The following is a 57671-nucleotide window of genomic DNA, read 5'->3' on the forward strand; positions in this document are numbered from 1 at the left end:
GCCAATTAACCAACTCTTTTTGTGCTTTTGCCATGACAGGTGTTGGCAACATGGCCGGACCTGCGCAAAAGTTATATACACCAGACATTTACTTTCCTTTCTACATTTACTTTATTGTTCTGTTTATCGTTATTAGACTTTTCAATACTGCCTTCGCTTATGCGACAAAGAGGCCTATTATTTGACCTAAAAACATAATTTACACTATTTTATAATCGACTTATTTAGTAAAAGTTTTCACTAACAAGTTCACTTTATCGTGGCAAAAAAAATGGGCGGTTAAACCGCCCATTCTTGCATTTCGCTCAGACGATATTAATCATCACCTTCGGTGAGTTCTTCTGAAGAATCTGCTATATCTTGTGAATCAGATGTTTGCTCAGAATTTTCCGAGCCTTCTACTACTTCACCTTCAATTAATTCTTCTTCTTCAATCTCATCAATACGCTGAAGTGCAACTACATGCTCGTCTTCAGCAGTACGAATTAATCGAACACCTTGTGTGTTACGACCGATAATACTTACTTCATTAACACGAGTTCTAACTAGCGTGCCATTGTCCGTAATCATCATGATTTCGTCGTTTTCTTCAACTTGTACCGCGCCAATAACTTTACCGTTACGCTCACTTACCTTGATAGAAACAACACCTTTGGTTGCTCGGCTCTTCGCAGGATACTCATCAATGGCAGTACGTTTACCGTAGCCATTTTCAGTGACCGTTAGAATTGGGCCATCGTTCTTAGGTACGATAAGTGAAACAACCTTTTGGTCACCTTCAAGCTTCATACCACGAACACCTGTTGCTGTACGACCGATAGGCTTAAGTGCCCACATTTGTTCGCCAGTTTCAGGATCAATCTTAATTTCACCGGTTTCGCTATCACGTTTTTTCTCGTTAAAGCGAACAACTTTACCTTCATCTGAGAACAACATAATGTCGTTTTCACCGTTAGTAATATCTACACCGATTAATGTGTCGTCATCCCGCAGGTTTAAGGCAATTATACCGTTTGCACGTTGGTTCTTATAAGCAGTTAATGCTGTTTTCTTAACTGTACCAGACGCTGTTGCCATGATGATGTATTTGTCTTCTTCATACTCACGTACTGGCAATATGGCGGTAATTCGCTCATCAGCTTCTAATGGTAATAAGTTAACAATCGGTCGACCACGAGCTGTTCTTGACGCTAGTGGTAACTGATAGACTTTTAACCAGTAAAGTTTACCGCGATTTGAGAAACACAAAATGGTATCGTGGGTATTTGCAACTAATAAACGTTCGATGAAATCTTCATCTTTCATTTTCGTTGCTGCTTTACCCTTACCACCACGACGCTGTGCTTCGTAATCAGTTAATGCTTGATACTTAACGTAACCTTCATGTGAAAGTGTTACGACAACGTCTTCTTCGTTAATTAAGTCTTCTAAAGAAATATCATGTGAAGAGTTAGTAATTTCTGTACGACGCTCGTCACCAAAGTCATTGCGAATAACTTCTAATTCTTCTTTAATCACTTCCATTAAGCGTGCAGGACTAGCCAAAATATGCAATAGCTCTGCAATTAAGTCTAATAACTCTTTGTACTCGCTTAGAATCTTTTCATGTTCCATACCTGACAACTTATAAAGCTGTAAATCAACTATGGCTTTTGCTTGTTCTGGTGTTAAGTAATATAAGCCGTCACGGATACCGTATTGTGGCTCTAACCACTCTGGGCGTGCTGCGTCATTGCCAGCAGCTTCTAACATGCCGCTTACATTACCTAATGCCCAACCTTGAGAGACCAACTTCACTTCAGCTTCTTTACGGTTAGCTGAGTTCTTAACTAATTCAATCACTGGATCAATGTTAGCTAAAGCGATTGATAAGCCTTCTAAGATATGCGCGCGATCACGTGCTTTACGTAATTCAAAAATTGTACGACGTGTAACAACTTCGCGACGGTGAAGTAAAAATGCTTCAAGCATTTCTTTTAGGTTAAAACACTTAGGTTGGCCGTCGGCTAGGGCAACCATATTTAAACCAAAAGACACTTGCATTTGTGTAAGTTTATACAAGTTATTTAAAACAACTTCGCCTACGTCACCTCGTTTAACTTCAATAACCATGCGCATGCCGTCTTTATCAGACTCATCACGTAAGGCAGAAATACCTTCAAGACGTTTTTCTTTAACAAGCTCTGCCATTTTTTCAATCAGACGAGCTTTGTTTACTTGGTAAGGAAGTTCATGAACGACGATTGTTTCTTTACCCGTGCTTTCATTGACTTCAATTTCAGCACGTGCGCGGATTTTAATTTTACCGCGACCTGTTTTATAAGCTTCTTGAATTCCTGCTCGGCCACTAATGATCCCTTTGGTTGGGAAATCAGGACCTGGAATATATTCCATGAGCTCATCAATCGTTAATTCGTCATTTTCAATCAATGCTAAAGACGCATTAATTACTTCAGTTAAATTATGTGGTGGTATGTTTGTTGCCATACCTACCGCAATACCTGACGAACCATTCACTAACAATGCAGGTATACGCGTTGGCATTACTGCTGGAATATGTTCAGTACCGTCATAGTTAGGAACGAAGTCTACGGTTTCTTTTTCTAAATCCGCCAAAATAGAATGAGAGATTTTATTCATTCTAATTTCGGTATAACGCATTGCTGCTGCAGAATCACCATCTACAGAACCAAAGTTACCTTGGCCATCTACAAGCATGTAGCGCATTGAGAAATCTTGAGCCATACGAACGATAGTGTCGTATACCGCTGTATCACCGTGAGGGTGATACTTACCGATTACGTCACCAACCACACGGGCAGATTTTTTATAAGGTTTGTTGTAGTCATTGCCTAATACATTCATCGCGAATAGAACGCGTCTATGTACTGGTTTTAAGCCGTCACGTACATCTGGTAACGCACGACCTACGATTACACTCATTGCATAGTCTAGATATGAGCTTTTCAGCTCATCTTCTATGTTGACTGGAACAATCTCTTTTGCCAGATCGGTCATAAATAGATGGTATCCCTAAATACTGAAAAATTTCGAAATTTTTATTATCTTATGTGATATGCATACTAACACAAAAAAGTGTTAGACCATACTCAAAATAGACTACCATTTTGTACTGGATGAGCTTGTATTTCAACCCCCTAATGAAACCACCACTATCAAGCTCTAAACGGCTGTTTTAATTCACTTAATTAACAAGCGACAATTTCATTAAATATATTTATTTAGCAATTACAAATTTAATGGTTTAAAAATCAACCAAAAGCATCAAATTCAGCACTTATTCATCAACTAATATCACTTGATACAAGTTGCAACATTTATCTAACAAACTTCAACAGACCTTAGACTCTTGATTACCTACACTAGCGTCATAAACAAATTTTTAACAACCATTAAAATAAACCCTGTCAAATACTAAGGATAAGATATGAGCGTCCATAATCAGAGCCAATTAGTTACAGTTATTTATTATGAAGAAGCCTCATTGGTCATCAAGCATGATGTAAAGTCATTTGATCTAGGCTTAGGTGGTCGTGTGGTTTTACCTGAGTCATACAAAAAAGGTAAATCAATTATTGCAGTGTGCGAGGGAAAGGTGAACTTCTTAAATAAGGTTGGCGATAGAGTTTTACCGGCAGAACAAACTGATAACACAGAATTTGCAGAGCTTTCTTTTCATTAAGCTCTGCACCACTTCTAATATTAAGCTGATTTAGCTTTTTCAAAAGCACGACGTTTATCACGCGCTATTTCAGTGACTTCCTTTTCCATTTCTTCATTGATACCAAGTGCAAAAACTACTTCAGAAACCAAAAACAATGGCCCAATAAGCAATTGGTTGAGATCGTCAACGAATGCAGGTTTCGCTTTCTCATAGGCATGACCTACAAATTGAATGATCCAACCGATAACAAAGATGCCAACAGCCATCCACGCGGCATTTGGCAATACACTAATATTTACTGCTGCCCAATAAACTGGAGCAAACAACAAGGTAGCAATCAAGCCTATTTTCAAATCAAGAATGACGTAATAAATAACCACCAATAACGCGACGATTGGCATGACAGGTAACACCACTTCGTTAGTTTGTGAGCTCCATTCGATATTTAGCATATTTACTAATACCATCACAGACATCACGATCAGCGGTACACCAAAAAAGTGTGTTCTCACATTTTTCTTATTTAAATGTACACTTTTATACGTTGATAATTGGTCAACAATTGATTTCATAACTCACCCATAACTTACTTTATTATTTTAATGATCTTTTTGTTCTAGTAACACGTCCGACCATTACTTTACTCTTTTGTTCCACTGAAATAAAGCATAACCAAATACCATAAATAACAGTGTCATCAGCCAACTATTAATACTTGCCTGTGTTGCCAACCATAGACAGATCAACATAGATAGTAACGGAATTGCACTACCAAATGGCAGGAACCACAAACCTTGCTCTTGATATTCTTTCTTGAGTTTAATTAACGCGCCAATTGAAATCATAAAGCCGATTAATCGAGCTAGGCTACTAATAATGGCCAACCAAACAAAGCTACCGGTGATCGCTAACAAGCCAGCGACAATTACCAAAAAGTATGTAGAGTTTATCGGGCTTTGATGTTGTTCATGAGTTTTAGTAAACCATTTAGGCAATTGCCCAAGGCTTGCTAAAGATTGTGTCATTCGAGAAGCAGTAAAGATAACTACGGTGAGGTTTCCTGAAATAGAAAAAACCGCAGATAAGGTCATTAGCAAGACACCAACCTCTCCCATGGTTACTTGAGCAACATCTGACATTGGCGTATTCGTTGCACTTAATTCAGGCAATACACTTATACTTGTCCATTGAATAAAAAAGTATATGACACTAGTAGCGAGCAATGTTCCGATAAGCGCAATTGCAATCTTTTGTTTCGGGTTTTTAGTTTCTCCAGCAGGAACAACAGCACCTTCAAAACCAATATATGCGTAGATCAGCAATAACAAAGCACCATCAAAATCTTTTACATCATTAACGTTCTCGATGAAAAAAATATCATTCGTTAAATAGGAAAAGCCAAAAACAATAAAAATTAATAGTGGTATTAGTTTGAGCAAGGTAATCGCCTGAATAAACCGCATTGCTCGTAAAGCACTGACAATGTTAACTCGGCCAAGCAAACACAAAATAATGATCATCACTAATTGCTTATAAATTGGCTCTGAAATAACGGGTATAAACTGTGAAAGATAAAACAACAAAGCATTAGTATTTGCCGCTAGTGCGGTAAGGCGACCAACATATAATAGCCAAGTCGTTTGAAAAGCCACCTGGTGACCAAAGGCTTTTTCGGTATAAGCGACAGGACCACCGTTGTCATCAAAGCCAGTTGACAATTGTGCAAAACAGATAATTATTGTCGCCATCAGCAAACTACATAGCACAAACATCCATGGGCTAAATAAACCTGCGATATCCGCTGCTGCGGCTGGCAAGGCAAAAATACCCGCGCCGATTAGCCCATTAATTGCTAAAGCGGCAACACCAAAACGACCAATAACACGGTTAAAATGATTTTTTGACATGCGTACTTCTTTTCTTTTTTATTATTATTTTTATTTGCCCTTATCTAGGCGAGCAAACATCTTTGGTTTAGAATCTACCTAATAATAATGAAATAAGCCAAAAATAATGTCCAAAGAAGTAAATGTTGATTTAGCTGAAATTGCTAAATTTGAAGAAGTTGCTCATGAATGGTGGGATCTTGAAGGTAACTTTAAACCACTCCACCAAATTAACCCGCTACGCCGTCAATTTATTATTCAGCACGTTGGAGAGCTGTTCGAGAAAGTAACTATCGATGTTGGTTGTGGTGGTGGAATCTTAGCAGAGAGCCTTGCTAAATTAGGTGCTAATGTTACGGGTATCGACATGGGTGAAGAACCATTGAATGTAGCAAAACTTCATGCATTAGAGTCAAAGACTCAAGTTGAATACCAAAAGATTACCGCTGAAGCAAAAGCGCAACAAGCACCTGCGACCTTCGATATTGTGACCTGTATGGAAATGCTCGAACATGTGCCTGATCCAGAATCAATCATTAAAGCGTGTGCAGATATGGTTAAGCCTGGCGGCTATGTGTTTTTCTCGACACTAAATAAAACAATTAAGAGTTATTTGTTGGCTATTGTCGCAGCAGAGAAACTGCTTAAGCTTGTTCCCGATGGCACACATCACCATGAAAATTTCATCCGTCCATCAACCCTAATCGCTTGGGCTGAAAAGCATGGTTTAAAATGTATCGATGCCACCGGCATTCATTACAACCCTATTACAGAAAACCATAAGTTAGCACCTGGTCTAGATGTAAATTACATTTTATGTTGCCAAAAACGATGAGTCACAACACAACCTATGATGCCGTACTATTTGACTTAGACGGCACGATATTAGATACCGCAGATGACTTAGGCGCAGCGTTAAACTATATGCTAGGAAAATATGAGCTACCGCTTATATCTCCAGAGATATATCGTCCTATCGCCTCTGATGGTGCTCTTGGCCTGCTAACGTTAGGCTTTGGTGACGTATTAGCATCTTATGACTATGAAGTGCTGAGGCAAGAGTTCCTTGCCTATTATGAAGATAATATTGCGAAGTACACCACTATATATGATGGTTTAACCGATACGCTACAAGCGTTGCAAGACGCTAATATCCCATGGGGTATCATTACGAATAAACCCATTGGTTTAACAAACATTTTAACGCCTCATTATAAAGCTCTCGATTATAGTGCAATAACAATTGGTGGTGATTCCTTAACTAAACGTAAACCCGATCCAATGCCGATGTTTTATTGCTGCAATGAACTAAACGTTCGCCCAGAGCGTTGTTTATACGTTGGTGATGCACCGCGCGATATTGAAGCTGGTAACAGAGCAAACATGACAACAGTGATTGCCGGATGGGGTTACATTCAAGACTTAAAAGATTGCGATAGTTGGTCGGCTGATTATTTGGCAAAATCGACAACAGATTTACATCAGTTTATTTTTAACGCAGATCGAACAAACTCTAAACAATAAGTTTAATCGTTTGTTTTTTTAAGGATTTTATTTTTCTTATTACAAAATCACATAACGGTTAGGCTAAAGTAATTTAAATAATTATAACTTGGTAAAATAAAAAAAATAAACATTGCGTTTTTACAATTACTCGTAAGAAAGCTTTTGCTAAGTTAGTCACTACTAACATGAAAGACCAGTTGCATTTACAGGTGAAAAATTGTCATCTTTTTACCCTTGCAAAGCTAACCAAACCCCATTATCTTGTGATAATAATTTGAATAAGCCCTATATATTGTGTTTAAGAAATATCCAACCACACTATGTAGATTTCTAGTTAGCAATCTTTAATAGAACAACAATAAAAAAGATTTACAGGACTTTCATGAATAGCAACCTCTTCGTAACGAAACGCAATGGCGAAAAAGAAGCCATAGATCTTGAAAAAATTCACAAAGTAATCGCTTGGGCTGCAGAAAACCTAGAAGATGTATCTGTATCACAAGTAGAATTAAAATCTCACATCCAGTTTTACGATGGTATAAAGACTGAAGATATTCATGAAACGATTATTAAATCAGCTGCTGATTTAATTTCTGAAGAATCTCCAGACTATCAGTATTTAGCTGCCCGTTTAGCGATTTTCCATTTACGTAAGAAAGCCTATGGTAAATTTGAGCCGCCTAAATTATACGAACACGTATTAAACATGGTAGAGCTTGGTAAATACGATAAACACCTAACAGAAGATTATTCAAAAGAAGAATTTGAAGCAATGGAAGGCTTTATAGACCATTCACGCGATTTAAACTTTAGTTACGCTGCGGTAAAGCAATTAGAAGGTAAGTACCTGGTTCAAAACCGTGTAACGGGTGAAATTTATGAGAGTGCTCAGTTCCTTTACTTACTCGTTGCGGCTTGTTTATTTGCCAAGTATGAAAAAGACGTTCGCCTTGACTATGTAAAAGGCTTTTACGATGCTATTTCTACGTTCAAAATTTCGTTACCTACGCCAATTATGGCTGGCGTAAGAACGCCTACGCGTCAGTTCTCATCATGTGTGTTAATTGAATGTGGCGATAGCTTAGACTCAATTAATGCTACTTCTAGTTCAATCGTGAAATATGTTTCTCAACGAGCTGGTATTGGTATCAACGCAGGTCGTATTCGTGCTTTAGGTAGTGCAATTAGAGATGGTGAAGCTTTTCACACTGGTTGTATTCCATTTTACAAACATTTCCAGACAGCAGTAAAAAGCTGTTCACAAGGTGGTGTTCGTGGTGGCGCTGCTACCCTATTCTATCCACTTTGGCATCTTGAAGTTGAAAGTCTACTTGTACTTAAGAATAACCGTGGTGTTGAAGAAAACCGCGTACGTCACTTAGATTACGGTGTGCAATTTAACAAATTAATGTATCAGCGCTTAATCAAAGGCGAGTCTATTACATTATTCAGCCCAAGCGATGTGCCTGGCTTATATGATGCATTTTTCGAAGACCAAGATAAGTTTGAAGCGCTTTATGTTAAATATGAACAAGACGAGTCAATTCGTAAAAAGCGTATAAAAGCTATCGAAATCTTTAGTTTGTTCGCTCAAGAGCGCGCAAGTACAGGTCGTATCTATCTACAAAACGTTGACCACTGTAATACGCATAGCCCTTTCATTGCAGAAAAGGCACCTATTCGTCAATCTAACTTATGTTTAGAGATAGCATTACCTACTAAGCCATTAAACGAAGTCAGTGATCCAGAAGGTGAAATTGCGCTTTGTACGTTATCTGCGTTTAACTTGGGTGCAATTGAATCTCTTGACGAGTTAGAAGGTTTAGCTGATTTAGCAATTAGAGCATTAGACAGTCTACTTGATTACCAAGATTATCCTGTTCCTGCTGCGCATAACGCAACAATGGGTCGAAGAACATTAGGTATAGGTGTGATCAACTACGCTTACTACTTGGCTAAAAATGGCGTTTTCTATTCAAATGGTAGCGCGAACAACTTAACACATAGAACGTTTGAAGCAATTCAATATTACTTGCTTAAAGCGTCAAATAACTTAGCTAAAGAGCTTGGTGCTTGCCCTAAATTTGATGAAACAAAGTTAAGCCAAGGTATTTTACCAATTGACACATACAAGAAAGAAGTTGATAAAATTACTGAAGAACCTCTTCACTTAGATTGGGAAGGTTTACGTGCTAGCATTCAAGAGCATGGTGTTCGTAACTCAACAGTATCAGCATTAATGCCTTCTGAAACGTCTTCGCAAATCTCAAACGCAACAAATGGTATTGAGCCACCACGTGGTTTAATTTCTATCAAAGCGAGTAAAGACGGCGTATTAAAGCAAGTTGTTCCAGAATACAAAAAGCTCAAGCATAATTATGAGCTGTTATGGAATATCCCATCGAATGATGGTTATTTAGAACTTGTTGGTATCATGCAAAAATTTGTTGACCAAACTATTTCAGCAAATACAAACTACGACCCAGCTAAATATGAAGGTGGTAAAGTACCTGTTAAGCAAATCATTCAAGACTTGCTAAAAGCTTATAAATTAGGTGTAAAAACCTTGTATTACCACAACACCCGCGACGGTGCAGCTGACGGCCAAATGGAAGAAGATGAAGGCTGTGAAGGCGGCGCTTGTAAGATCTAATAACCTGTTAAAACCGTAGTAATGTTAATTGCTACGGTTTTAAGTCGAAGCACCCTATTTCGCTTAAAAAATAATAATAATCGCCAAGTAAATTTTTCCGGAGTAAATGATGGCATACACTACGTTTAACCAAGAGCCAAATAACGCCCTACTTGAACCTATGTTTTTAGGTAACAGCGTTAACGTATCTCGATACGACCAACAACGCTTTATGGCTTTTGAGAAACTGATTGAAAAGCAGTTATCATTTTTTTGGCGTCCTGAAGAAGTTGACGTTTCAAAAGACAGAGCTGACTGGCAATCTTTAACACCATCAGAAAGACATATTTTTATTTCTAATCTAAAGTATCAAACGCTTTTAGATTCTATGGCGGCACGTTCAGTAAATGCCGTGTTATTGCCAATTGTTTCATTACCAGAAGTTGAAACTTGGATTGAGACATGGGCATTTAGTGAAACCATTCACTCTCGCTCATATACACACATTCTGCGCAACCTCTTCACGGATCCAAGTGAAGTATTTGATGATATTGTTGTTAACCCGGCAATTTTGAAACGTGCCTCAAGCATTGCTAAATACTTTGACGATGTGATTTTAACGACGCAATTATTACAATCTCAAGGCGAAGGTACTTATGAGATTAATGGTAAATCAATTGAAGTTAATTTACGCAAACTAAAAGAACGTTTATACCTGGCCATTTGTTCAGTAAATGCATTAGAAGCAATACGTTTTTATGTCAGCTTTGCGTGTTCATTCGCTTTTGCCGAGCGAGAATTGCTAGAAGGTAACGCTAAAATCATCAAATTAATTGCTCGTGATGAAGCATTGCATTTAACAGGCACACAGCACATTTTGAATAACTGGGCTACTGGTAAAGATGATCCAGAAATGCAGGAAATTTCAGAGCAATTTGCGGAACAAGGCAAGCAAATTTTCTTAGACGTTGTTGAACAAGAAAAAGAATGGGCACAGTACCTATTTAAAGATGGTTCAATGATTGGTTTGAACGCTGAAATTCTAAATCAATACATTGAGTACATTAGTAACCAACGTATGGTTGCTATTGGCTTTGATGCACCGTTTGAGGTTAAAAGTAACCCATTACCTTGGATGAACGCTTACCTAGTTAGTGATAACGTGCAGGTTGCGCCTCAAGAAAGTGAAATTTCTAGCTACCTTGTTGGTCAAGTAGATTCAGAAGTAAGTTCAGATGACTTTGATGGTTTTGACTTATAGTCAAATAAATCGAATCGTTTCTCGCCATGTCTAACTCTGTAGGCAAAGCACACGGTTGCACTATTTCGGTAGGTGACATTTCTGTCACCTACTTAGAATCACATGGTTCAATCCTAAATTGCTTAGAATCTGCGGATGTAGAAGTTCACTTCCATTGCCGAGATGGATTCTGCGGTGCTTGTCGTGTAACGCTTGATGAGGGCCAAGTAAACTACCCTCAAGGTGAACCACTTGCATTTGTTGGTGATGGTGAAGTGTTAGCCTGCTGTTGCCAACCCACTAGCAACATTCGCTTAACCATAGACTAAGCCTGTTCACAGCTAATATTTAATTAGAGATACCTTTACTTAATATGTTTTACAATAAACCGTTTTAGCTCCGAAAAGCTAAATGGCTTTCTAAGTACAGGGTATCCCCAATTGATTTTCTCTTTTTCCACATATCCGCTTATTGATAACACCATGGTATTTGGAAACTTTTCTTGAAGAAGTGTAACAACGTCTTCGCATGGACAACCTGGCATATGTACATCAACAATTAACACATCTAACCGTTGAAAGGATGACTTTGCGAGTGCTAACGTTTAAAACATTTTTGTCTACGATTTGCTCGTAACTACTAGAAAAATTCGATGTTCTATCTAAGGAGCTTAGTTGTTTAATGCACTTGAAGAGTAAACTCAATTGGGTAGCATCAACACTTAACCCGATAATGACTTTATTTGGCCCAGGGCATTTTGTGCAATTCGCACGATATCATTTGAAAACTCTTCGTATGTTGCAGAGTCTTTGCTTAGTAAAGCACCTTCTTTGATTTGAACTTGTGAGTTCACAGCCAAACCGTGAAAAGGTAGCGCCGGCAGTATGACATAATAGCCGGAGTTGGCCAGTAACTCTGCCCAATCAAAATATTGCTGATTGCACGCAGTAAGCCGGTGGAGCATAATTACCGAACCCCTAACCTCTGTGCCTTCCGTTGGTGGTATAACCCTAGGTTTACAACTTTCTTGTAAGCTGATTTGATACACCGTGCTTAGAATCAATTGCTTGCCAGCTTTCGTAAAAAGAGGCACTAAACCCTTCGCCCGCAGGCTGCGCTTCTATTTTAAAATCAATATCACTTCGACAAGACGCAAAAGACACAACAATCATCACAACCCAAGCAATAGCAATTAAAAAACGTCTCAAGTTAAAAATACGTTAATATTTCCAGCTAAGTATAGTATTTTTTTTCTTCAAAACAATACCACTTTCTAACAGAGAATAGTTGAGGTTTTAAACCAGAATACAGCCATATATAGGGTTTGACTTTACCATCATTGACCACATTCATTGGGTAGAAGCCATGTATTGTCTAACATAAGATCCCTTTAAATCAATTTGTCGCTCCTTAAATAGTTTTCAGAATATAAAACCTGCCGAAAAATCACAGGGTTATTTCATTACTTATGAGCTGACCTAAACGTAACAAATTTTGAAGAGATAAAATAAAACTGTAAAATCAACACCTTAAAAATTAATGAAGTTTAGTGTTTAGCCCCAAAATTTTGATATAAAAACAAAGGTGTTATTTAAACAAGCGATTAGCTAAAATGTTGTTTCAACTATCTTTAGGTACTAGCTATGCACGTTTTACTGGAATATATTCCTTTAATTGTTTTTCTTATTGTTTACAAACTTGAAGGAATCTACTGGGCAACTGGAGCACTAATTGTCGCTTCAGCACTTCAAATTCTCTTTTATATCATCAAGAAAAAGCCTATTCCTAAACAAACCATCGTCTTTTTTATTTTAATTTTAAGTTTCGGTGGCCTGACAATTTTCCTTCAAGACGACAGTTTTATAAAGTGGAAAGTAACGATTATTAACCTATTTTTTGCTGCTGCATTGCTTGCTGGCCATTATTTTTTTAACAAAATCATTCTTAAAACCTTTCTCGGCGAAGCCGTTGATTTACCTGACGCAATTTGGATTAAGCTAACTTGGGCTTGGGCTTCATTTTTCACCTTATGTGCGGTATTGAACTGGTATATCGCCTTTAATTTTTCACAAGAAACTTGGGTTAATTTTAAGGTGTTTGGTTTAACTGGATTAACGTTTGTCTTCGCAATAGGTACGGTGTTCTCATTATATAAACACCTACCAGAAGAAAACGACGCGAATGCACCAAAAGAATCAGAACAAGTGGAGAAGTGACCCATGAAATACTACGTAATTTTTAGCCACGACGTTGAGAACAGCCTACCTTTGCGCTTGCAAGTGCGTGACAAGCATTTAGCTCGATTAGCTGATCTTGATGCAGAGGATCGATTACTTGTCGCAGGCCCTTGCCCGATAAGTGATGGAGAAGAAGGACCGGCAGGCTTTAGCGGTTCGACGATAATCGCTAAATTTGAGTCACTGGCTAATGCACAGTCATGGGCTGATGCCGATCCATACATAGATGCTGGTGTCTATGCTAAAGTTATTGTAAAACCATTTAAAAAAGTACTGCCTGTATAACCTATGATGTTAAAGAAAATTATATATATCAACTTATTGGGTGTCACATTAGTCGCTTTACCAAGTGAAGCGAAAACTGCGCGAACCATTGAACAATGCGAGAAGAAATTTACCAATAATGTTGAATTTTCTCAGTGCCTTGATACGGTGAAAAACCTAGCAGAGCGTGAGTTAACGGCTTGGGTTAATAACAAAACATTTGAGTTAGAAGATTTAACAAGTGTGACCGGGCGCAGTGGCACATTGAACATGTTTAAGCGTTCACAAAAGAATTTTATTACTTATCGTGAGAATAATTGTAAGTTCTATTACTTAGCGCTTTCTCCAGGTTCTGGCGCTGGGGCTGCTTATAAGAAATGTTTCATCACCATGACCAAAGCAAGAATTAAAGAGCTTGACGAAATATCACGTTAATTAATGTGATTACCTGATTTAATGATGAGAAGTAAAGTTTGCAGTGACCAATAATCAATATATTGGGCACTGCTTTTTGGTAAGTTAGCTGTTGTTAAGATTTATCATCAGAAGATAACATTACCGCAAACCAACGGCCTTCTTCTGAGTTTTCTAAACCAATCTTAATAATCATGGTGAGCGGCACCGATAAAAGCATACCCACGGTACCAAACAACCATCCCCAAAAGATTAACGAAAGAAAAACAACCAGCGTCGATAAACCCAGTCCTTTGCCTAAATACCTTGGCTCGATAATATTCCCCATAACGGTGTTAATCAGTACATAACCTAAACCAATTAACCCTGCACTTATCGGATTAAGCTGAATTAACGCAAGTAATACCGTAGGAATTGCGGCTAACATTGAACCGATGTTAGGAATAAAGTTAAGTAAGAACGCCAGAACACCCCACAACAAATAAAAATCTAAGCCGAATGCCCACAGCATAATACTCACCAATACACCTGTTAGCACACTTACAGCCGCTTTGATTGCAATATAACTATTCACTGATGAGATAAACTTTTCGATTTGATTAAGCCGCATTTCTGGATCGTCTAACGCCAAGTGAATTTTACGAGGTAAGCCTGATGCCTCAAACAGCATAAAGACAACGGTTAGTATAATCAGAAATAAATTGGCCATTGCCCCACTGAGGCTTGAGAACATATTCGTTGCCAGATCCATTGCTGCGCTTGGATCAAAGTATTCCAACACTAAATCTGACGACAATTGAATATTCAAATCGTTGAGTCTACTAACAAGCCAAGTAAACTTTTCATTCAATTGCTCTTTGTACTCTGGGAGTAATGCGGTTAGTTCATTAAGAGAACTACCAACTAAACCAGCAAGTACCATAACAAGGGTGACAAACATCATTATCACCGTACTTACAGATATCCATTTAGGAATATTGTAACTGTCGGCTTTTTTAACCAACGGGTTACACATAATAGTGATAAACGTCGACATTAAAAACGGCAAAATCAGATTTGTTGACGCTTTCAAGCCGGCGATAATAATAAACAAAGCAGCAATGAACACGAAGGTTCGAATGATGCTTTGCTTACTTTGTGTAATTGGAGACTCTTCCAAGATCTTTTTTATCATTTAATTCATCATCTTAATTCGCAATACTTCAAAGCATATCATAGATGATTTACAAAAAATCTACATGGTTCTCCTAATTAAGGTAACACTCGAAAGTTTAAGCAGTCGTGAGCAGGATAAAAAGCCTACGATACCTACAAACAGTGCACCTGATACAATCCCTATTAGCCAATAAGATAAATGCAAACTAGGCGTCATATCGAATACTCTTGTCTGCAAGATATAAACCGCGATCTCCATTGCAATACTTGCCATTAAACCAGCTACAGCGCCAAGCGCAACAAACTCATAAAGCACACTTAAATTCAACATCTTACTTTTTGCGCCAAGTGTTTTTAAAATAGCAAGTTCTCGTTCTCGCTCTTCCATACTGGCTTGAACTTGGGCAACTAAAACCAGTGAACCCGCAAGTACAACTAATATCAGAACAAACTCTATCGCCAACGAAACTTGCGAGATAACGGTACGCAGCTGATTAATGATCGCTTCAACATCGATCATCGATACGGTTGGATAATCCGTTAAAAACTCCTGCAATTTAGGTTTGTTTTCTTCGGTGATATACATAGAGTTGATGTAACTCGCTGGAAAGTCAGACAACACCTTAGGATTGAAAATCATATAAAAGTTTGGCTGCAATGAATTCCAGTTAACCTCTCTAATACTGGTAATTGGCACCTCAACCACGTCACTACCAATTTGAAAGCTCAAACTATCGCCAATGCTCACCTCAAGGCGCTCTGCTAGCTTTTGCTCGATAGAAACCTGTGCTGATTGTGAGTCTTGCTGCCACCAACTGCCATCAAGGATTTTGTTTTCACTTGGTAAGTCATTACGCCATGTTAAATTTAACTCACGCCCAACACCACGACGCGCTGTATCATCTTTTGTTTCGTCTTCTTTAGTTGCTCGACGAATCGTTTTAACGTCATTGATAGCGGTTAAACGGCCCCTTACCACTGGGTATAAGCCACTCGATACAATATTATGTTGCTCAATAAAAGCTTCAACTTCATCCACTTTATCATGCGCAATATTGACTAAAAATCGGTTAGCGGTATCTGCTGGTAGTTGACGTTGCCACTCATCAATGATCGCCCCCTTCATAACAAAAATCAGCAGTAACAATTCTATCGCTATTGTAAAACTAATAAGCTGAACAGCATTTTCATTAGCTCGACGTTTCAAATTAGCGAGTGCTAAATGCCACGACTTGCCAGCTTTTGCACCTGCACGACGACTTAACATTAAAATCAGCTTTGCGGTCAGCATAATCACGCCAGATACGAGCAAGCCACCGACAACCAATGCAAGTGAAAGCGGTAAGTTTTTACTAAATAACCAAATCAATAAAAACAATGCAGAAATTGCTGGTATGTGAGCATACCAAGGTAGTGCTTTGTTGTTAAAGCCACGAAGAATACTTAAAGGAGATGTATTAATAAGCTCCTTAAGCGGCACAATAGCAAAGGCACAGGCGCATATCACACCAGTAAAGCTTGCGACAAGCAATGGATACAGCTCGATTAATTGACCTTGTATTTGTAGCTGATCTTTTACGCTGTTTAAGCCAATAGCCAACAATAGAACACCGACAAGCAAGCCGGCAATGATACTCACCGCACTTAATAAACTCCAGTGAAGTAAATAGACCTTACGAACGTATTGTTTGCTGGTACCCATCGCTTTGAAAATAGCGACAACACTTTGTTGGCGTTGTGCATATCTACGCCCTGCTACAGCTACTGCAACAGCAGCCAACACAATGCCCAACATACTAGCTAATGATAAATATTTTTCAGCACGGTTTAAGGCATTTGCTAATGAAGACTGGCTATCTTTAATATCGTACCAACGCTGGCTTTCATTAACTTGCGGTTTTACCCATTCTTCAAAGTCTTTAATATCACTAGGCTCACCCGCATATAAATACTCATACCAGATCCGTGACCCTGGCTGGATCAACCCCGTTTCTTGCAAATCATCGAAATGAAGGATAATAGTTGGACCTGAGGTAAACACACTAAAGGAAGCGTCTGGTATTTGATTTATAACCCCTTGAATAACAAAGCTTTTATTACCTATTTCAATAGAGTCGCCTTCGTTAACATCAAGTTTCGATAGAATACCCTGTTGTACCCATACTCGATTAATATCAGGTGCATTTACGGCACTTTCAACGCCTTCTTGCTCAACAAGTAGATCACCCCTTAACGGATATAAATCAGTGACCGCTGTTAAGGACGCTAACACCATACGTTCTTCAGAGAACACCATCGATGTCATAAAGACCTGTGTAGCACTATTAACATTGAGCTCATCGGCTTTAGCTTTGACGTTTTCAGATAAGGGCCTTGAAGTGGCCCATACTCTGTCAGCAGCAATAAACGCGGTACTTTCATTAACCAATGCATTTTTAATATGATTAGAAAAGCCAGTTAACGAAAAAACTGCTGACACCGCTAAAATAATAGCTAGCGCAACAATCGTTAATTCACCGCGCTTTAATTCATGTTTTAATAACGATAAAGAATGTTTAAACCAATTTTTCATGCTTAAACAACCTCTACGAGCGGCGCTGGTTGTTCTTCTAAATGACCATTATTCATCACTACCTGTCGCTGGCAACGTTCTGCTAATTTTGGGTCATGAGTCACCACGACAAGGGTTGTACCTGCCTGTTGATGGAGTTCAAACAATAGGTTTTCAATTTGTGCACCCGTTGTATTATCAAGGTTTCCCGTAGGTTCATCAGCAAATAATATATCAGGTTGGGTAATAAAGGCGCGCGCAATAGCAACACGTTGTTGCTCACCACCGGATAACTGTGAAGGGAAATGATCACCACGCTCTGATAGCCCAACCTTCGTCAATAGTTCCTGTGCTAATACTTCTGCATTATCCATATTGGCTAACTCTGCAGGCAACATGATGTTTTCTTTTGCAGTAAGGCTGGGGATCAACAAAAACTGTTGGAATATAAAGCCAACATATTGCCCTCTGATCGCAGCCCTTGCTTCTTCATCTGCTACATGTAAAGCTTGACCTTTGAGGTAGACTTCGCCACTGGTAGGAATATCGAGACCAGCAATAATTGACAGTAACGTAGTTTTTCCTGAGCCAGAAGAGCCAACAATCGCAATAGTTTCACCTGCATTTACTTCTAGTGAAACATTTTGCAGAATATCAATGGTTTTACTGCTTAAATTCACCGATTTATTAAGCTGGCGAACATCTAAAATTTTATTAGGATCTATCTTCATGATTAAAAAAGCTTTTCTTGTAATTAATTTCTTACTTCTGTGTTTACTATCTTCACATACACAGGCATCAACGTCTATTTTATTGCTAGGTGATAGCTTAAGTGCAAGCTACGGAATGCAACAAAATGAAGGTTGGGTGCATTTGTTAAATCAAACATTTGAAGCTGAAAACAAAGGTTATAATATTGTTAATGCTAGCATAAGTGGTGAGACGACAGGTGGCGGCCTGTCTCGATTTCCTGGGATTTTGTCGAAAGAGAAGTTCGATTATTTAATTATTGAATTAGGCGGAAACGACGGTTTAAGAGGTTTCCCACCTGCAACAATTAAACATAATCTCTTACAAATAATCGACATGGCAAAACAAGAAAACATTACCGTTTACTTGATGGAAATACAGATACCACCAAATTACGGACCACGTTATAGCAAAATGTTTACAGATGTTTTTGCTACGGTGGCAAAGGAATCAAAGATCACTTTATTACCTTTTTTCATGACAGAAGTCGCTATTAATCCTGAATTAATGCAAAACGACGGGATTCATCCAAATAAAAAGGCACAAGCAATTATTGCAGACAATATGAAGCAAGTCATCGAGACCAACATCCCAAATACGGCAAGTTAAATGCCGTCGTAATTCTCAGACCACTTTATAGCATCTTGGTAAGCGGGGTTGAGCAAGTTAGCATTGAGGCGCATATTTTGTGCCTCTAGTTCCGTGAAGTGCCAACTGCCCTGCTCTAAAAACTTAATTGAACGCAACGCTAAGGCATTAGGTGACTGATTTTTATCATCTTCATCTAAGACAACATCTTCAATATCAGATGACATAGGTAAGCGCTCCAGTACTTTAGTCATCGGAGTTTCCATAATTGCATCGAGCAATCAATACATGCCGACTAAAAAGCCAGATTCTGCTTGATGAGGCGACATTTTTTGCAAAAAAGCTCACAATATTTAGCTCGAATTACACACATTTTAGTTAATTATGGTGTCTTGGTTTGAACGAGAAACGTGGTAACAAACAAGTTTAGCAAGTGACGAAGTTGTGAATCACCAAGATAGGTCATTGCCTCTTTAATGCAGGAGATGCGTGTCTTTAACGGAAATCTACCTGAGTTTACAAAGCACAACAATCGATAAGCAAGCGCACTGTCTTGCTCAAGTAAATTTTGTATTTTACGATGATTAAGCTCTGTTGCGATAGACTCTTGAAACAACAACAGCAAGTGTTCATTTGTGTCATTTTTATGAACCGATTTCATTTCTGGCTTAGTAAAATAGTAGCCTTGAAAGAAGTGAAACCCCATATCCATTGCTTGCTGATACTCTTCTTGAGTTTCAACTTTTTCAGCAAGTAATTTTATGTTGGTTTTTTCTTTAAGTTGAATGATTAAAGGTTCAATTTTATCTAAAGGCGTATGCATTAAATCGAACTTAATCACTTCGACTAACTGAAGGAATCTTCGCCATTCACGCCTATAGACAAAGTCATCAAGCGCAAAGGTATAACCTTGGCGATACATTTCAACGCAAGCTTGATAAACCTCATCTGAGGGGGTGACATCTTCAAGGATCTCGATGACAATTTCATGTTTTGGTAGCAATAGAGGTAAACGCTTTAGTAAACTCTCTTCAGAAAAATTAATTAATGCCAGTTTTCCACCGCTAACCTCACTAATACCTTTATTAAAATGCGTTCGACTAATAAGTTTTGATGTTGCTTCATGAGCATCAATATTGGGAAAAAAGTTTTCTGGGCCGTCACGAAAGAACAACTCGTAAGCGACTAAATTTTTCCTTCGACCTAGTATCGCCTGTCGAGCTAAATACAGTTCCATATTGTCCTCTTATTAGATCATCAGATCGTGTTCATAAAATCCTAAGGAACATTATATGGACTCCTAATTTTAATACTGTTAGGAATGTGTAAAGCTGTTGGCTAATTTGTTAACAAGACATGATGGTAAATTTCAGGCATAAAAAAACCGACTGACGTCGGTTTTTCTAAAAGTGGCATCCCTAAGGGGATTCGAACCCCTGTTACCGCCGTGAAAGGGCGGTGTCCTAGGCCTCTAGACGATAGGGACATCAAGCTTCGCAGCCTACATCGCTTAACAATGCACTTTCGGCCTATTGAAAGTTACATTACGATGTATATTTGTTATTGGAAATTGGCATCCCTAAGGGGATTCGAACCCCTGTTACCGCCGTGAAAGGGCGGTGTCCTAGGCCTCTAGACGATAGGGACACTAAGTGTGCTAATGCACAAATCCAATAACTGCAAAAGTGGCATCCCTAAGGGGATTCGAACCCCTGTTACCGCCGTGAAAGGGCGGTGTCCTAGGCCTCTAGACGATAGGGACGCTAAGATGCTACTTGCATAAACTTTTTGAAATAAGAAATTGGCATCCCTAAGGGGATTCGAACCCCTGTTACCGCCGTGAAAGGGCGGTGTCCTAGGCCTCTAGACGATAGGGACACAACAAATAAATTTGTTCTATCTGGCTATTGATTATAAATGTACTTACTTACAATGCCTTTCTTATTTCAAGAAATATTGGCATCCCTAAGGGGATTCGAACCCCTGTTACCGCCGTGAAAGGGCGGTGTCCTAGGCCTCTAGACGATAGGGACGCAACATAAATAACAACAGGACCTAGACGTTGTTATCCATTTGCTTTCACGCGACTTCTATAGACTAAAACTAAAGTGGTGGAGCTATGCGGGATCGAACCGCAGACCTCTTCGCTGCCAGCGAAGCGCTCTCCCAGCTGAGCTATAGCCCCACTGAAGCTGCTAACAAGTGACCTAGTACTTGTTGAAAGCGAGGCGAATTCTAAGCACCACCTAGTAAACTGTCAACCATTAATTCAAATAAATTAGCATTTTTTACAAATAACTTGCCTAAGTGATTACCAAACAATCAATTCGCTCATTTTTTGTTGGTTTGTATCATTTTTCAATAGTTTAAATCGTTACAAACGCCCTACGCTTTTGTCATTTTTTGTTTATAAATGACAACCGTTATACCAAGTAAAGTGTGCTTTAACTAACCAAAGTAGCAATTTGACAGCCCCTATCACCCACAACACTTTATTTTTATTGCCTTTAACGGTATTGTTAAGGAATAAATTTATGACATTTTTATTTCATGCAATTAAAAAACGCAAACGTAGTCGCTATTGGTGGTGGTCATGGTTTAGGCAGAACGTTGTCTACGCTATCCTTTTTAGGTGATCAACTAACAGGTATCGTTACCACAACAGATAATGGTGGTTCGACGGGTCGGCTAAGAAAGCGAAGCAGTTCAATTGCGTGGGGTGACCTTAGGAACTGTCTAACCCAATTAGTTAATGATCAATCTGTTGGTAGTCAGTTATTTAATTTTCGGTTTGACGGTGAGGATGAACTTGGCGGCCATAACCTTGGCAACCTTATCTTATATGGTCTAGGTCAAATTCACTCGAGGCCGATAGAGTCTATTGAGCTCGTTCGCAATATTCTTCAGGTAAAAACACAGGTTTTACCTATGTCTGAGGCCCCTACTGATTTGATGGCATTCTATCCGGAAGGTCGATGTCGGGTTGGTGAGTTGTCTGTTGATGACATGCCTATTATGCCAAAAAGCTTATTACTGGCTCCTCTAGTCAAAACACCAGCGCAATGTATTGATGCCCTATTAAAGGCTGACATCATCATTCTCGGCCCTGGTAGCTTCTTAACGAGTGTAGTACCTCCCTTATTAGTAAGAGATATCAGCAAAGCCATTGAGCAAAGTAAAGCCCATTGCATCTTTTTAGATAATGTCGTAAAAGAAAGAAGCCCTGCAGCGGCTTTAACCTTAGATGAAAAACTTGTGTGGATTAAAGAGAATACCAATCATCATTTAATTGATACGGTAATCACTCAAGATGAAAACGCAACGTCTGAGTTAGCGAATGTTATTGTACATGATCTTACTTGCGATGATGTACCACATCACCATGACAAAGCTAAACTTATCGCTGCGGTTGATATGTGCCTAGAGCAAACCAGTCAGAAGCAAAGTAGTTTGCCACTTAAACTGGTTAAGCCCTAATAATCACTATTTGCTGGTATCGTCTTCACTAATACGACTAGCAACCGCACCCATTTGACCTTTATATTTCGCGTCGTCACGCTTGTTATAAGGCTTATCAGCACTTCCAGACATGGTTTCAAAGTTCAATGCAGCAATTTTCATCTTAGGACGCAGTGCTAATGGAAGCTTACCACTGTTATAAAACTCTAAAACGATTTGACCTGACCAGCCGGGATCAATTCGATGTGCAGTGACATGTACCATTAAGCCTAATCGCGCTAAAGAAGAGCGACCATCTAACCAACCAACGATGTCGTCTGGCAAAGTGACCGATTCATATGTAACTGCTAAAGCAAGTTCACCAGGATGTAAGAAAAATGCATCGCCATCGGCAATCACAATTTCCTCGCTCATGACTGACGCCATCGCCTTCTGCACATCTGCCTTAGGACCGCTTAAATCTATGTAAGGTACAGTATGATCTTTAAAAACTCTAAATTCATTGCCCAAACGAATATCGACACTCACACCTGAAATCATCGTTGAGTCAGGTCTAGGCGTAATAATAATTTTTTCTTGTTCGATATGTTGTTCTATATCTTTATCGCACAATCTCATGAGTTACACTTCTTTTATTAAAATATCTGGTGTATCAGGGCTACGCTTATCTTTGGTTAAAAATAACTGCCCCGCTAAATTACGAGCTATCTTAAGGTATTGTTGTGCTATCTGACCAGTAGAATTTTCAATAACTTGGCTAAGACCTTGATCTGCATTTTCTCGTACTGCTAATGACAGTGGCAACTGACCGAGCAACGGAACATTATGAGCTTTTGCCGCGTCAACACCGCCCTGCTCACCAAAAAGAAAGCTTTGATGACCACAATTGTCACAAATGTGGTAGCTCATATTCTCTATCAGCCCCAAAATAGGTACATTAACTTTGTCAAACATCGCGATCCCCTTATTAGCATCGGCTAATGCGATATCTTGGGGTGTTGTTACGATGACTGCTCCACAAACAGGCACTTTTTGAGAGAGAGTTAATTGAATGTCACCTGTTCCAGGAGGCATATCAACAATTAAATAATCTAATTCAGACCATCGTGTTTCGTTTAACAATTGATCGAATGCGCGGCTAGCCATTGGACCGCGCCAAACAGCTGCATCACTATCAGGCACTAAAAACCCTATCGACATTGCCTCAACACCCAGACCATTAACCGGTATCATCGACTTGCCATCTTCACTCATCGGCTTTTCGTTTTTAACACCCAACATTAATGGTATCGAAGGTCCATAAATATCCGCATCTAGAATGCCTACACGGGCACCTTCTGCCTGCAATGCTACCGCAAGATTAACAGCCGTTGTTGACTTACCGACTCCCCCTTTACCTGACGCAACCGCGATGATATTTTTAACATCGGCAATATCGTGCTTTTTAATGGGCATTACCAGCAATGTTAAGTCGATAACAACTTGCTTGTTTATTGCTTTGGTCAATTGATGAGAGAGTTCATCTAACTCAGTTTGGCAAGGGAAGCCAATTTCCCCTTTTACAACAATATCCTTTTTGCTTTCTTTAATCGTTAAATGTTGGCAACAATTAATCACGCCTTTAGGGAACGCTTCACTGTGATATTGCGCCAACGTTGATTCAACAATGACTTCGTTTTCAGTAGGTTCGCTATTACGAGGATCCGATGAAGAAAAGAATTTACTAAACAAAATTACGACCTTTATTTGTCTGTATGCAAAAAACAACAGAAATAATAATGAAAGATGATGGTAAATTTTGTACCATTGCGCCATTGATTACCATATAAAATAATTTATTTAATTCATGGCAGATTCTATGTCCTCAGAAAATCGTAAAATTCTTGTTACTTGTGCGCTTCCATACGCCAATGGTTCTATTCATTTAGGCCACTTACTGGAGCATATCCAAACTGATATTTGGGTGCGTTTTCAGCGAATGCGCGGCAACGAAACTTATTTTGTTTGCGCCGATGATGCTCACGGTACGCCTATTATGTTAAAAGCTCAGGAATTAGGTATTAGTCCAGAGCAAATGATTGACGGTGTTCGTGAAGAGCACATGGCAGATTTTAACGACTTTTTGATTAGCTTTGATAACTACCACTCTACACATAGTGAAGAAAACAAAGCGTTTGCTAGTGAAATTTATAACAAGTTAAACGACAGCGGTTACATTAAGACGCGCACCATCTCTCAACTATATGATGAAGAAAAAGGTATGTTTTTACCTGATCGTTTCGTTAAAGGTACTTGTCCTAAGTGTGGTAGCGAAGACGAAAATGGTGATAGCTGTGATAACTGTGGCGCGACTTATTCTCCCACTGAAGTGATTAACCCACGTTCAGTGGTATCAGGCTCAATGCCTGTTCTACGTGATTCTGAGCACTACTTCTTCGACCTACCAGAATTCGAAAAAATGTTGAAAGACTGGACAACTGGCGGCTCGTTGCAAGAAGAAATGGCCAACAAACTAAACGAATGGTTTGAGTCTGGTTTACAGCAGTGGGATATTAGCCGAGACGCACCTTACTTTGGCTTTGAAATTCCAAATGCGCCGGGTAAATTCTTTTACGTTTGGTTAGACGCTCCTATTGGTTACATGGGTAGTTTTAAAAACTTATGTGACAAACAAGGTATTGATTTTGATACCTACTGGAACAAAGACTCTGATGCAGAGCTTTACCATTTCATCGGTAAAGACATCATTTACTTCCATTCACTGTTTTGGCCAGCAATGCTTGAAGGCGCGGGTTATAGAAAACCAACTTCAGTTTATGCCCACGGATTTGTTACGGTAAATGGCGCTAAAATGTCTAAATCTAAAGGTACCTTTATTAAAGGGCGTACTTATTTAGATCATTTAAACCCAGAGTATTTACGTTATTACTATGCCGCTAAGCTAACTAATCGTATTGATGATTTAGATCTTAACCTAGAAGATTTTGCACAACGTGTTAACTCAGATTTAGTCGGTAAAGTTGTCAATATCGCATCACGATGCGCAAGTTTTATCACGAAGAAATTCGATGGCACATTATCAGCGAATGTTGATGATCAGGCCCTTGCTGATGAAGTAATGGCAGCAGGTGACAAATTAGCGGCGTTATACGAAAACCGTGAATTTGGTAAAGCGATGCGTGAAATCATGGCACTGGCAGACAAAGTTAACGAATACATTGCTGTTAAAGAGCCTTGGCAGCTTATTAAAGATGAAACTAAGCAACAAGAAGTGCACGACATTTGCTCGCTTGGTATCAACATGTTCCGCATCTTAATGACTTATTTAAAACCTGTGTTACCAGCACTTGCACAGAAAACAGAAGCGTTCTTAAACGATGAGTTACGATGGGAAGGTCATAAATCATTACTTGCTGATCATAAAATCAATAAGTTTAAAGCGTTAATGCAGCGTATAGAAATGGATAAGGTTGAAGCGATGATTGATGCATCGAAAGAGTCTTTACAACAAGACAAGAAAGCCGAAATCACTGGCCCTCTTGCTGATGATCCAATCAGTGAAGAAATTCAATTTGATGACTTTGCTAAGATCGACTTACGTATTGCAAAAATCGTTAAAGCTGAACACGTTGAAAAAGCAGACAAGCTATTACGATTAGAGCTTGATTTGGGTGACGAAACTCGCCAAGTGTTTGCTGGTATCAAGTCAGCATACCAACCTGAAGATTTAGAAGGTAAATTAACGGTGATGGTGGCAAATTTAGCGCCACGTAAAATGCGCTTCGGTATGTCGGAAGGCATGGTATTAGCTGCAGGTCCAGGTGGTAAAGACTTATGGATACTAAATCCTGAGGATGGTGCCCAACCAGGCATGCGTGTAAAATAAAACGTCATTGATTCAATAAAGCGAGCAATAGCTCGCTTTATTTTTATTGACTGCAATAATGAATCAAACACCATTGGAGTGAAGTGATGCCATCAGAAACAATCAATTATTTGGAGCTACCTTGCGCCAATATAGCTAAGACAAAAACATTTTTCAGTGATTGCTTTAATTGGCAGTTTACCGATTACGGTGAAGAATATACGGCGTTTGATGCACAAGGGTTTACAGGTGGCTTTTACAAATCTATCAACTGTTCTACCCAAGCAACCGGCGGCTGTTTAGTGGTGCTACTAAGTGACAACTTAGAAGAGAGCTTAGCGAAAGTAAAAGCAAACAATGGCATCATCATTCAAGAAATATTCGACTTCCCTGGTGGACGACGTTTTCACTTCACCGAGCCAAGTGGTAATGAATTTGCCGTTTGGTCACAAATATAATTAATTAATTCGAGGTTCACTTGTTAAGTTACCGTCATGCATTTCATGCAGGAAATTTCGCCGATGTGCTAAAGCACAGCGTATTAACCTACGTCATTCACTATATGACGCGAAAAGACAAAGGCTTTAGCTACATCGATACACATAGTGGCGCAGGTATGTATGCCTTAGAAGATGAGTATGCGCAAAAGACAGGCGAATACAAAGATGGAATCGAAAAGCTATATCAAGTTACTGGATTGCCAGATATTTTAGTCGATTATGTTTCGCTAATTAGTGAAATAAACCAAGACGGACAACTCGCACTCTATCCCGGCTCACCAGGTATTGCTAAATTATTAAGTCGCCGACAAGATTTTGCCCATTTGTTTGAACTACATGGTAGTGACTTTGCGCTACTCAATGAGTTTTGCGAGCGTTGGCGCAAGGTCAATATCAATCAATCAGATGGCTATAAAGGGTTGTTGGGACAATTACCGCCACCAACGCGTCGTGGTGTTGTGCTTGTTGACCCGCCATTTGAATTAAAAGAAGATTATGTGAAGTCGGTTGACACGCTTATTAATGCTTACCAAAAGTTTTCCACAGGCACTTATATACTTTGGTACCCTGTTGTACAAAGGCATTATATCGATGCAATGCAAGCGCAATTTATTAATAGCGACGTTAAAAACGTTATTCAGTTAGAGTATTGCCAACGCCCAGATTCAGAAGCATATGGCATGACAGGTACAGGCTTGTTTATTATCAACCCTCCTTGGCAACTGCTCAGCGATGCACAAGGGCTATTAGCATCGATGGCTCAATACCTTGGTAACGAAGAAACTAGCTATAGCCTAAAACAACTTATTAACGAGTAATGGTTGCGTTACAAGCAGCAATCTAGCCATTAGAAAGCCACGTTCTAGCCAAGCTCGCACAAAAAAAGCCATGTAAAAACATGGCTTTTTTATCCGTAAACCAAACAGGTGATATGTTTACTTCATTGTTTATGCGGTTTCAGCTGACTCAACAGGCTGAAAACCTAAATGTTTCGCAATATCATCTGGCGACATCGGACGATATAAATAATAACCTTGTGCATAATCACAACGTTGTGATTTTAAGAAGTTCAACTGCGACTGAGTTTCGACACCTTCCGCCACTATCTTCATCCCTAAACTATGCGCTAACATAATAGTGGATGTAACAATACCTTGGCTAGATGCACTGTGTTGCACATCACTCACAAAGGCGCCATCTAGTTTAAGCGTATCAATCGGTAGTTTTTTCAAGTAACTTAACGACGAGTAGCCCGTACCAAAGTCATCTACCGCGATATTGATCCCCATCTCTCGTAATTTAGTTAACATTTCTATTGTACGTGTTGACTGGTCTAAAAATACGTCTTCAGTGATTTCAATCTCTAAAGAGTGAGCTTCGATCCCGTATTTTTCAATCAACTTCTCAAAATGGTTAACTAAGTCGCCATCAAGCAATTGTGTCGAAGAGATATTAACCGCAACTTTAGGGCAAATCACATGGTGTTTTTGCCATAAACTAATTTGTTGACAAGCTTGCTCAATGACCCAAAAACCTAATTGGTTAATGATACCGATTTCTTCTGCCACCGAAATAAAGTCAGCAGGAGAAACATGTCCAAGCAATTTGTTTTTCCAACGAATGAGCGCTTCTAGCTTATTTACTTGCCCGGTTTTTATGCACGTTTGAGGTTGGTAATGCAAATAGAGCTCGTTATATTCAATAGCATGGCGTAACTGGTTTTCAAGCTCTAGACGTAAATGGATTTTCTCATCCATTTTTGCTTCATAGAAGCTATAGTTGCTTGGCCCTTTTTTCTTTGAGTGGTACATGCTGACATCGGCATGTTTGAGCATTGACTTAGCGTCAATGCCATCATCAGGGTAAATACAAATCCCGATACTAGTACTCACATGCAAGACATGATGCTCTAAATTGAAAGGTGTCTCGAAAAGTTCATTGATCGCCTGTGCCACACGTGCACAATCTCTGGCATGCTCAATATTTTCAAGTAAAACAATAAATTCATCACCGCCAAGCCGTGCAACTGTATCGCATTCACGAACAACATTTTTAAGCCTAACGGATACCGCTTGTAACAACTGATCTCCGACTTCATGGCCCAAACTATCATTAATCACTTTAAAGCGATCTAGATCCATAAAGAGTACTGCTAACTGGCCATCATTACGCTTAGCGTTAGTAATAGCATGCTCTAACCTATCAAGTAACAAGTAACGATTGGGCAAGCTGGTTAATGCGTCAAAATGGGCTTTTTGGTATAACTGTTTCGTTCGCTTATTAACAATATCTTGCAACGTATCACTATGACGTTTTAATTGAGTTTCTCGCTCTTCAACGGCATCTAACACATGATTAAAGCCAGCTTGTAAGCTTCCTAATTCATTATTTAGTTTAAGGGATAAACGCCTTGAATAATCGCGTTGAGCTGCTAAGTATTCAACCTGTTTAACCATCGCCATTACTGGCTTCGTAATCAGTCGCTGAAACTTTAACGCTAATAAATATGAAATAAAAACACTAAACAATAACGTCACTACAAACGTTGTTTGATATTTTGAAAGCTGAGCATTTAACTGGTTGAGCGCCACACACAAATAAATATGACCTAATGTTTGGCCATTATCCACAATGGGTTGAACAACGATTAAATTGTCGCCATCAAATGCTACAGGGCTTGCTAGTTCGATCATTGGGCGAACAGTTAGCTTATCACGGGTATATTCAGCGAATATATCGTTATTAGTTAAAACAACGGCGCTATAAATCGCTTGTTCGTTAATTTCTAATAATCGAATACTATCTGTCGCAGCGAGCTTATCATCGAAGGTAATAGCAGCAACAACACTAGAAGCGATTAGTGTCGCTTGCATCTTGGTATTTTGAACCATAGCATTGCGCAGCGTCTGCACTTCTTTTATATAAAACACAGTGGCTGTTGTACTTACAACCGCCATTGAAATAAACAGAATAAGGCCAACTATCTTTTGTTTAATCGACAGTTGTGTTAAAAAACGCTTCATGGTGCTGACACCTCGGAATGTTGTCTACTGATCACCGCTAAACGCAGTAACTCAGCACTTATTTTAATATCAGCTTCCTCAAGTTTATCTAAGCAAACTTCGAACCTAATTTTTTGATTTTCATTAAAAAAATTAATCATGCCACCTTCGCTAATAAACCCTTTGGTATTGCTAACCAGTAAAACCGAAAGTTGATGTATATCGCGGTGAGCAATTGCCTCTTTAGCTTTACTTTGACTAACAAAGGCAACTTGACAGTGCGCTAGTTGTTGAGCGTTTTCTAAATAGGTAACATGCAAACGTTGGCCTAGTCGATTATTAGGTTTGGCTTTAACCATGCTTTTGATAAAGCTATCAAAGCTTACCTCACCGAATAAACAAACATTAATTTGTGATAGCGGCTCGCCGGGCCATACCGTGTAACCAGTGAAATGCATTAAGAATGCCGCCATGACCTTTTCACTCTCTTTTGCTTGGTCCATTGCATTTGAAAAATTCGCAACGCTTAGCAAAGTAATCAGTAAAACTGCCAGTCGAACTTTTGCCTTTAATTGTAAATAATATTTTGTCATTAAAGTTAAAACTGTTGATGCCATTGAATACTAAAACCTAACTTTTGCTTAGGCTGTACACCATTTAAGTCATGGTATACAGGCAGCGTAACTTCAATGTTTGCTTGTTGATCTCCTAGGTAAGCCAGTAGATTTGCCGATAAATTAATTTGTTGCCCACCGTAATTACTTGGATCTGTAATACCGGCAGGATAAGGGAAGTTACCAGGAACCGTAATTTCATCGTCTTGGCCGGAAATTTCTCCCCAGTTAATATACGTGACTTTAATTGTTGGTTCAAAGGTCAACCAACCTTCATATTTTGCCCAAGCCGTGGCAGCAAATTTATTGCCTAAACGATAGTTTCTGTCATTTTCGATAAATCGAAATTTCGCGTATAGGTTTACCCCTGCAGAATAGTTTTCATTGGATCTTGAAAAATTAACCCCTAACGGAATATCAAACGTGCCAGACCCCAATTGCATTGTATAAGGCAATTGCTGATCGCCTTCAGCTCTGGGTGTATCACCTTTTTCATCGATAGAGCCTGTTGGCATGCTTAACCCGAGTGCAATCGAGATTTTTTGATTTGCGTTGTGGTGAACTAATCGTTGATAATTAATGGCTATATCGCCTAAACCGCTGCTTGCTATATTGAATTCATCGTAGCCCGGGACAATACTCAAGTGATCAGTATTTTGCTCTATGTAGGGTAAACTTATGCTAGCGCTACTTTTTTCGTCTATACCAATTGATAAATTTATAACAAGGGTTTGCCGTTCAATAACAGTTGGCAACACGGGATAATTTTTATCGGTACGTGGCTCAGGTGGTTGAAAAAGTACATCGTCATAACTTAGCGATTCGGTACCCGACTTGTAGCCATCAAGCACTTCTCGTTTAAATAACACGCCTGCTTGGAAACCATAATCTTGATTATTGTCGTCAACAGATAAAGCATAAAGCTCCTGCAAACTAAGATCTACCATTTCTGCCGGTGTATTAGCATAAGCATTTGATAAAGATAGCATTGGTAATAAAACCAACAACAACTGAGCACTATTTAAACTGCGCTTCATAAGTACAACCCATAAATTTGAAGACTACCGCAACACTCAAAATCAGTGTTTACGAGGCCGGGATTCTACTTTTTTTTACAATCAATTGCAAAAACATTCAATTTGATTACACATTTTATCGTTTAAACATTGAACAATTAACACGTCATAAACGAGCTATTTACACCAGTAAATAATTTACAAAAAAGCGTAAACTGCCTATAATGCACGCCGCCCGAAAAATGGTCGTTAGTCACTCATGCTCTGAATTTACGTTTCAGCTCGCTATAGGAAAATTTAATGTCAAATTATGTTATTTGTGCAATGTATAAGTTTGTTGCACTTAATGATTACCAAGAAGTTCGCCAGCCATTGTTAAGCACAATGGAATCTTTAGATATCTGTGGCACATTGTTACTTGCCAAAGAAGGTCTAAATGGCACGGTTGCAGGCTCAAGAGAGTCTATTGACCAGTTACTAGCATACCTGCAAAAAGATGAACGCTTTACTGGGTTGTCTCACAAAGAATCATTTGCAGAAGAAAAGCCTTTCAAACGTTGTAAAGTAAAGCTTAAAAAAGAAATCGTTACCATGGGTGTTGAAGGTATTGATCCTCGCCATGTTGTTGGTACCTATGTAAAACCACAAGATTGGAATGCACTCATTTCAGATCCTGATGTAGTGCTTGTTGATACTCGTAACGACTACGAAGTCGATATCGGTACCTTTGAATATGCCGTTGATCCTAAAACCAAAACGTTTCGAGAGTTTCCTGACTATGTAAAAGAGAATATGGATCCAAAAAAGCAGAAAAAAGTCGCTATGTTCTGCACGGGTGGTATTCGCTGCGAAAAATCAACAGCCTATATGAAAGAGCAAGGCTTTGAAGAGGTTTACCATTTGGAAGGTGGTATTTTAAAATATCTTGAAGACGTGCCAAAAGAAGACAGCTTGTGGAAAGGTGAATGTTTTGTTTTTGACGACAGAGTCACCGTTGACCACGATTTGAATGCTGGTAACTATGATCAATGCCACGCTTGTCGAATGCCTATTCTTGAAGAAGACAAGCAGCATCAACACTACCAAAAAGGTGTTAGTTGTCATCACTGTTTTGACAAAGTTACTGATGAGCAACGTGCTCGATACGCAGAGCGTGAGAAACAAATGGAATTAGCAAAAGCTCGCGGTGAGTCGCATATCGGTAGTGAAGCAGCACAAGTGATTGCTAAACGCAAAGCAGATAAAGAAGCTCGATTAAAGGCCCAGCAACTAGCACAGGCTAAATAGCATTCGGTTTTTGTTTTAGATAGAAAAAGCTTCACATTGGTTAATGTGAAGCTTTTTAGTTTTACCAATTACGTATAACAAATAATTAGTCTTCAATACCAACTTGGCGACCAATATTTAGCACTAGACGGTCATCGTCTTTTAACCGAATGACCAAACAGTAAATGGTTTGTTTGCAGGATCAGTATCTGCAGATAATACAGATTAAACAGGAACAAAGGCATACTCGTTTAACCCTCCAAGTACTTGGCCTAAATCGATTTTAACGTTTGTTGTCATGCCCGACACAACGTTGGCACCTTTTGGGTTGTCCATTGTTAACGTGACATTATATGAACGTGATTTAGGATTTGATGTTTGCTCCATTTCTATAAATATTGCACTATAAACTTGATCTTTATGTGTAGAAGATGAAGTAAAAGTTACAGCGGGCTTGTATAGAGCAGCCTCTGCATTAAGATGGCTTAACATAGACTCAGGTTATTGGAAGGAAACATCAATAACGTTTTGAGATAGGATGCTCACTACTGCTATAGTTGCAGCTAACAAATTAGCAATCATTTCACGATGCACTTCTGAAATAATGCCATCATATGGCGCTTTCAACACAGTATATTTCAAGTTATTTTATGCTGTTGTTAACGACGCTCTAGATAATTCTAATTGGGCCTCTACCATGACGTAATTGGCTTGAAAGGGTCGCTCAGGATTCCACCTACGCTCTTGACGTTCAAAAAGTTTTTGCGCTAAATCGAAAGCGGCTTGTGCTTCGTTAATTTTGCAGTCTGTCGGGTCGATACGTGCAATGCCGCCCCTTTTGAACCGTTGTGCGCTACCATGTTTACTTCAACACACTATCCACCGACACAAAATGCTAGGTTGGATTCATCTTGAGGAGCTACTAGCGCGGGGAAGTTTTTGATATATGGGCGAGAAACTGAAGTGACAGCAAAGAATTCAACGGGCCGCACAATTTTTTGCGCGCGTTCTTGTATTGCTTGACCGCATCCTACTAGGGACTGTTGATCTCTCATTTTAGCCTGCCAAATGCTTTTAAAAATAGTGTTAACGACATAAGGATAGGCCTATAAACGCATTCATTGGAATCCATCTAGGTAAAACATGTTATTTTTGTAGGTGTAAAGTTAGCAGATTTATTGCTGTAACAAAGGGAACAAGAAGTAGGTAGTACATGATACATATGAAAATGTTACAAGATATGGCAACAACTCAAGGTTAAAACAACGCTAACCTTGAGGTAACACACGAACTCCAGGGCACTATTAATTGAATACACAGTGTTTCGTGTAGTCACTCGCTTCATTAGCGGTCCACTCACCTTTAGGCTTTTCGTCCATCATTTTACACCACTTTTCGCTGCCAACTTCAGGGGTACAACTCATGATAAAACACACTAAAACTAAGCTAATTACCTTTTTCATGTTCAATTCCTTTAACTTTGGTTGACTTCTGTTAACGTAAGATAACATATTGACTGCGATTATTTGAACTTTTCACCTATACTGAAAAATAATATTAAATAGTCACAAACATTATTCCTAACGCTTTGAACTTTATAAATTTATAGAAAAAATATGAAACGTATTCCGTTAGCTTTCCAAATTATCATAGCAATTGTCCTTGGTTTAGTCGTTGGCATTAAAATCCAAGTACTGCCTGATTTTGTTGACCAAATTGCCAATGCTTTTTTATCGTTACTTCAATTAACTGCTGTTCCCTATATTGCTTTATCCATCATTATTGGTGTTAGCCAACTCAATGAAAAAGAAGCCAAATGGGCAATAAAGCCAGTGCTGTTTTCAGTATTATTAATTGCCAGTATCGCTATGCTCTTTATTTTTAGTGCGCCACTTGCTTTTCCAAATTGGCAAAATGCTGAATTCTATAGTGCAAACACCATCAGTATTCCTGCTCAGCAGTCTTTACTCTCACTTTTTATTGTCAAAAATCCGTTTACAGCCTTTGCCGACGGTAATATCCCCGGCGTTGTTTTTTTTAGTTTTATATTAGGTGTAGGACTTATTTCTGTACCAAACTCAGTGTCGTTGATGACGAATTTAGCGCAAATACAAGCAAGTATTGCCTATATTAACAAGTTGGTGATGACTTGGTCGCCAGTGGGTATATTTTGTATTGCGATTAGAGCCGTAATCAGTATTGAAGCAAGCACGATAGACGGCCTAATTGTTTACCTGCTGACGTCACTTTTGCTGGTTATTATTTTGAGTTGGGTTGTACTCCCTGTTGTCATATCAATGCTAACGCCATTTAGCTATCAACAAATAATCAAAGCAACACGCTCTTCTATGGTTGCAGCCTTTGCTACAGGTAGTTTCTTACTTGTAATCCCTAACCTTGTTGAAAAATCTAAAGAGCTGTTTCAAGACAAACAACTTGGCAATAGAAAAGTCGATAAAATACCTGAAATCATTATTCCAATTACGTTTAGTTTCCCGGTCAGTGGCAAGTTGCTCGCTTTGCTTTTTCCTGTCTTTGCCGCCTGGTTTTCTGGCGCTAACGTTGATATCAACGCATACCTTAATTTAATCGTGCAAGGATTACCTCAACTCTTCTCTTCTACCACCGTAGCAATGCCGAAATTATTAGAGTTATTCAATGTTTCTTCGTCAATGTTTGAGCTCTTCTTGGTAGCTGAAAACCTAATCAACAGCAAGTTGGTATCAATGCTATCAGTAATGACTGCCTTTTGTTTAGTATTACTGATCAGCTCTATTGCGGTCAAAAAGGTTAGATTAAACACAAGCAGACTGATACGCGCTGGCATTTTACTGCCGGCACTAAGTATTTCATTATTTTTGGTTTTGCGTTTTTCGCTTAGTACCATTGATCATCAATATCAGGGTTACGATAGGTTTATTGACCGTGCCCTAGTATTTAAACAGGTTGAACATCGCGTACTGGCAGAGCCAGATTTTAATTTATACGTTGATGATGAGGTGCCTGTACTTACTCGAATAAATGAACGAGGTTTTATTAGGGTCGGTTATTTTAGAGATGACTTACCTTATGCATTTCATAATAAGTCTGGTGATTTGGTAGGTTTTGATATCGCGATAATGCATCACATAGCAAGTGATTTAGGTGTCGAAATTGAGTTCGTGAGAATTTTTAGAGACGACGCTAAAGCCCTGCTCGATTCTGGTTATCTAGACATCACCACAGGTATTCCAGTGATTCCTGACAATATGGAAAACTATGCGTTATCCATCCCATACAGCGAACAAACGATTTCTTTTATTGTGAAAGATGAACGTCGAAGAGAATTTACTCAGTGGTCAACAATTTTAAATAGAGAAGACTTAATTATTGGGGTACCAGAAACGTTCTTCTACAAAGACGCTATCACGCAATACTTTACCAAAGGTAAAGCATGGGAGATTTCTACACCTAGGTTGTTTTTCAAAGAAAAATACCAGCATATTGACGGCATGTTATTCGGTGCGCCGTCGGCATCAGGATGGAATCTTTTATACCCTGAATATACCGTTGTAGTGCCAAAACCACGAATAGCACCACTGAGCTTATCCTTTGCATTAAACAGCCATGACCAACAATTTGAGCTGTATATGCGTAATTGGATTTTGATGAAACAAAAAAACTACACCATTGAGAAGCTTTTTGATTATTGGATTGCCGGTCAACCGCCGAGAAATAAATTATAGAGAAGATGGTTTGCTAACGTGGCATTTAACTCACTGATTAGCGTAGAATAACAACATTATATAATTTTGATTATTGCCATATGATTTACATAAAACGACTGTCAGTGTTCGCTAGTTTACTTTTCGTTGGTTGCTCGAGTAATTACGAGTTTTCAAGCAATTTAGATAAAGAGAACTTCGATAATTATTTTGCGGTAGGCAAAGTGAAAACATATGCCTCAGCCAACGAATTGCCAGAAGATAACGAATTAGTTGGCATATTTGAAGGCGCTTCTTGTCAGGAAAAAGCTCACTTAGCTGAGCCAGATGAGATTGATGCAAAAAACATGGCTAAACGAAAAGCACATGCGCTTGATGCAAATGCCATCATATTTTCAGAGTGTGTAACGGTTGAATCAACAGCCTGTGTCAAAGAATTATTGTGCTATGGTAAAGCCTACAAAGTGATTGTAAATGACAACTAGTCAACAAGATAAGCTTGTTATTGAATATATTGGTAAAGCCCATACCCCCTACCCTGAAAAGTTTGCTATTCCACGTCAACCAGGCATAGTAACAGCAGCTCAAGGCTATATTGAATTGTTTGATCAGCAACATGCTACGCAAATGCTAAACGGTATTGAGCAATATAGTCATTTATGGGTGTTGTTTGGATTTCATGCAACCCAGCAACAAGGTTGGAAGCCAATGGTTAGGCCGCCGCGTTTAGGTGGTAATAAAAAGATGGGCGTACTAGCTACTCGCTCGACCTTTAGACCGAACCCAATTGGCATGTCAGTCGTTAAGTTTTTAAAAACTGACAACATTAACAACAAGACAGTTATCCGTATTCAAGGGATGGATTTACTCGATCAAACACCGATCATCGATATAAAACCTTACATTCCCTACTCCGATGCTGTCACTGACGCAACTAGCGATTTCGCTCAAAGCGTTGGTACAGCGATTCAGGTCAGTTTTAATGATCAAGCTCAATCACAACTTAGCTTATTTGATAATCATTACCCAGATCTATCATTGCTGATTAAACAGGTTCTATCGCAAGATCCTAGGCCTGCTTACAAAACTAACCAAGTTGATAATAAACTGTACGGTATGGCGTTATTTGATTTAAACATCCAATGGCAAATGACCAACATGAACCATGCAGTAGTTATTAACATAACGAAATCAACGCATGAAAACTAACCCTCTGATTGAACTTATTCTTCTTGCTGCTATTTGGGGTGCGTCGTTTTTGTTTATGCGTGTCGCCAGCCCGGAATTCGGCCCTGTGCTATTAATGGCGCTTAGAACTTTGATCGCCAGCCTAGTTTTGTTACCGTTTCTTTTTCTTAAAAAGCAGCAACATGCGTTATCGGGAAAATACAAAGACGTATTTTTCGTTGGTATGTTTAATACGGCCATCCCTTTTGTCTTATTTGGCTATGCGACTTTAACACTAAGCGCTGGTGTTACCTCTGTTTTAAATGCAACAACACCTATGTTTGGCGTACTCGTCGCTTTTATTTGGTTTAAAGAAAAAACGTCCTTTAATAAAATTGTTGGCCTAGCAGTAGGTTTTATTGGTGTGTATATATTGATGTCAGATAAATCAGCACACCAACAAAGTGCGGTGATTTTACCGACTTTAGCTGTTTTACTCGCCACGTTTTGTTACGGGTTTGCCGCTAACTTTACTAAAGCTAGGTTGTCAGGCATTGGTTCACTAGCACTTGCAACAGGTAGTCAGGTATCAGCAACACTTGTTTTAGTGCCGTTAAGCTTTTTCTTTTTACCTAACCAAGCTATTTCAATCGAGGCGATTCATTCCGTTATCTTGCTAGGTGTTATTTGTACTGGCTTTGCTTACATTTTGTTTTTCAGGCTCATTGCAGCGTTAGGGCCGAACAACGCAATAACAGTCACCTATCTCATTCCGGTATTTGGCATGCTTTGGGGTTATCTCTTTTTAAATGAGCAATTAACAACCAACACAATTGTTGGCTCTTTAACGATTTTATTGGGTGTAGGGTTAACAACGGGTGTGATAAGTAGAAGAATGTTAAAAAGATAAACCAGAGTAGCCAACAAATAGTTAGCTACTCTGAGACATCAGTAATGATTAATCGTTTTTGTATACTTTACCTGCTTTCATCACGAAATCTACGTCAAGTAAGGCGTTGATATCTTTTAACGGATTTTCATCATAAGCAACAATATCGGCATATTTACCTTGTTCAATTGTACCTAAAACCTTTGATTTATTGACTAAATCTGCGGCATTAACAGTTGCCGACTTTAAGATATCAGCATTTGTCATGCCCGCTTCTGACATTAAAACAGCTTCACGTGCATTAGTGCCATGCTTAGATACACCGCTATCTGTACCATAAGCGATTTTCACACCTGCTTCGTATGAACGCTTAAAGTTAGCCTGCATATCAGCGCCAACACGCATCGCTTTCGCTTTAATCGCTTCAGACATAAAGTTAGATGTTTTTGCCATACCGACAACCGTGTCACCAGCAAGCAAGGTTGGAACTAAATAAGCGCCACCTTCTTTAAATAAACGAATACTTTCTTCGTTGGCATAACTGCCATGCTCAATACTGTCGACACCCGCTCTTAACGCAGCATTAATACCTGCAGCTGCATGTGCATGGCTTGCTACTTTACGACCTAACGCATGTGCGGCATTGATGATTTCAACTAATTCATCATCATCCATTTGCTGACCTGTGCCAGTATTGGTATCCGATAAAACACCGCCTGTAGAGGTAATCTTAATAACGTCAGCACCAAATTTAATGGCTCGTCGGGTTGCTCGGCGACAATCATATGGGCCATCACAAATCGTTTTAGACGTTTTCATTTCTAATAAGTCAGGGCTCATTCCATCTACGTCACCATGACCACCGGTCACTGAAACGCCGCCAGAAGCGACAACACGAGGACCATCTATCCAACCTTTATTAATGCCATCTCGTAATGCATAAATTTGCTCTGGGCTCGCACCTAAATCACGAACGGTGGTAAAGCCAGCCATTAAGGTTCTCTTAGCAAACATTGCGCTACGCATGGCTACATCGGCATCAGACATTCTTAACGCTTCGCTGTCATTATTTGGCCCTAACTCGCCTTGCAAATGTACATGCATATCCATTAAGCCGGGCATCACAAACTCATTTTTTAAGTCGATGATCTTTGCCTCGTTGCCAACAGACTTAGCGCTAACATAGCCTTTTACAACATCCGTGATAACGCCATCTTTAATAATGACAGATTGTTTTGTTAACGGTTTTTCACCAGGTACTGCCAGTAAATTACCTGCATGAATAATGGTGGTTTGCGCTGTAACAGCACAACTAACCGCTAAAGAAATACTTGCAAGAAGTGATGGAATCGCTTTCATGTTGCCTCTTTGTACTTATTGTTATCGATTAACTTTTATTTTGTTAACGTTTTATCGTAAATATAAATTCACCTTAACAATAAGTTTTCACAAGCGAAAGTTTTTACGGTGTAATAACAAAAAAGCCAGCCGATTGGCTGACTTTTCATTATGCAATATTAGCAATTAATGCTGATGGCCACCAACACCATGAGCATGGCCATGTTCAATTTCTTCTTTTGTTGCTTCACGCACACTTTCAACAGAAATATCAAAAGTTAACGTTTTGCCAGCCAATGGGTGGTTAATATCAACCGTCACCATAAAACGACCTGCTTTTACCACCGTAACTTGACGTTCACCTTGCTCCGTATGAACAGTAGCAACCATGCCTGGCTTCCAAACTTTAGCACCTTGTAAGTGTTTTACTGGCACTCGTTGAATCGCTTCTTCTTGGCGTTCACCGTAACCTTCTTCCGGAGAAACGGTAGCAGAAAACTCGTCACCCGTTGCTTTGCCATCAAGTGCCTTTTCAACGCCAACAATCATATTCTTGTGACCGTGTAAGTATGCAACTGGGTCACCATTTTTTGACGATTCAAGTTGTTCACCCTGCTCATCGGTAAGCGTGTAGTGAAATTGAACAACAGTATCTTTGGCAATATTCATATCTATTCCTTAACGTGCGATAACTATCGCAAAAATTTTGCGGCGATTTTAGCAAAATATAGAAAGTAAACCTAGTGCATCGTCAACTAGCTGGCCTTTTGTTCATTGAATTTAAACATCGGCGCCAATTGGCTAACACCTAAACCACTTGATTTTGTTACTTTGATTTGGACATTAACCCGTTCTTTGAGCGCGTCAACATGACTAATAATACCGATCATTTTACCGCTAGCGTTTAATGAATCCAACGCGTTTAGGGCTAGCTCTAATGTTTCATTATCCAAGGTGCCAAAGCCTTCATCTAAAAATAATGAATCGATTGATGTTTTATTACTGACTAAATCACTCAACGCCAATGCCAGCGCTAAACTTACCAGAAAGCTTTCGCCACCAGACAATGTTGAGGTATCTCGAACACTATCAGCTTGCCAAGTATCAATGACTTCCAATGCTAATGCATCACTTTCTTTGCGTTGCAATTGATATCGGCCATCAAGTGACACTAAACGACGATTAGCTAAATAAACAAGATGCTCTAACGTTAAGCTTTGCGCAAACCGTCGATATTTAGCGCCATCGGCGGAGCCAATCAAATGATTCAATTTCGCTAAATCGTCGACAACTACTTGTTGCTGTTGAATTTTGGCAACCAATGCCGATTGTTTTTCTAACTGCGTTTGATGTTGAGCCATTTGTTGCTGATTTTGGCCTAGGGTTACTTGCAGCGTTTTTAACGATTGGGTTACTGCGTCAACTCTCAGCACTACATCTTCTAACGCTTCAGTCGTTAATTGCTGACCTTCAACCTCTTCTAACTGATGAGTATATAGTTCAACATTGGCTGTTAGTTTGGTAATTTCTTCATCGGCTAAACGGCGTTGCTTAGCAATCTGTTCAGCCTGCTCTCGAGGCATCAGTGCTTGTAAAAAGACTTGCTCATTTTCAAAACCACAGGTATTCATCTCATCTTGCCATAAGGTAGCTAATTGTTGATGATTTTCCTGTCGTTCGTTAAGTTGTTGTTGAGAGGCAGAGCATTCTCCCGCTATGTTGTTAATTTTTTTAGCTACATCATCGCGTTGATTTGTTAACTCAGCTAACTTTACGGTTAATGCTTGTTTTTTATGCGCAATCTCATCTCTTAATTCAGCAACACACTTATCACCTACCAAGTTCAATCGTTCAGATGTTTTAGTGGCATGTGCTTGAGTATGCATCGCTAACTCTGCTTGTAACGCAGATTTTTGCTCGCTAAGTTGCTCAACCTTTTGGGCAATAAGTGCCTGTTGTTGATTGAGATTTTCCAAACTACTTTTTGCTTGTTCATAGGCCGTTGCTAATTGATTAAAGCTCGCCAACTTATCGTTTGCCTGTAAAAAGAAATCTGCAATAGCGTGCTCAGGGCTATAACTACGATTTAATAAATCACTGCTTAATGAATTAATAGCGTCAAGTAGACTCGTGATTGACTGCTCATGTTGGCTCGTTAAGTCGGTAATTTGTTGTTGCAACTGTGTGATTTGAGCTTGCGTCGACTCAACGGTTTGCTTGACTAATTTTCTTTCGCTTTCAATGCCAGACAAGGTGAGCGATTGCTGGTGCTGATGTTGAGCAAGCTGTTGCTTATGTTTTTCTAACGCTTGCAGTTGTTCATAGGTTACCTGCCAAGTGTTTGCTTCACTTTCTCTTGCTGATAGCAAATCAGGTGTTGTTGCAAGCACTGCTAAAGGTTCTTGCATGGCAAATTTAGTTGCGATTGGTGCCCACTGCTCATTCAAGCCTTTCAAATCAACTTGGTAGCCATCTAGCGTCGTTGAAATACTCTGCATCGTTTGTTCAATCACAGCAATTTGTTGGCTCAATGCTTGACCATGCTCTTCAATCTGTTTTAAGGCTTGTTGGGCTGACAATAGCCTTGCTTGATATTTATTTTCTTCGATATCACGATATTCTTCGATAGCTGGGTGCTCTGTTGAGCCACACAACGGGCATGGATCGTCAGCCTTAAGTTGATTTCGATAATCACTTAACGCTTGAATTGCACGTTGTTGTTCAACAATCACTTGCAAGTCTTTTACTTGCGTGTTCGCTAATTTGTATTGCTCACGACAAGCCAAGCGTTGCTGAGTTAACGCTTCAAGCTTTGTTTGGTGTTGGGCTTTATCGTTATGCAGCTGAGCTTGGGCATTGGTTATTTTATTAACCTGTTCACATAGCTGTTTCGCCACTTGAATATTCGTTTGCCAATCACTGCGTTGCTGAAATTGCTGGTAAAACGCATCAAGACTGTCACTTTTATGCAGAGTCAAACACGCAGAAATTTCTTGTTCTACGTTCGTTATTTGCTCATCTAGTCGTGTTTTCTGGCGATGAGTCTTTTGCTCGGCAGCAGTAAGTTCATCATCTCGTTTTTGGTTTTGGCTTGTTTGAGAAATTAACGGTTGGACTTGGCTATCGAGTTGCTTTCGATTAGCAATAAGATCCTGTGCTTGCTTGTAGTTTTGTTGCCAAACCGCCAAGTTTTCTTGTAGTTGATGAATATAACCATGCTGTACAGTAAAGGTTTGGTAGTCATCTTGTCGGTTTTGTAATTCGACCAGTTGAAGCTTTGTTTGTTGCTGACTCGTAAGCTCGGCACTAAGTTGGTGTTCAACCGTTTTTTGCTTTGCTGTGGTTTGTTCTACAAGCGTACCTAGATGCTTAATCTCATGTTCAAGTGGCTGCACTTTTTCTATAAAAAGCTGTTCTTGTTGTTCAAAGCCTTTAAGGGCCGTTTCCGCATTATCATTTGCTATAGCAACTTCTTGCTCAGCTTTTGCAAAAACGCTGGCAAGATCCTTTTGCTGCTGACTTAGTTTTTTCACCGTTTCTTGTAACAACAGGCATTGTTTTCGAGAATCGACAAACTGATCATACTGGCTTTTAATTTTTAACGCAGGCTCAGCTTTGGCGAGTAAATCAAATTGTGCTTTATGTCCGTCTAGTGATTGTTTGGTTTCATGCAGCACTTGGTTTTGCTGTTTAAGCTTTTGAGTTAATTCTGATTTTTTTATTAACCATTGTTTATCTTTGGTTAAAGACGCTAACGATTTGCTTAACTCAGCCTCTTGCTCTTTAGCCGCCTGCAATGATTGCTCAATGTTTTTCAGCTCTTCATCGGTAAGCAAACTTAAACCAGATTTTTGCGACTCAATTAACGCAAGGGCCTTATCTTCCTGTTTATAATTTTCGTAAACTTGTTGTGAAATTTGACCATAAATTTCGGTACCGGTTAGCTCTTCTAATAGCTCAGCACGCTGGTTGGCATTCGCATTTAAAAAGGCCGCAAACTGCCCTTGCGATAGCATCATAGACTTTGTGAATCGCGCAAAGTCTAACCCCGAAAGCAATTCAATTTTGCTCTTAACTGCAGAGGGTTTTTCAGCCAATATTTCGCCATCAAGGGTAGCAAGCTCAGCTTTCGCATCGACTAAGTTACCTTCTGGGTTATTTTTCGCGCGTCGTTGAGACCAAAACGCTCGATAACCCTTACCTTTTACTTCAAATTCTACTTCAGCTAAACAACTTGCCGTATGGCGAGTCATGATCTGATTTTGGCTCTTAGATACTTTTTGTCTTGGTGTTTGCTGATACAAAGCTAAACATATCGCATCAAGAATTGTCGTTTTACCTGCCCCTGTCGGGCCAGTAATTGCGAACAGTGCATCTTGATCAAACGGGGCCTGAGTAAAATCGATAAACCAATGGCCTTTTAAAGCATTTAGGTTTTCAAATCGTAGAGTCAATATTTTCATGATTGCCCCTGTAATTGCTCAACACTTTGTAAATATAAGGCTCTCAGGCGATCAGATTGTTGTTTTTGCTCATCATCAGCAATTTCTTGATCTGTCATCAACGCTAAGCGCTGTTCAAACACATCGTTTATATCAAGCTCTTCAAGGGTAATTTTTTCTTGGTTTTCCAGCATAGCCATGCGCTGGGTTTTACTTCGTCTAACACGCAGTACTTCAACGGGTAAGTCAGCTAAATATTGCTCAATACGTTGTTGAACATCTTGATGATACTCTTGGCTATCAACCTCAATATCTAACCAAATGGTTTGTTGCTCTACTTGCATTGCTTCTACGTACTTTTCAATGGCAGTTTTCAATTCATCGATTGGCTTTTTTAAAGCAAGTAATGGCTGGTAACAAGGAATAGCAATACGTTCCACCTCACATGACTGGTGGCTAACATTGACTAAGTTCACGTATTTTTGATGATTAACCTCGTCAAAAGATAATGCGATTGGTGAGCCGCAATAACGCATGTGCTCTGATTTGGCGATCAACTGACTTTGGTGAATATGACCTAATGCCAAATAATTAAATGGCGGAAACGCGTCTGCCGGAAACGCATCTAACGTACCGATATAGATTTCTCGCACCGAATCACTTGTACTAGCGCCCACTGTGGTTAAATGACCTGTGCCGATGATGGGCAATTCATTATCACCGATGAGTGCGTTGGCCTGCTCGTATTGTGCTAGATAATAGTCGGCAATGGCTGCTTGGAGTTGTTGCTGTTTTTCTACCGCACTTTGACCCGCAACACTTTTCACGATGTCTCGTGGACGAATAAACGGAATAGCGCAAACCACACCTAATAGACTTTGGTGCTCGTCATAGATAGGAATATTGGTAGACGCATCACTGTTTACATGCGTGACAACTTGGGTATTAAGCGCACTTAATACGGTTTTAGACTCACTTAACATTGCCACTGAATCATGGTTACCAGCCAAAATAATTAGCTGACAATTAAGTGACGTGATTTTTGCGATAAACTCGAAATACAGCTCTCGGGCATAACTGGGTGGATTGGCTGTATCAAAAATATCACCAGCAACAACAATGGCATCAACGGCATGCTCGGTTGCTTTGTCTATAAGCCAAGTTAAAAACGCTTGATGTTCAGCGGCTCTGCTTTTGCCATAAAAATACTGGCCAAGGTGCCAGTCTGAGGTATGTATTATTCGCATTAAACAGGTAAATTATTCTTATTGAGTGTTCATTTTACCTCATCCGATAATAAGCGCTAGTGTAAAAACCGGTAATGGTCAGTTTAAAATCTTGCGAAAACCTAAAACATAATGAATAGTTAGTGAAGCACCATAAAAGGGAAATATCATGGATAATCAAATAGTTTGGGTTGACATGCCAGTCGTTAATTTAGATAGAGCGATTAGCTTTTATTCTGCCGTATTAGGAAATGAAGTTAAAAAGGAAGCCTATGAAGGCTGTGCCTTTGGTTTATTACCTCATGCAAACACCAATGTATCAGGCTGTTTAATTGAAGTTGATGAAAGCAAAATCACCAAGTCAGGGCCATTACTTTATTTTAATGTCAATGGCCGAATAGAAGCTGCTACTGAACAAGCGATTGCACATGGTGGCAGTGTTGATGAACCCTTTATGGATATGGGGGCTCACGGAAAACGTGTCGTCGTTATTGATTCTGAAGGCAATAGAATTGCGCTTCATAGTGAATAAGACATACATTCAAATACCTACAAAAACCAATAAGAATAAGAGAGAAATATATGTTTGATGTTAACTATATCGCGGTGTTAGTAGCCGCTGTTTCAAGCTTTATCTTGGGTGGTCTTTGGTACTCCCCTGTTTTGTTTGGCAAAGCATGGATGAGAGAATCGGGTTTTGATGAAACACAAGCTGGCCATCCTGGCAAAGTGTTTGGTTTTGCTTTTGTATTTTCTGTCATTGCAGCGTTTTGTTTTGCTAGCTTAGTTGGGCAAAACCCTTCACTAATGATGGCGATTCACTACGCATTGATCGTTGGTATTGGCTTTGTCGCCATGAGTTTTGGTATCAACTACCAGTTTTCAAATAAGAGCTTTTTATTATTAGCGATTGATGGCGGTTACCATTTAGGTCAATTTTTATTGTTTGCCTTAGTTTACGCATATTGGCCGGCATAAGCTTTTCAGTAATAACGTTCAAAAAGGGTTCAGCATGATGAACCCTTTTTTATTCGTTTCCCGATTTGATAATAATGGTTTGTCCGTCGCTTAACCAAGCTTCATCAATAAACATCAGCTTGTTGTAACGAATCATCGATGAAATCGAATCGATATAAGCTTGGCCACGTTCAGAATATTTATCAAGTGTTTGTGCCAATTCAAGCCCCGTAATAGGTTGTTCTTGTTCCCGAAGCTTTGCCCTTAGCGCTCTTAGCTTTTCATAGGCATGACCGCGGTTAATATTAAGGGCATAACCTTTCACCGAGTCTAACGGCGTATCAAAACGGGCAATACCATAATTACCCAACTCCTTACGCTGTGATTTAGGCACCATGCCTTGGCCTGAATAGTCCCACTGGCCAAAAAATGCATTACCTTCGAGGGTAAATCGGGAGGTTGCCCAACCGCTTTCTTCTGCCGCTTGTGCTAAGGCTAAAGATGGCGGAATAATATCAAGACGCGCAAGTAACGCCGACTTATGCTGCTCAGTTATAGCTGCATTCGCTTCTTGTTTTATCACCCGATATTGCACCATTAATTGACGCAACTGCTCATCAGCGAGTGTATTGTCAATAACCGACTGACGTAGCTGCATAATGTCTTCATTTGCCATTAAAACCAATGGCGCCATTAAGCGAAAAAACACTTCTTTTTTCACGTTAACTGGCATCGAAGATGATGAATGCTGCCACTGTTCATTCACTTTCGTAAAAACGATTCTTGGCACTTGTTTATGACCTAACGCCCAATCTTCACGGGTGTAACGATGCGCTTTAAATAAGGCATAGAGCTCGTCAAGCGAATTAATATAAACGACTTTCGTAGAACCCTGATTATCGGCATAGTTTGATAGATTAATGTTAGTTTTTAAATCAGTCGCATTTTGAGGGTTAACTGTTTGCTCAGCGCTATCTTCCTTCGCATCTTTTTGCTGCTCACAACTAAATAAAAAACTTAGGCTTAACATTGAAAATAAAATGATGTGTTTTTTCATAACGCCCCTAAGGTGAGTGCAAATGTCCGATCAAATTTATCTTCATGATTGCGAACTATTGAGAAAAACACAACAAATGGTGTGTCAAAACTTTCTAAACATGTTAAAAAATAACCATCAATCACAATCCAGAGAAGACTGTGGAATATAAAATAATTAACAGTAATGCCAATAAGAACATTGCGCTTGTTGCTCATGACAACATGAAACCAGATCTAATGGCTTGGTGTAAAAAATACACAAATAAACTAGCCAACCACACGTTATATGCAACAGGTACAACAGGGAAGCTATTGCAAAAAGAAACAGGTCTGCCGATCACTTCCTTGATTAGTGGTCCATTAGGGGGCGACCAACAGATCGGTGCGCTTATTACCGAACAAAAAGTTGATATGATGGTGTTTTTCTGGGATCCGTTAGAAGCACAACCTCATGATCCTGACGTGAAAGCGCTATTGCGTTTGGCCGCTGTATGGAATATTCCGGTAGCCTGTAATCAAGCGTCAGCAGACTTCTTAATTACCTCATCATTGTTTGATGAAAGCTATGAAAAATCGGTGCCTGATTACAATAAATATATTGCACAAAGAACCTGATCAAGCCACTTGATTAGCGAGTGCTTTTGCTACTCGTAAACGTAAAAAACCACCGTAAATGAGGTGGTTTTTTGTTTAGATAATTGAGCGTTATTTAAATACGACGGTTTTGTTGCTTCTCGTATAAGTGCGACTTTGCTCTTTCGTCCATTCACCGTTTTTTAAATAAGATGTAGAGACCATCATTTTATCGCCAAGTAATTTACTGACAGATTTCACCTGAGTGATGCCATTTTCATTACCTGTAACATCTTCATAGGCAGCAAACGTGTTTTCATCAATAATCTCAAGCGTACCTGTTGTGTGGAAGTTTGCAGTCGTAAAGTAGTAAAAGACTAATGCCTGTTTCGTCGTATCATAAAAGATAATTGACTCACCGCCGTATTCACCTTCATTTATCGAATGCAAAGTGCGCAACGCTTTGCCATTAAGCACCCTCTCCCACCTTGATACATCAAATACTGGGGCTTGGCCTTCAGCAACAGCAAAGTTAGACTCCCACGTCCCTAGGTAACCATTAAATATCGCCAGCTCTTTGGCAAAGTCTTTCGCCATAACACCAGTACTCATCAAAAAGATTAATACCAGTAAGGTTATTTTTAACAGCTGTTGTTTTATCATTATTATTTTCCTACGCTTCATTTTTTGTTGCATTATCAACCGTCGATACCGATGTTGATTTACGCTCGTGATCTATTACTACTGTAGCAGATATTTTATCGTGTATTGCCTGACGATTAGCGTCCCAAAACACCTGTAAAAAGCCTAGCATCCCTGTCGCAATACCTGCGCCATAACCACCATAACGGCCGAAACTATCCCACAGCGATAAAGGTGTGCCATCTAATTGAATAACACGAATGCCTAATAGCTTTTTACCTGGCGTTTGACCATGCCATGCTGATGTAAACACGGTAAAATAAAACGCGGCCCAACCAAAGCCTAACCCTAAGTCTTGGATCAAGCCTTCAATATATTTAACGATTGAATACACCGGTTTGCTTTTCTTAGTTTCGCTTGGCTCAACATCAACTACCTGAGGTGCTTGTGCGTTAGCAAGCTCACTATTTTCGTCGATATTAATCTCACTCGTTAACGCTGTATCATTGGTTTCGATAGCTTCTGATTGTTTTTGCACAGCCTCTTGCTCTGTCGTTAAAAGGTGTTGTTGATGATACTCAACTAGAAATGCCGCTAATTGACGTTTATCGTCTTCAGACAAGGTTGTATTGTCGGCAAGTTCCTCATAGAGCTCACTTAACACTTTTTGCTTAAACGGAATACCGTCAAGTAAACTGAGTTGTTTAGGCAACGCTTCTTGCCAACACGTTAACGTTTCACAAGGGTTATCGTGCATGGTTTTAATAATTACGCCTGTTGTCGCAGTTAACGCAATGGCCTGCTCAACAGAAAGCTCTTCGTCGTTTTGTAAAACCGGCTCAGTATTGCTTGTTTCGACAACTTGCTCAGATTGATTTATCGGGTCAATTAGCGCAGGTAAAATATTAATTAACGCAATAAACAAGAAAAAGGCTGATAACCAACGGGCGAATTTTTTGCGTTTACGGCCTTTTACCGCTCGACCGTCAGCTTGCGCGTGCAGACTATTATCAAATTTAACTTTAGAGACTCGATAGAATGTAATCGCCAAAAAGATGGCCAGCAACTCACCGGGCGCATCACTTAACAACGCCACTAAAAATAAATCGATACACAGTGCAATCAAACGTCTTGACGGGGTCGCTAAAGATAAGCCAAAAAGCGATTGATCAACCTTAAACGCAAAAGGCGTTAATACCTTCATGGTGTCGTTTTTAGACAATATCGCTTCGTTAGCTTGTTGTTCGTCTTTTAGCGGATGTTCTGTCTTATTATTATTTTCGCTCATAGCAATCCTTTAAGAGAAGATTAAAGCAATTTTTTAATACCTTGCGTCAACCCTGAGACGGTTAAACCAAACATTCGTTGTTCAAATATCTCATTGATAATGCCAATCGAATGATAATAACGCCACGCTTCTTCAGGTTGAGGGTTTAACCATATCGCCTTATCAAAATGTTCCAGCATTCTGCCTAGCCAAACCGAGCCAGGCTCTTGATTCCAGTGTTCAACACTGCCACCTGGGTAGGTTATTTCATAAGGTCCCATCGTGGCATCACCAACAAAAATCACTTTATAATCACTCGAGTATTTGTGTAAAACATCATATAGGTCAATTGTTTCACTGTGGCGCCTGTGATTATTTTTCCATACTTTTTCATAGACACAGTTATGAAAATAGAAAAACTCCAAATGTTTGAATTCAGTATGAACAGCACTAAAGAGTTGCTCGCACTCTTTAATATAGTCATCCATCGAACCACCGATATCAAAAAACATCAAGAGTTTTACCGCATTATGGCGTTCGGGCTTCATTTTTAAATCTAAGTAGCCCGCATTTTTCGCAGTCGCCGAAATAGTATCATCCATATCAAGCTCTTCGCTTGCGCCCGTACGAGCAAACTGTCTGAGTTTTCTCAGCGCGACTTTGATATTTCGTGTACCAATTTCAACTTCGTGGTCTAGGTTCTTAAACGCTCGTTTATCCCAAACTTTTGCAGCACGACGGTGGCGTGATTCTTTTTGTCCTATTCTGACACCTTCAGGATTATAACCATAAGCACCAAAAGGCGAAGTACCTCCTGTACCTATCCATTTATTACCACCTTGGTGACGTTTCTCTTGCTCTTTTAGGCGTTCAGCTAGGGTTTCCATCAGCTTATCAAAACCGCCTAACGCTTCTATCTGTTTTTTCTCTTCGTCGGTTAGCAACTTTTCCATTTGCTTTTCTAGCCACGACTGAGGAATTTCAGACAGATCAAGCTCTAACGATTCAACACCTTCAAAATAGTCGGCAAATGCGCGGTCAAAACGATCATAAAAGCGCTCATCTTTAACCATAATGGTTCGGCTCAATGAATAAAACGCATTCATATCAGCAAACACTAAGTGTTGCTCTAAAGCACGCAGTAAATCGAGCAATTCACGCAAGGTACACGGAACTTTATATTCTCTAAGTTTAAAAAAGAAACTTATTAGCATCTTGTTTAGCGACCTGCACGTTGCATGAAAGCAAGTTTTTCAAAAAGGTGAACGTCTTGTTCATTTTTCAACAAAGCACCGTGTAGCGGTGGAATGACCTTATTCTGACGTTTTTCTTTGATAAGCTCAGGATCTACATCTTCTGCCAATAACAGCTTCAACCAATCAATTAACTCAGATGTTGATGGCTTTTTCTTTAAACCCGGAATTTCACGCAAATCAAAGAACATGGCAAGCGCTTCATCTAGCAAGTCTTTTTTAATGGTTGGAAAATGTACGTCAACAATTGCCTGCATTTCTTGTGCTTCAGGGAATTTAATATAATGGAAAAAACAACGACGTAAGAATGCGTCAGGTAATTCTTTTTCATTGTTTGACGTAATAATCACGATTGGGCGCTGCGCCGCGACAACTTTTTCTTGCGTCTCGTAAACAAAAAATTCCATACGATCAAGCTCTTGAAGTAAATCATTAGGGAACTCAATGTCGGCTTTATCAATCTCATCAATCAGCAATACTGGACGATAATCTTTAGTAAATGCATGCCACAATTTACCTTTAACAATGTAGTTAGCAATATCATGTACTTTGTCGTCACCAAGCTGACTATCACGTAATCGTGATACCGCATCATATTCATAAAGGCCTTGTTGTGCTTTGGTTGTAGACTTTATATGCCACGAAATAAGTTCCGTACCTAAACTTGCTGCAAGCTCTTCAGCCAGCAGCGTTTTACCAGTACCTGGCTCGCCTTTGATTAATAATGGGCGCTCTAAATGAATTGCCGCGTTTACCGCTAATTGAAGATCGTCTGAAGCGATGTAATTACTCGTGCCCTTAAATGCCGTCATAAACTATTTAACCTTTTTGAATATAATTTGTGATGCTTAGCTATTTCTTTATAACTTTTTTGCATATATGTTATAACTAAAAATCACTTCTTTTTATTGAGATAAAGGCTAATCTTAACGAGTTAAGAAAAATATTCCATAGGATTTGAAATGGCTAGCATATACCAAGACAATTCAACTGCTATTGGCAAAACGCCTTTAGTGAAGTTAAATCGCGTAACTGGCGGTAATGTTTACGCAAAAATTGAAGCACGCAACCCAAGCTTTTCAGTGAAGTGTCGTATCGGCGCAAATATGATTTGGGACGCTGAGAAGCGTGGTGTTTTAACCCAAGGTAAAGAAATTATTGAGCCTACCAGTGGTAACACAGGTATTGCATTAGCGTTTGTAGCTGCAGCACGTGGTTACGCTATTACGTTAACTATGCCAAACACAATGAGTTTAGAGCGTCGTAAGTTACTTGCTGCACTCGGCGCTAAGTTAGAACTAACTGAAGGTGCTAAAGGCATGAAAGGCGCTATTGAAAAGGCAAAAGAAATTGCTGATTCAGATGCTGAGAAATACGTATTATTAGGTCAATTTGACAACCCAGCTAACCCAGAAATTCATGAGCAAACTACAGGCCCTGAAATTTGGGAAGATACTGACGGTAACATTGATATCTTTGTTGCAGGTGTTGGTACGGGTGGCACCATCACGGGTGTTAGTCGTTATATCAAGAATACACAAGGCAAAGCTATTAAATCAATCGCTGTTGAACCAACTGACTCTCCAGTGATCAGCCAAACGCTTGCTGGTGAAGAAGTTAAGCCTGGCCCTCATAAGATCCAAGGTATTGGTGCTGGCTTTATTCCAGGCAACCTAGACCTAGATGTGATTGACGGTGTTGAGCAAGTTTCTAACGACGAAGCAATGGAAATGGCACATTTATTAATGCGTCAAGAAGGTATTCTTGCAGGTATCTCTTCTGGTGCAGCGGTTGTTGCAGCTAAACGTTTAGCGCAGCAACCAGAGAACGAAGGTAAAAACATTGTTGTTATCTTACCTAGCTCTGCTGAGCGTTACTTATCAAGCCCACTATTTACTGATTCATTTTCAGACAAAGAGCTTGTTCAGTAATAAGTACATTGCAAAAAACGTATAAAAAAGCACCACATGGTGCTTTTTTTTGTTTTTAAACCACGTACAACACTGTTCATTTATCAAAAATTAGTTATGATGAAATTAAATGGATGTAACTAATTACGAATAATACAGATGAATACCTTAGCAAAAATATCAGTTTTATTGTTTTCTTTCATACTATTAGGTTGTTCAGAAGAAGAGGACATTACTGAAATAGCAAACCCTGAAATCGTTGCCGTAGAGTTTTTTAACGCGCTATACAATGAGAAAAACGTAAAAAAAGCAGCAAGTGTATGTAGTCCTAAACTTGCTCGTATTGTTTTGCATTATCACGCTCCAGAAGCCGTAGCCCGTCATTTATTTAACATGCGCTACGATGAAGTAAAAGTCACGCCAGACGATAGCGGTGTAAAAGTACGTGAGCAATTTAAAGACAGTGCTAACGTTACTTTGTACTTTGATGGTACTTACTTGGGTGAAAAACATCGAGACGTGAAGCGTATTGCGTTAAAGCAAGTTGATGGCAAATGGATTATTGATAAAATTTTAAAAGATCCATTCTAAATGTATTGATAAAAAAACGGGCAGCGTAATCTGATTACACTGCCCTTTTATTTTATCCGTAATTTAGTAAACAAAAAGCCTTTTACTTGGCAAACACTTTTCCTTCTCGGCGCGGATCAGCACCACCAACAAGCTGCTTATCTTTATTGACGGCAATGGCTTGAATACCTGAATTTAAGCTTCTGACAGACACCTTATGTCCCATTGCTTCAAGCATTGGCTTTAATGTCACTAATTCGGATGCTTGCTCTAATGTCGTCACCTTATTTCGGTTAGTAACACGTGGCAAATTAATCGCTTCTTGCGGGGTTAATTGCCAATCTAAAATACCAATCATGGTATGCGCAACGTAGTTAATAATTCGACTACCGCCAGGAGAGCCAATCGCCAGCTTTAAACTACCGTCAGGATTAAATACCATCATAGGTGCCATTGAACTTCTCGGACGTTTGTTGCCTTCAACGCGGTTTGCTACCCACTTACCATCGCGCATTGGCGACAGTGCAAAATCTGTTAATTGGTTGTTTAAGATAAAACCGTTCACCATTAACGCTGAGCCAAAAGCCATTTCAATTGAACTTGTCATAGAAATGGCATTGCCGTTAGCATCTACCACGACAATATGACTGGTTGATGGCAATTCAAAGCTATCATTATCAGCAAATGCAAAGGCGCCTTCTGGTTCGCCAGCAAAGGCCTTGCCCATATCTTTTTTAGGGTTGATTAACTCAGAGCGTGCTGCGATATACTTTGGTGCAAGCAAACCATCAATCGGCATTTCAACAAATGCAGGATCAGCCACGTATTTATCACGATCTGCAAAAGCTAAACGCGAGCTTTGTGTAAATAAATGCACGGCATCTAATGAGTTTGCCGCGATCGATGGCATATCAAAACGCTCTAACAAGGCAAGCATTTGCACAACCGCTATACCACCTGAACTTGGCGGCGCCATACCACACACTTTGTATTGGCGATAAGGGCCACAGACGGCTTTTTGTTCGTTCGCTTGATAACCTTTCATATCTGCTAACGTTAAGCGGCCTGGCTCAATTTGCGCGTGACGCACTTTCTTAACGATATCTTTAGCAATCCAACCTGAGTAAAACGGTGCTACCCCATCTTTAGCTAGTGATCTAAACACTTTCGCTAAAGGCTTATTCACCAACACATCGCCAGCTTGAATAACCTCTCCTTCAGGGAAAAAGTAATTTGAAATCTCAGGGAGTTGAGTAATACCCGGGTTAAACTTCATCGCCACTAATTTTGCTAAACGAGGCGAGACAATAAAGCCATTGTCTGCCAGTGTGATTGCATCATCAAATAACTCGCCCCACGGCAACGTGCCGTATTGTTCATGGGCTTTTTTTAACGCAGCCAGTACACCGGGCACCCCAACCGAACGTCCACCAACAACAGCTTCAATCCAACGAGCAGGCTTACCATCTTTACCAAGAAATAAATCAGGTGTAGCTGACTTTGGTGCTGTTTCTCTGCCATCAAATGTTGTCAGTCGATTAGCCTCATTATCAAAATGCAGAATGAATGCGCCACCACCAATACCTGACGATTGCGGCTCTACCAGCGTTAACACCATTTGAATTGCAATCGCAGCGTCAATCGCACTGCCACCTTTAGCTAGCACATTACGGCCAGCTTCACTTGCATAAGGGTTTGCGGCAGCTGCCATATAGGTGCTGCCGATAACACCTTGTTTTTGTTCATACCCGGTAGCCGCTTCAGGCTCTCTAACCTCTCTTGGTAAATTATCTTTAGCTATAACATTGTTGGAAAAGAGCGCTAACGCTATGACAGACGATTTAAATAAGGTACAAACCGCTTGATTAATTTTCATAAAAACTTATTCACCTTTGGTCGATGAGTGATGATGACTTGGTGTAAATGACAACTGAAATTCATTGAATTTAATAAAGTTATCTAACATATTTTGGTACTTTGCCTGATCTTGCTCTAGTAATGCAAGTGCATTTACGCAGGCCTCATAACTTGACAGTGCCTGTTTCTTACTTGTCTTACGTATTTGGTATAAACATTCAATTCCTTCAGGCAACACCACACTTGGTAATTGATGCAAGTTTTTCGACAACTGAAACATGCGATAGGCTTTTTTCCATGTGCCATCTAACAAGATGAGACTTTTGGGTGTCTGTTTATCGCCGTCAGTAAACTGGCCAAGCACTTGTGCGTTTTCATTTGGGTAAAGTAAATAACAAGGCTGATTAGCTTCAATAAATTGGTTTACCTGCTCATTGTCACTAAAGTCTTCTCCGACAATCACTTCAATGTTGGATAATGATTGCGCCAATAGCCCAACAGTGCCTTTGGTTTGTTTGACTTCAGTTGGGTGTTGCAACACCAGTACTCGCACCTGATTGTCTGTGGCACAGGTAAATTTACAAATACAGGCGCTCATAGGTCGCTGGCAAGTATCGCAATAACGACGTTTTTCCGAATGTTCTGACATAACGTTCTAAGTAAATAATGATGCGGGTATTGTATGTCTGCTAAGTGGCTGTGTTAAGTAAAATTGGCTGCCAATTTATGATGTCGATGATTGTCGCTTTATCTTGCCGTGTAAGCTTGTTAATCTGCTGTACTAATCTTTATCAAATTCATTAGTTATGTCGCTGTTTTCTTCTTTGCCACGCCAACCTCAGCAATGGTTGCTTGTTGTTATCATCACTTTTATTAGTATCAGTTGTTTTTTCTTCGAGTCTTCGTTGTTTAACCTGTTTGGTTACTACCACAGTAAAATTGCTAACGGTGAATATTGGCGACTGTTCACCGGACAGTTTTTCCATGCTAACGACAATCATCTAATCATGAACCTACTTGGCTTATGGTGTTTATGGTTATTGCATGGCGATTACTATCGTTATCAACATTACGCGCAGTTATTTGTTATTGGTAGCTTAACCACCGCGTTAGGAATGTTTTTTGTCAGTCCACAGATTGAGATTTACGTAGGATTGTCAGGCATTTTACACGGCATTATTGTTTGGGGCGCGCTACAAGACATCAAACAGAAACACACCATGGGCTATTTTTTGCTGTTAGCAACTATAGGTAAAGTTGGTTACGAGCAAACCTTTGGCGCGAGTGAGGATGTTGTAAAGCTGATAGAAATGAATGTGGCAGTGAACGCGCATTTATTTGGCGCAATTGGCGGTGGTATTAGCTTTTTCCTAGAAAGAATCTGGTCAAAAAAATAGGAGCAAGGTAGTGCTACCCTGCTCCTATTACTCATTAAAACGCTGCGTTAATTATAGCGTTTGTTCAAACAACTTATAAATTCTGCGGTATTCATCTAACCATGAGCTTGGTTGAACAAAACCGTGTGGCTCTACTGGGTAAATGGCTGTTTCAAAGTCTTCTTTTTCTAATTCAATTAAACGTTGTACTAAACGCACACTGTCTTGGAAAAATACATTGTCATCTACCATGGGTGCATTGATCAATAATGGCTTAGTTAACCCTTCAGCAAAGTAAATTGGTGAACTACGCTCGTAAGCAATTTTGTCATCTTCTGGCGTGTTTAGAATGTTCGAGGTATAACCATGGTTATAGTATGCCCAATCTGATACTAAACGTAGCGCCGAGCCTGATTGGAATGTATCTGGTTCATTAAACAGCGCCATCAAGGTTAAGAAACCACCGTAAGAGCCACCATAGGTACCGACACGTTCGCGGTCAACATTGGCATTTTCTACTAACCACTCTACACCGTCTAACATGTCTTGCACTTCAGGCTTACCCATGTGGCGGTAAATTGCCGTACGCCAATCTCGGCCGTAGCCTTTCGATGCACGGAAATCCATATCAATAACAACATAGCCTTGCTGAGCAAGCATTGAATGGAACATGTACTCTCTAAAGTAACCAGACCAACCTAAGTGAGAATTTTGCAAGTAACCCGCGCCATGGTTAAACATGACTGCACGGTGCTTTTCAGCTGATTCATTAAACCCTTTCGGCAGATATACGCGTGAATATACTGGCTCATCTTGGTGTGAAGACGGAACA

The 57671-nt window shown here is 39.6% G+C and carries 55 protein-coding genes and 6 tRNA genes (2 of these 61 only partly in view); 25 read left to right on the forward strand and 36 right to left on the reverse strand.

Going from position 1 to position 57671, the window contains the following annotated elements; all coding sequences use genetic code 11:
- Nucleotides 1-88 carry the 5' portion of a 3-phosphoserine/phosphohydroxythreonine transaminase gene (serC, locus tag QQK02_RS07135; protein ID WP_284207292.1) on the reverse strand. Its footprint begins 998 nt before the window's first position, so the window shows 88 of its 1086 coding nt (coding positions 1-88); it begins with the start codon at nt 86-88; the stop codon falls past the left edge of the window.
- A gap of 227 nt (nt 89-315) precedes the next feature.
- Nucleotides 316-3018 carry a DNA topoisomerase (ATP-hydrolyzing) subunit A gene (gyrA, locus tag QQK02_RS07140; RefSeq protein ID WP_284207293.1) on the reverse strand — a complete coding sequence of 901 codons (2703 nt, stop codon included), beginning with the start codon at nt 3016-3018 and terminating at the stop codon, nt 316-318.
- A 430-nt stretch (nt 3019-3448) separates the two neighbouring features.
- On the opposite strand from gyrA, the gene QQK02_RS07145 reads away from it, so the two are divergent.
- Entirely contained in the window at nt 3449-3703 is a 255-nt protein-coding gene (locus QQK02_RS07145; RefSeq protein WP_284207294.1) for a TIGR02922 family protein, read from the forward strand.
- Between the two features lie 20 nt (nt 3704-3723).
- Here QQK02_RS07145 and QQK02_RS07150 read toward each other — a convergent pair whose 3' ends face one another.
- Together QQK02_RS07150 and QQK02_RS07155 are read right to left on the reverse strand one after the other, a co-directional pair.
- On the reverse strand, nt 3724-4257 hold the full coding sequence (locus tag QQK02_RS07150) for an Mpo1 family 2-hydroxy fatty acid dioxygenase (RefSeq protein WP_284207295.1): 534 nt from the start codon (nt 4255-4257) through the stop codon (nt 3724-3726).
- A gap of 63 nt (nt 4258-4320) precedes the next feature.
- On the reverse strand, nt 4321-5592 hold the full coding sequence (locus tag QQK02_RS07155) for an APC family permease (protein WP_284207296.1): 1272 nt from the start codon (nt 5590-5592) through the stop codon (nt 4321-4323).
- Between the two features lie 106 nt (nt 5593-5698).
- Here QQK02_RS07155 and ubiG point away from each other — a divergent pair, with 106 nt between their 5' ends.
- The 5 genes from ubiG to yfaE all read left to right on the forward strand — a co-directional run bounded on the left by ubiG (nt 5699) and on the right by yfaE (nt 11278).
- Nucleotides 5699-6406, forward strand: a complete 708-nt coding sequence (gene ubiG / locus QQK02_RS07160) for a bifunctional 2-polyprenyl-6-hydroxyphenol methylase/3-demethylubiquinol 3-O-methyltransferase UbiG (RefSeq protein ID WP_284207297.1) — start codon at nt 5699-5701, stop codon at nt 6404-6406.
- Nucleotides 6403-7095: an HAD family hydrolase gene (locus QQK02_RS07165; RefSeq protein ID WP_284207298.1), complete on the forward strand. Its 693-nt coding sequence runs from the start codon at nt 6403-6405 to the stop codon at nt 7093-7095. Before ubiG ends, QQK02_RS07165 begins: the two co-directional genes overlap by 4 nt.
- A 364-nt stretch (nt 7096-7459) precedes the next feature.
- Nucleotides 7460-9730, forward strand: a complete 2271-nt coding sequence (gene nrdA, locus QQK02_RS07170; RefSeq protein WP_284207299.1) for a class 1a ribonucleoside-diphosphate reductase subunit alpha — start codon at nt 7460-7462, stop codon at nt 9728-9730.
- A gap of 109 nt (nt 9731-9839) precedes the next feature.
- Entirely contained in the window at nt 9840-10970 is a 1131-nt protein-coding gene (nrdB, locus tag QQK02_RS07175) for a class Ia ribonucleoside-diphosphate reductase subunit beta (protein ID WP_284207353.1), read from the forward strand.
- Nucleotides 10971-10996: 26 nt separating this feature from the next.
- A complete protein-coding gene (yfaE, locus tag QQK02_RS07180) occupies nt 10997-11278 on the forward strand; it encodes a class I ribonucleotide reductase maintenance protein YfaE (protein WP_284207300.1) in 282 nt (93 codons plus the stop codon).
- A gap of 392 nt (nt 11279-11670) precedes the next feature.
- Here yfaE and QQK02_RS07185 read toward each other — a convergent pair whose 3' ends face one another.
- Nucleotides 11671-11913: a hypothetical protein gene (locus tag QQK02_RS07185; protein ID WP_284207301.1), complete on the reverse strand. Its 243-nt coding sequence runs from the start codon at nt 11911-11913 to the stop codon at nt 11671-11673.
- 52 nt (nt 11914-11965) lie between these two features.
- Complete coding sequence (locus tag QQK02_RS07190; RefSeq protein WP_284207302.1) at nt 11966-12157, reverse strand: hypothetical protein; 192 nt, start codon at nt 12155-12157, stop codon at nt 11966-11968.
- Between the two features lie 435 nt (nt 12158-12592).
- Between QQK02_RS07190 and QQK02_RS07195 the strand changes: the two genes are divergently transcribed.
- From QQK02_RS07195 to QQK02_RS07205, 3 genes are read left to right on the forward strand one after another with little or no spacing between them, the layout of a single operon-like run.
- Nucleotides 12593-13165 carry a septation protein A gene (locus QQK02_RS07195; protein ID WP_284207303.1) on the forward strand — a complete coding sequence of 191 codons (573 nt, stop codon included), beginning with the start codon at nt 12593-12595 and terminating at the stop codon, nt 13163-13165.
- Between the two features lie 3 nt (nt 13166-13168).
- A complete protein-coding gene (locus tag QQK02_RS07200) occupies nt 13169-13471 on the forward strand; it encodes a YciI family protein (protein WP_284207304.1) in 303 nt (100 codons plus the stop codon).
- 3 nt (nt 13472-13474) lie between these two features.
- Nucleotides 13475-13885: a lysozyme inhibitor LprI family protein gene (locus QQK02_RS07205; RefSeq protein ID WP_284207305.1), complete on the forward strand. Its 411-nt coding sequence runs from the start codon at nt 13475-13477 to the stop codon at nt 13883-13885.
- A 94-nt stretch (nt 13886-13979) separates the two neighbouring features.
- Here QQK02_RS07205 and QQK02_RS07210 read toward each other — a convergent pair whose 3' ends face one another.
- Genes QQK02_RS07210 through QQK02_RS07220 form a run of 3 tightly spaced genes read right to left on the reverse strand, consistent with a single transcriptional unit; the run spans nt 13980 to nt 18301 of the window.
- Nucleotides 13980-15038, reverse strand: coding sequence for an AI-2E family transporter (locus QQK02_RS07210; RefSeq protein WP_284207306.1), 1059 nt, complete (start codon nt 15036-15038; stop codon nt 13980-13982).
- 60 nt (nt 15039-15098) lie between these two features.
- Nucleotides 15099-17591, reverse strand: a complete 2493-nt coding sequence (locus tag QQK02_RS07215) for an ABC transporter permease (RefSeq protein WP_284207307.1) — start codon at nt 17589-17591, stop codon at nt 15099-15101.
- Nucleotides 17592-17593: 2 nt separating this feature from the next.
- On the reverse strand, nt 17594-18301 hold the full coding sequence (locus QQK02_RS07220) for an ABC transporter ATP-binding protein (RefSeq protein WP_284207308.1): 708 nt from the start codon (nt 18299-18301) through the stop codon (nt 17594-17596).
- Here QQK02_RS07220 and QQK02_RS07225 point away from each other — a divergent pair.
- Nucleotides 18300-18929 carry an arylesterase gene (locus QQK02_RS07225; RefSeq protein WP_284207309.1) on the forward strand — a complete coding sequence of 210 codons (630 nt, stop codon included), beginning with the start codon at nt 18300-18302 and terminating at the stop codon, nt 18927-18929. The two genes, QQK02_RS07220 and QQK02_RS07225, sit on opposite strands and share 2 nt — an antisense overlap.
- Here QQK02_RS07225 and QQK02_RS07230 read toward each other — a convergent pair.
- The 8 genes from QQK02_RS07230 to QQK02_RS07265 all read right to left on the reverse strand — a co-directional run bounded on the left by QQK02_RS07230 (nt 18926) and on the right by QQK02_RS07265 (nt 21093).
- Entirely contained in the window at nt 18926-19162 is a 237-nt protein-coding gene (locus QQK02_RS07230; protein WP_284207310.1) for a hypothetical protein, read from the reverse strand. The genes QQK02_RS07225 and QQK02_RS07230 overlap by 4 nt on opposite strands.
- A 128-nt stretch (nt 19163-19290) precedes the next feature.
- The gene (locus QQK02_RS07235) at nt 19291-20145 is read right to left on the reverse strand and encodes an EAL and HDOD domain-containing protein (RefSeq protein ID WP_284207311.1); all 855 of its coding nucleotides are present in this window, start codon (nt 20143-20145) and stop codon (nt 19291-19293) included.
- Between the two features lie 173 nt (nt 20146-20318).
- Nucleotides 20319-20394 (reverse strand) — tRNA-Glu (locus QQK02_RS07240).
- 85 nt (nt 20395-20479) lie between these two features.
- Nucleotides 20480-20555 (reverse strand) — tRNA-Glu (locus QQK02_RS07245).
- Nucleotides 20556-20594: 39 nt separating this feature from the next.
- Nucleotides 20595-20670, reverse strand: a tRNA-Glu gene (locus tag QQK02_RS07250).
- 40 nt (nt 20671-20710) lie between these two features.
- Nucleotides 20711-20786, reverse strand: a tRNA-Glu gene (locus tag QQK02_RS07255).
- A 79-nt stretch (nt 20787-20865) separates the two neighbouring features.
- A tRNA-Glu gene (locus tag QQK02_RS07260) sits at nt 20866-20941 on the reverse strand.
- 76 nt (nt 20942-21017) lie between these two features.
- Nucleotides 21018-21093 (reverse strand) — tRNA-Ala (locus tag QQK02_RS07265).
- Nucleotides 21094-21458: 365 nt separating this feature from the next.
- On the opposite strand from QQK02_RS07265, the gene QQK02_RS07270 reads away from it, so the two are divergent.
- The gene (locus QQK02_RS07270) at nt 21459-22385 is read left to right on the forward strand and encodes a gluconeogenesis factor YvcK family protein (protein ID WP_284207312.1); all 927 of its coding nucleotides are present in this window, start codon (nt 21459-21461) and stop codon (nt 22383-22385) included.
- 6 nt (nt 22386-22391) lie between these two features.
- Here the strand turns inward: QQK02_RS07270 and dcd are convergent, their stop codons facing one another.
- Together dcd and apbC are read right to left on the reverse strand one after the other, a co-directional pair.
- Nucleotides 22392-22985: a dCTP deaminase gene (gene dcd, locus QQK02_RS07275; RefSeq protein WP_284207313.1), complete on the reverse strand. Its 594-nt coding sequence runs from the start codon at nt 22983-22985 to the stop codon at nt 22392-22394.
- A 3-nt stretch (nt 22986-22988) separates the two neighbouring features.
- The gene (gene apbC, locus QQK02_RS07280) at nt 22989-24098 is read right to left on the reverse strand and encodes an iron-sulfur cluster carrier protein ApbC (protein ID WP_284207314.1); all 1110 of its coding nucleotides are present in this window, start codon (nt 24096-24098) and stop codon (nt 22989-22991) included.
- Nucleotides 24099-24225: 127 nt separating this feature from the next.
- Here apbC and metG point away from each other — a divergent pair, with 127 nt between their 5' ends.
- The 3 genes from metG to QQK02_RS07295 all read left to right on the forward strand — a co-directional run bounded on the left by metG (nt 24226) and on the right by QQK02_RS07295 (nt 27550).
- Nucleotides 24226-26253, forward strand: coding sequence for a methionine--tRNA ligase (gene metG / locus QQK02_RS07285; protein ID WP_284207315.1), 2028 nt, complete (start codon nt 24226-24228; stop codon nt 26251-26253).
- An 86-nt stretch (nt 26254-26339) separates the two neighbouring features.
- A complete protein-coding gene (locus QQK02_RS07290) occupies nt 26340-26690 on the forward strand; it encodes a VOC family protein (protein WP_322790598.1) in 351 nt (116 codons plus the stop codon).
- 20 nt (nt 26691-26710) lie between these two features.
- On the forward strand, nt 26711-27550 hold the full coding sequence (locus tag QQK02_RS07295; protein WP_284207317.1) for a 23S rRNA (adenine(2030)-N(6))-methyltransferase RlmJ: 840 nt from the start codon (nt 26711-26713) through the stop codon (nt 27548-27550).
- 129 nt (nt 27551-27679) lie between these two features.
- Here the strand turns inward: QQK02_RS07295 and QQK02_RS07300 are convergent, their stop codons facing one another.
- From QQK02_RS07300 to QQK02_RS07310, 3 genes are read right to left on the reverse strand one after another with little or no spacing between them, the layout of a single operon-like run.
- Complete coding sequence (locus QQK02_RS07300) at nt 27680-29755, reverse strand: bifunctional diguanylate cyclase/phosphodiesterase (RefSeq protein WP_284207318.1); 2076 nt, start codon at nt 29753-29755, stop codon at nt 27680-27682.
- The gene (locus QQK02_RS07305; protein WP_284207319.1) at nt 29752-30351 is read right to left on the reverse strand and encodes a YfiR family protein; all 600 of its coding nucleotides are present in this window, start codon (nt 30349-30351) and stop codon (nt 29752-29754) included. Before QQK02_RS07305 ends, QQK02_RS07300 begins: the two co-directional genes overlap by 4 nt.
- Nucleotides 30333-31385 carry a transporter gene (locus QQK02_RS07310; RefSeq protein WP_284207320.1) on the reverse strand — a complete coding sequence of 351 codons (1053 nt, stop codon included), beginning with the start codon at nt 31383-31385 and terminating at the stop codon, nt 30333-30335. Before QQK02_RS07310 ends, QQK02_RS07305 begins: the two co-directional genes overlap by 19 nt.
- A 279-nt stretch (nt 31386-31664) precedes the next feature.
- Here QQK02_RS07310 and trhO point away from each other — a divergent pair, with 279 nt between their 5' ends.
- Nucleotides 31665-32651, forward strand: a complete 987-nt coding sequence (trhO, locus tag QQK02_RS07315; protein WP_284207321.1) for an oxygen-dependent tRNA uridine(34) hydroxylase TrhO — start codon at nt 31665-31667, stop codon at nt 32649-32651.
- 204 nt (nt 32652-32855) lie between these two features.
- On the opposite strand, the gene QQK02_RS07320 is transcribed toward trhO, so the two are convergent.
- Both QQK02_RS07320 and QQK02_RS07325 read right to left on the reverse strand, forming a co-directional pair.
- A complete protein-coding gene (locus QQK02_RS07320; protein WP_284207322.1) occupies nt 32856-33122 on the reverse strand; it encodes an efflux RND transporter periplasmic adaptor subunit in 267 nt (88 codons plus the stop codon).
- 812 nt (nt 33123-33934) lie between these two features.
- Nucleotides 33935-34093, reverse strand: coding sequence for a DUF3012 domain-containing protein (locus tag QQK02_RS07325; RefSeq protein WP_284207323.1), 159 nt, complete (start codon nt 34091-34093; stop codon nt 33935-33937).
- 153 nt (nt 34094-34246) lie between these two features.
- Here QQK02_RS07325 and QQK02_RS07330 point away from each other — a divergent pair, with 153 nt between their 5' ends.
- From QQK02_RS07330 to QQK02_RS07345, 4 genes are all read left to right on the forward strand, one after another.
- The gene (locus QQK02_RS07330; protein WP_284207324.1) at nt 34247-36355 is read left to right on the forward strand and encodes a cation:dicarboxylate symporter family transporter; all 2109 of its coding nucleotides are present in this window, start codon (nt 34247-34249) and stop codon (nt 36353-36355) included.
- 104 nt (nt 36356-36459) lie between these two features.
- On the forward strand, nt 36460-36819 hold the full coding sequence (gene rcsF / locus QQK02_RS07335; RefSeq protein ID WP_284207325.1) for an Rcs stress response system protein RcsF: 360 nt from the start codon (nt 36460-36462) through the stop codon (nt 36817-36819).
- On the forward strand, nt 36809-37543 hold the full coding sequence (gene tsaA, locus QQK02_RS07340; RefSeq protein ID WP_284207326.1) for a tRNA (N6-threonylcarbamoyladenosine(37)-N6)-methyltransferase TrmO: 735 nt from the start codon (nt 36809-36811) through the stop codon (nt 37541-37543). The genes rcsF and tsaA overlap by 11 nt, the downstream gene beginning before the upstream one ends.
- Nucleotides 37533-38411 carry a DMT family transporter gene (locus QQK02_RS07345; protein ID WP_284207327.1) on the forward strand — a complete coding sequence of 293 codons (879 nt, stop codon included), beginning with the start codon at nt 37533-37535 and terminating at the stop codon, nt 38409-38411. Before tsaA ends, QQK02_RS07345 begins: the two co-directional genes overlap by 11 nt.
- A gap of 48 nt (nt 38412-38459) precedes the next feature.
- Here QQK02_RS07345 and QQK02_RS07350 read toward each other — a convergent pair whose 3' ends face one another.
- From QQK02_RS07350 to sbcD, 4 genes are all read right to left on the reverse strand, one after another.
- Nucleotides 38460-39749, reverse strand: coding sequence for a metal-dependent hydrolase family protein (locus QQK02_RS07350; protein WP_284207328.1), 1290 nt, complete (start codon nt 39747-39749; stop codon nt 38460-38462).
- A 165-nt stretch (nt 39750-39914) separates the two neighbouring features.
- Nucleotides 39915-40397, reverse strand: coding sequence for an FKBP-type peptidyl-prolyl cis-trans isomerase (locus QQK02_RS07355; protein ID WP_284207329.1), 483 nt, complete (start codon nt 40395-40397; stop codon nt 39915-39917).
- A gap of 86 nt (nt 40398-40483) precedes the next feature.
- Nucleotides 40484-44191: an SbcC/MukB-like Walker B domain-containing protein gene (locus QQK02_RS07360; RefSeq protein ID WP_284207330.1), complete on the reverse strand. Its 3708-nt coding sequence runs from the start codon at nt 44189-44191 to the stop codon at nt 40484-40486.
- Entirely contained in the window at nt 44188-45417 is a 1230-nt protein-coding gene (gene sbcD / locus QQK02_RS07365) for an exonuclease subunit SbcD (protein ID WP_284207331.1), read from the reverse strand. Before sbcD ends, QQK02_RS07360 begins: the two co-directional genes overlap by 4 nt.
- A gap of 148 nt (nt 45418-45565) precedes the next feature.
- Here sbcD and QQK02_RS07370 point away from each other — a divergent pair, with 148 nt between their 5' ends.
- Together QQK02_RS07370 and QQK02_RS07375 are read left to right on the forward strand one after the other, a co-directional pair.
- The gene (locus QQK02_RS07370; protein ID WP_284207332.1) at nt 45566-45928 is read left to right on the forward strand and encodes a VOC family protein; all 363 of its coding nucleotides are present in this window, start codon (nt 45566-45568) and stop codon (nt 45926-45928) included.
- 50 nt (nt 45929-45978) lie between these two features.
- A complete protein-coding gene (locus tag QQK02_RS07375) occupies nt 45979-46374 on the forward strand; it encodes a DUF1761 domain-containing protein (protein WP_284207333.1) in 396 nt (131 codons plus the stop codon).
- Nucleotides 46375-46423: 49 nt separating this feature from the next.
- Here the strand turns inward: QQK02_RS07375 and QQK02_RS07380 are convergent, their stop codons facing one another.
- Nucleotides 46424-47410 carry a glucosaminidase domain-containing protein gene (locus QQK02_RS07380; RefSeq protein ID WP_284207334.1) on the reverse strand — a complete coding sequence of 329 codons (987 nt, stop codon included), beginning with the start codon at nt 47408-47410 and terminating at the stop codon, nt 46424-46426.
- A 140-nt stretch (nt 47411-47550) separates the two neighbouring features.
- Here QQK02_RS07380 and QQK02_RS07385 point away from each other — a divergent pair, with 140 nt between their 5' ends.
- The gene (locus tag QQK02_RS07385; protein ID WP_284207335.1) at nt 47551-48006 is read left to right on the forward strand and encodes a methylglyoxal synthase; all 456 of its coding nucleotides are present in this window, start codon (nt 47551-47553) and stop codon (nt 48004-48006) included.
- Nucleotides 48007-48096: 90 nt separating this feature from the next.
- On the opposite strand, the gene QQK02_RS07390 is transcribed toward QQK02_RS07385, so the two are convergent.
- The 4 genes from QQK02_RS07390 to QQK02_RS07405 all read right to left on the reverse strand — a co-directional run bounded on the left by QQK02_RS07390 (nt 48097) and on the right by QQK02_RS07405 (nt 51938).
- A complete protein-coding gene (locus QQK02_RS07390; protein ID WP_284207354.1) occupies nt 48097-48576 on the reverse strand; it encodes a hypothetical protein in 480 nt (159 codons plus the stop codon).
- Between the two features lie 61 nt (nt 48577-48637).
- Nucleotides 48638-49894 (reverse strand): RDD family protein, encoded by a 1257-nt coding sequence (locus QQK02_RS07395; RefSeq protein WP_284207336.1) that lies wholly within the window; start codon nt 49892-49894, stop codon nt 48638-48640.
- A 20-nt stretch (nt 49895-49914) separates the two neighbouring features.
- A complete protein-coding gene (locus QQK02_RS07400) occupies nt 49915-51087 on the reverse strand; it encodes a vWA domain-containing protein (RefSeq protein ID WP_284207337.1) in 1173 nt (390 codons plus the stop codon).
- Between the two features lie 5 nt (nt 51088-51092).
- Complete coding sequence (locus tag QQK02_RS07405; protein WP_284207338.1) at nt 51093-51938, reverse strand: AAA family ATPase; 846 nt, start codon at nt 51936-51938, stop codon at nt 51093-51095.
- 150 nt (nt 51939-52088) lie between these two features.
- Here QQK02_RS07405 and cysK point away from each other — a divergent pair, with 150 nt between their 5' ends.
- The gene (cysK, locus tag QQK02_RS07410) at nt 52089-53057 is read left to right on the forward strand and encodes a cysteine synthase A (protein WP_284207339.1); all 969 of its coding nucleotides are present in this window, start codon (nt 52089-52091) and stop codon (nt 53055-53057) included.
- Between the two features lie 138 nt (nt 53058-53195).
- Entirely contained in the window at nt 53196-53627 is a 432-nt protein-coding gene (locus QQK02_RS07415; RefSeq protein ID WP_284207340.1) for a hypothetical protein, read from the forward strand.
- An 82-nt stretch (nt 53628-53709) separates the two neighbouring features.
- Here the strand turns inward: QQK02_RS07415 and ggt are convergent, their stop codons facing one another.
- Together ggt and QQK02_RS07425 are read right to left on the reverse strand one after the other, a co-directional pair.
- Nucleotides 53710-55482, reverse strand: a complete 1773-nt coding sequence (gene ggt, locus QQK02_RS07420; protein WP_284207341.1) for a gamma-glutamyltransferase — start codon at nt 55480-55482, stop codon at nt 53710-53712.
- Nucleotides 55483-55488: 6 nt separating this feature from the next.
- The gene (locus QQK02_RS07425; RefSeq protein WP_284207342.1) at nt 55489-56112 is read right to left on the reverse strand and encodes a tRNA-uridine aminocarboxypropyltransferase; all 624 of its coding nucleotides are present in this window, start codon (nt 56110-56112) and stop codon (nt 55489-55491) included.
- Between the two features lie 157 nt (nt 56113-56269).
- Between QQK02_RS07425 and rrtA the strand changes: the two genes are divergently transcribed.
- Nucleotides 56270-56860, forward strand: coding sequence for a rhombosortase (gene rrtA / locus QQK02_RS07430; RefSeq protein ID WP_284207343.1), 591 nt, complete (start codon nt 56270-56272; stop codon nt 56858-56860).
- 51 nt (nt 56861-56911) lie between these two features.
- Here the strand turns inward: rrtA and QQK02_RS07435 are convergent, their stop codons facing one another.
- Nucleotides 56912-57671: the 3' portion of a S9 family peptidase gene (locus QQK02_RS07435; RefSeq protein ID WP_284207344.1), read on the reverse strand. The gene runs 1742 nt beyond the window's last position; only the last 760 of its 2502 coding nucleotides appear in the window; its start codon lies off the right edge, out of view; the stop codon is at nt 56912-56914.

Source organism: Thalassotalea eurytherma (assembly GCF_030161415.1).
Taxonomy (GTDB): domain Bacteria; phylum Pseudomonadota; class Gammaproteobacteria; order Enterobacterales; family Alteromonadaceae; genus Thalassotalea_G; species Thalassotalea_G eurytherma.

What these genes read in the sequence shown, in the direction of transcription:
- gyrA (WP_284207293.1), bottom strand. Translation starts at nt 3,018, where the DNA reads ATGACCGATCTGGCAAAAGAGATTGTTCCAGTCAACATAGAAGATGAG.
- QQK02_RS07145 (WP_284207294.1), top strand. Translation starts at nt 3,449, where the DNA reads ATGAGCGTCCATAATCAGAGCCAATTAGTTACAGTTATTTATTATGAA.
- QQK02_RS07150 (WP_284207295.1), bottom strand. Translation starts at nt 4,257, where the DNA reads ATGAAATCAATTGTTGACCAATTATCAACGTATAAAAGTGTACATTTA.
- QQK02_RS07155 (WP_284207296.1), bottom strand. Translation starts at nt 5,592, where the DNA reads ATGTCAAAAAATCATTTTAACCGTGTTATTGGTCGTTTTGGTGTTGCC.
- ubiG (WP_284207297.1), top strand. Translation starts at nt 5,699, where the DNA reads ATGTCCAAAGAAGTAAATGTTGATTTAGCTGAAATTGCTAAATTTGAA.
- QQK02_RS07165 (WP_284207298.1), top strand. Translation starts at nt 6,403, where the DNA reads ATGAGTCACAACACAACCTATGATGCCGTACTATTTGACTTAGACGGC.
- nrdA (WP_284207299.1), top strand. Translation starts at nt 7,460, where the DNA reads ATGAATAGCAACCTCTTCGTAACGAAACGCAATGGCGAAAAAGAAGCC.
- nrdB (WP_284207353.1), top strand. Translation starts at nt 9,840, where the DNA reads ATGGCATACACTACGTTTAACCAAGAGCCAAATAACGCCCTACTTGAA.
- yfaE (WP_284207300.1), top strand. Translation starts at nt 10,997, where the DNA reads ATGTCTAACTCTGTAGGCAAAGCACACGGTTGCACTATTTCGGTAGGT.
- QQK02_RS07185 (WP_284207301.1), bottom strand. Translation starts at nt 11,913, where the DNA reads ATGCTCCACCGGCTTACTGCGTGCAATCAGCAATATTTTGATTGGGCA.
- QQK02_RS07195 (WP_284207303.1), top strand. Translation starts at nt 12,593, where the DNA reads ATGCACGTTTTACTGGAATATATTCCTTTAATTGTTTTTCTTATTGTT.
- QQK02_RS07200 (WP_284207304.1), top strand. Translation starts at nt 13,169, where the DNA reads ATGAAATACTACGTAATTTTTAGCCACGACGTTGAGAACAGCCTACCT.
- QQK02_RS07205 (WP_284207305.1), top strand. Translation starts at nt 13,475, where the DNA reads ATGATGTTAAAGAAAATTATATATATCAACTTATTGGGTGTCACATTA.
- QQK02_RS07210 (WP_284207306.1), bottom strand. Translation starts at nt 15,038, where the DNA reads ATGATAAAAAAGATCTTGGAAGAGTCTCCAATTACACAAAGTAAGCAA.
- QQK02_RS07215 (WP_284207307.1), bottom strand. Translation starts at nt 17,591, where the DNA reads ATGAAAAATTGGTTTAAACATTCTTTATCGTTATTAAAACATGAATTA.
- QQK02_RS07225 (WP_284207309.1), top strand. Translation starts at nt 18,300, where the DNA reads ATGATTAAAAAAGCTTTTCTTGTAATTAATTTCTTACTTCTGTGTTTA.
- QQK02_RS07220 (WP_284207308.1), bottom strand. Translation starts at nt 18,301, where the DNA reads ATGAAGATAGATCCTAATAAAATTTTAGATGTTCGCCAGCTTAATAAA.
- QQK02_RS07230 (WP_284207310.1), bottom strand. Translation starts at nt 19,162, where the DNA reads ATGACTAAAGTACTGGAGCGCTTACCTATGTCATCTGATATTGAAGAT.
- QQK02_RS07235 (WP_284207311.1), bottom strand. Translation starts at nt 20,145, where the DNA reads ATGGAACTGTATTTAGCTCGACAGGCGATACTAGGTCGAAGGAAAAAT.
- QQK02_RS07270 (WP_284207312.1), top strand. Translation starts at nt 21,459, where the DNA reads ATGCAATTAAAAAACGCAAACGTAGTCGCTATTGGTGGTGGTCATGGT.
- dcd (WP_284207313.1), bottom strand. Translation starts at nt 22,985, where the DNA reads ATGAGATTGTGCGATAAAGATATAGAACAACATATCGAACAAGAAAAA.
- metG (WP_284207315.1), top strand. Translation starts at nt 24,226, where the DNA reads ATGTCCTCAGAAAATCGTAAAATTCTTGTTACTTGTGCGCTTCCATAC.
- QQK02_RS07290 (WP_322790598.1), top strand. Translation starts at nt 26,340, where the DNA reads ATGCCATCAGAAACAATCAATTATTTGGAGCTACCTTGCGCCAATATA.
- QQK02_RS07300 (WP_284207318.1), bottom strand. Translation starts at nt 29,755, where the DNA reads ATGAAGCGTTTTTTAACACAACTGTCGATTAAACAAAAGATAGTTGGC.
- QQK02_RS07305 (WP_284207319.1), bottom strand. Translation starts at nt 30,351, where the DNA reads ATGGCATCAACAGTTTTAACTTTAATGACAAAATATTATTTACAATTA.
- QQK02_RS07310 (WP_284207320.1), bottom strand. Translation starts at nt 31,385, where the DNA reads ATGAAGCGCAGTTTAAATAGTGCTCAGTTGTTGTTGGTTTTATTACCA.
- trhO (WP_284207321.1), top strand. Translation starts at nt 31,665, where the DNA reads ATGTCAAATTATGTTATTTGTGCAATGTATAAGTTTGTTGCACTTAAT.
- QQK02_RS07320 (WP_284207322.1), bottom strand. Translation starts at nt 33,122, where the DNA reads ATGTTAAGCCATCTTAATGCAGAGGCTGCTCTATACAAGCCCGCTGTA.
- QQK02_RS07325 (WP_284207323.1), bottom strand. Translation starts at nt 34,093, where the DNA reads ATGAAAAAGGTAATTAGCTTAGTTTTAGTGTGTTTTATCATGAGTTGT.
- QQK02_RS07330 (WP_284207324.1), top strand. Translation starts at nt 34,247, where the DNA reads ATGAAACGTATTCCGTTAGCTTTCCAAATTATCATAGCAATTGTCCTT.
- tsaA (WP_284207326.1), top strand. Translation starts at nt 36,809, where the DNA reads ATGACAACTAGTCAACAAGATAAGCTTGTTATTGAATATATTGGTAAA.
- QQK02_RS07345 (WP_284207327.1), top strand. Translation starts at nt 37,533, where the DNA reads ATGAAAACTAACCCTCTGATTGAACTTATTCTTCTTGCTGCTATTTGG.
- QQK02_RS07350 (WP_284207328.1), bottom strand. Translation starts at nt 39,749, where the DNA reads ATGAAAGCGATTCCATCACTTCTTGCAAGTATTTCTTTAGCGGTTAGT.
- QQK02_RS07355 (WP_284207329.1), bottom strand. Translation starts at nt 40,397, where the DNA reads ATGAATATTGCCAAAGATACTGTTGTTCAATTTCACTACACGCTTACC.
- QQK02_RS07360 (WP_284207330.1), bottom strand. Translation starts at nt 44,191, where the DNA reads ATGAAAATATTGACTCTACGATTTGAAAACCTAAATGCTTTAAAAGGC.
- sbcD (WP_284207331.1), bottom strand. Translation starts at nt 45,417, where the DNA reads ATGCGAATAATACATACCTCAGACTGGCACCTTGGCCAGTATTTTTAT.
- QQK02_RS07370 (WP_284207332.1), top strand. Translation starts at nt 45,566, where the DNA reads ATGGATAATCAAATAGTTTGGGTTGACATGCCAGTCGTTAATTTAGAT.
- QQK02_RS07375 (WP_284207333.1), top strand. Translation starts at nt 45,979, where the DNA reads ATGTTTGATGTTAACTATATCGCGGTGTTAGTAGCCGCTGTTTCAAGC.
- QQK02_RS07380 (WP_284207334.1), bottom strand. Translation starts at nt 47,410, where the DNA reads ATGAAAAAACACATCATTTTATTTTCAATGTTAAGCCTAAGTTTTTTA.
- QQK02_RS07390 (WP_284207354.1), bottom strand. Translation starts at nt 48,576, where the DNA reads ATGAGTACTGGTGTTATGGCGAAAGACTTTGCCAAAGAGCTGGCGATA.
- QQK02_RS07395 (WP_284207336.1), bottom strand. Translation starts at nt 49,894, where the DNA reads ATGAGCGAAAATAATAATAAGACAGAACATCCGCTAAAAGACGAACAA.
- QQK02_RS07400 (WP_284207337.1), bottom strand. Translation starts at nt 51,087, where the DNA reads ATGCTAATAAGTTTCTTTTTTAAACTTAGAGAATATAAAGTTCCGTGT.
- QQK02_RS07405 (WP_284207338.1), bottom strand. Translation starts at nt 51,938, where the DNA reads ATGACGGCATTTAAGGGCACGAGTAATTACATCGCTTCAGACGATCTT.
- cysK (WP_284207339.1), top strand. Translation starts at nt 52,089, where the DNA reads ATGGCTAGCATATACCAAGACAATTCAACTGCTATTGGCAAAACGCCT.
- QQK02_RS07415 (WP_284207340.1), top strand. Translation starts at nt 53,196, where the DNA reads ATGAATACCTTAGCAAAAATATCAGTTTTATTGTTTTCTTTCATACTA.
- ggt (WP_284207341.1), bottom strand. Translation starts at nt 55,482, where the DNA reads ATGAAAATTAATCAAGCGGTTTGTACCTTATTTAAATCGTCTGTCATA.
- QQK02_RS07425 (WP_284207342.1), bottom strand. Translation starts at nt 56,112, where the DNA reads ATGTCAGAACATTCGGAAAAACGTCGTTATTGCGATACTTGCCAGCGA.
- rrtA (WP_284207343.1), top strand. Translation starts at nt 56,270, where the DNA reads ATGTCGCTGTTTTCTTCTTTGCCACGCCAACCTCAGCAATGGTTGCTT.